The 56,900-nt window shown below is 54.1% G+C and carries 58 protein-coding genes and 1 other RNA gene (2 of these 59 only partly in view); 24 read left to right on the top strand and 35 right to left on the bottom strand.

Translation table 11 applies throughout. From position 1 onward, the window contains the following. The 3 genes in view from CUN67_RS04705 to CUN67_RS04695 are tightly spaced (at most 22 nt apart) and all read right to left on the bottom strand, a layout consistent with a single transcriptional unit that may run on beyond the window. Window positions 1-40, bottom strand: the beginning of a protein-coding gene (locus tag CUN67_RS04705; protein WP_208714214.1) for a metal ABC transporter substrate-binding protein. 839 nt of this gene lie to the left of the window's left edge; the window shows 40 of its 879 coding nt (coding positions 1-40); the start codon lies at window positions 38-40; the stop codon falls past the left edge of the window. A 22-nt stretch (window positions 41-62) separates the two neighbouring features. After that, window positions 63-902 (bottom strand): metal ABC transporter permease, encoded by an 840-nt coding sequence (locus tag CUN67_RS04700; RefSeq protein ID WP_208714213.1) that lies wholly within the window; start codon window positions 900-902, stop codon window positions 63-65. Continuing rightward, a complete protein-coding gene (locus tag CUN67_RS04695; RefSeq protein WP_208714212.1) occupies window positions 899-1,555 on the bottom strand; it encodes a metal ABC transporter ATP-binding protein in 657 nt (218 codons plus the stop codon). Before CUN67_RS04695 ends, CUN67_RS04700 begins: the two co-directional genes overlap by 4 nt. Before the next feature lie 351 nt (window positions 1,556-1,906). Between CUN67_RS04695 and CUN67_RS04690 the strand changes: the two genes are divergently transcribed. The 3 genes from CUN67_RS04690 (at window position 1,907) to CUN67_RS04680 (ending at window position 3,027) form a co-directional block, all read left to right on the top strand. After that, the gene (locus CUN67_RS04690; RefSeq protein ID WP_208714211.1) at window positions 1,907-2,260 is read left to right on the top strand and encodes a hypothetical protein; all 354 of its coding nucleotides are present in this window, start codon (window positions 1,907-1,909) and stop codon (window positions 2,258-2,260) included. A 146-nt stretch (window positions 2,261-2,406) separates the two neighbouring features. Then, a complete protein-coding gene (gene tomB / locus CUN67_RS04685) occupies window positions 2,407-2,784 on the top strand; it encodes an Hha toxicity modulator TomB (RefSeq protein ID WP_021185827.1) in 378 nt (125 codons plus the stop codon). A 24-nt stretch (window positions 2,785-2,808) separates the two neighbouring features. Further along, a complete protein-coding gene (locus CUN67_RS04680; protein ID WP_013508151.1) occupies window positions 2,809-3,027 on the top strand; it encodes an HHA domain-containing protein in 219 nt (72 codons plus the stop codon). A gap of 135 nt (window positions 3,028-3,162) precedes the next feature. On the opposite strand, the gene ffs is transcribed toward CUN67_RS04680, so the two are convergent. After that, an RNA gene (gene ffs, locus CUN67_RS04675) (signal recognition particle sRNA small type) lies at window positions 3,163-3,259 on the bottom strand. 178 nt (window positions 3,260-3,437) lie between these two features. Between ffs and CUN67_RS04670 the strand changes: the two genes are divergently transcribed. Next, entirely contained in the window at window positions 3,438-3,752 is a 315-nt protein-coding gene (locus tag CUN67_RS04670; RefSeq protein ID WP_208714210.1) for an MGMT family protein, read from the top strand. Between the two features lie 59 nt (window positions 3,753-3,811). Here the strand turns inward: CUN67_RS04670 and CUN67_RS04665 are convergent, their stop codons facing one another. After that, window positions 3,812-4,369, bottom strand: coding sequence for a YbaY family lipoprotein (locus CUN67_RS04665; protein ID WP_208714209.1), 558 nt, complete (start codon window positions 4,367-4,369; stop codon window positions 3,812-3,814). A 206-nt stretch (window positions 4,370-4,575) separates the two neighbouring features. Here CUN67_RS04665 and tesB point away from each other — a divergent pair, with 206 nt between their 5' ends. Then, window positions 4,576-5,439 carry an acyl-CoA thioesterase II gene (gene tesB, locus CUN67_RS04660; protein WP_208714208.1) on the top strand — a complete coding sequence of 288 codons (864 nt, stop codon included), beginning with the start codon at window positions 4,576-4,578 and terminating at the stop codon, window positions 5,437-5,439. Between the two features lie 69 nt (window positions 5,440-5,508). On the opposite strand, the gene amtB is transcribed toward tesB, so the two are convergent. The 5 genes from amtB to CUN67_RS04635 form a co-directional block, all read right to left on the bottom strand. Further along, the gene (amtB, locus tag CUN67_RS04655; protein WP_084873183.1) at window positions 5,509-6,798 is read right to left on the bottom strand and encodes an ammonium transporter AmtB; all 1,290 of its coding nucleotides are present in this window, start codon (window positions 6,796-6,798) and stop codon (window positions 5,509-5,511) included. Window positions 6,799-6,829: 31 nt separating this feature from the next. Beyond that, window positions 6,830-7,168: a P-II family nitrogen regulator gene (gene glnK, locus CUN67_RS04650; protein ID WP_007886947.1), complete on the bottom strand. Its 339-nt coding sequence runs from the start codon at window positions 7,166-7,168 to the stop codon at window positions 6,830-6,832. Window positions 7,169-7,426: 258 nt separating this feature from the next. Then, window positions 7,427-9,202, bottom strand: a complete 1,776-nt coding sequence (locus CUN67_RS04645) for a SmdB family multidrug efflux ABC transporter permease/ATP-binding protein (RefSeq protein ID WP_208714207.1) — start codon at window positions 9,200-9,202, stop codon at window positions 7,427-7,429. After that, a complete protein-coding gene (locus CUN67_RS04640; RefSeq protein WP_208714206.1) occupies window positions 9,195-10,964 on the bottom strand; it encodes a SmdA family multidrug ABC transporter permease/ATP-binding protein in 1,770 nt (589 codons plus the stop codon). Before CUN67_RS04640 ends, CUN67_RS04645 begins: the two co-directional genes overlap by 8 nt. Before the next feature lie 16 nt (window positions 10,965-10,980). Continuing rightward, window positions 10,981-11,448: an Lrp/AsnC family transcriptional regulator gene (locus tag CUN67_RS04635; protein ID WP_208714205.1), complete on the bottom strand. Its 468-nt coding sequence runs from the start codon at window positions 11,446-11,448 to the stop codon at window positions 10,981-10,983. Window positions 11,449-11,563: 115 nt separating this feature from the next. On the opposite strand from CUN67_RS04635, the gene CUN67_RS04630 reads away from it, so the two are divergent. After that, window positions 11,564-12,598: a PLP-dependent cysteine synthase family protein gene (locus tag CUN67_RS04630; RefSeq protein WP_208714204.1), complete on the top strand. Its 1,035-nt coding sequence runs from the start codon at window positions 11,564-11,566 to the stop codon at window positions 12,596-12,598. A gap of 34 nt (window positions 12,599-12,632) precedes the next feature. On the opposite strand, the gene cof is transcribed toward CUN67_RS04630, so the two are convergent. Further along, entirely contained in the window at window positions 12,633-13,457 is an 825-nt protein-coding gene (gene cof / locus CUN67_RS04625; protein WP_208714203.1) for an HMP-PP phosphatase, read from the bottom strand. Between the two features lie 93 nt (window positions 13,458-13,550). On the opposite strand from cof, the gene CUN67_RS04620 reads away from it, so the two are divergent. Both CUN67_RS04620 and queC read left to right on the top strand, forming a co-directional pair. Then, entirely contained in the window at window positions 13,551-15,278 is a 1,728-nt protein-coding gene (locus CUN67_RS04620; protein ID WP_208714202.1) for an SgrR family transcriptional regulator, read from the top strand. 26 nt (window positions 15,279-15,304) lie between these two features. Next, complete coding sequence (gene queC, locus CUN67_RS04615) at window positions 15,305-16,000, top strand: 7-cyano-7-deazaguanine synthase QueC (protein WP_208714201.1); 696 nt, start codon at window positions 15,305-15,307, stop codon at window positions 15,998-16,000. A gap of 43 nt (window positions 16,001-16,043) precedes the next feature. On the opposite strand, the gene CUN67_RS04610 is transcribed toward queC, so the two are convergent. From CUN67_RS04610 to bolA, 9 genes are all read right to left on the bottom strand, one after another. After that, complete coding sequence (locus CUN67_RS04610) at window positions 16,044-16,442, bottom strand: acyl-CoA thioesterase (RefSeq protein WP_208714200.1); 399 nt, start codon at window positions 16,440-16,442, stop codon at window positions 16,044-16,046. Between the two features lie 102 nt (window positions 16,443-16,544). After that, window positions 16,545-16,868, bottom strand: coding sequence for a helix-hairpin-helix domain-containing protein (locus CUN67_RS04605; protein WP_208714199.1), 324 nt, complete (start codon window positions 16,866-16,868; stop codon window positions 16,545-16,547). Between the two features lie 139 nt (window positions 16,869-17,007). Beyond that, window positions 17,008-18,876, bottom strand: coding sequence for a peptidylprolyl isomerase (gene ppiD, locus CUN67_RS04600; RefSeq protein ID WP_208714198.1), 1,869 nt, complete (start codon window positions 18,874-18,876; stop codon window positions 17,008-17,010). A gap of 237 nt (window positions 18,877-19,113) precedes the next feature. Continuing rightward, window positions 19,114-19,386, bottom strand: coding sequence for a nucleoid-associated protein HU-beta (gene hupB / locus CUN67_RS04595; protein ID WP_014606441.1), 273 nt, complete (start codon window positions 19,384-19,386; stop codon window positions 19,114-19,116). 213 nt (window positions 19,387-19,599) lie between these two features. Further along, window positions 19,600-21,954: an endopeptidase La gene (gene lon / locus CUN67_RS04590; RefSeq protein ID WP_208714197.1), complete on the bottom strand. Its 2,355-nt coding sequence runs from the start codon at window positions 21,952-21,954 to the stop codon at window positions 19,600-19,602. A 190-nt stretch (window positions 21,955-22,144) separates the two neighbouring features. Beyond that, a complete protein-coding gene (gene clpX / locus CUN67_RS04585; RefSeq protein ID WP_167136586.1) occupies window positions 22,145-23,416 on the bottom strand; it encodes an ATP-dependent protease ATP-binding subunit ClpX in 1,272 nt (423 codons plus the stop codon). Window positions 23,417-23,545: 129 nt separating this feature from the next. Then, window positions 23,546-24,169: an ATP-dependent Clp endopeptidase proteolytic subunit ClpP gene (gene clpP / locus CUN67_RS04580; protein WP_084873160.1), complete on the bottom strand. Its 624-nt coding sequence runs from the start codon at window positions 24,167-24,169 to the stop codon at window positions 23,546-23,548. 337 nt (window positions 24,170-24,506) lie between these two features. Further along, window positions 24,507-25,811 carry a trigger factor gene (gene tig, locus CUN67_RS04575; protein WP_208714196.1) on the bottom strand — a complete coding sequence of 435 codons (1,305 nt, stop codon included), beginning with the start codon at window positions 25,809-25,811 and terminating at the stop codon, window positions 24,507-24,509. A gap of 303 nt (window positions 25,812-26,114) precedes the next feature. Further along, window positions 26,115-26,429, bottom strand: coding sequence for a transcriptional regulator BolA (gene bolA, locus CUN67_RS04570; protein WP_084873155.1), 315 nt, complete (start codon window positions 26,427-26,429; stop codon window positions 26,115-26,117). A gap of 270 nt (window positions 26,430-26,699) precedes the next feature. Here bolA and CUN67_RS04565 point away from each other — a divergent pair, with 270 nt between their 5' ends. The 8 genes from CUN67_RS04565 (at window position 26,700) to CUN67_RS04530 (ending at window position 35,512) form a co-directional block, all read left to right on the top strand. Further along, window positions 26,700-27,278: a lipoprotein gene (locus CUN67_RS04565; protein ID WP_208714195.1), complete on the top strand. Its 579-nt coding sequence runs from the start codon at window positions 26,700-26,702 to the stop codon at window positions 27,276-27,278. A 53-nt stretch (window positions 27,279-27,331) separates the two neighbouring features. Then, a complete protein-coding gene (ampG, locus tag CUN67_RS04560) occupies window positions 27,332-28,825 on the top strand; it encodes a muropeptide MFS transporter AmpG (protein WP_208714194.1) in 1,494 nt (497 codons plus the stop codon). 436 nt (window positions 28,826-29,261) lie between these two features. Beyond that, a complete protein-coding gene (gene cyoA / locus CUN67_RS04555; RefSeq protein ID WP_208714193.1) occupies window positions 29,262-30,182 on the top strand; it encodes a cytochrome o ubiquinol oxidase subunit II in 921 nt (306 codons plus the stop codon). A 4-nt stretch (window positions 30,183-30,186) separates the two neighbouring features. Next, window positions 30,187-32,169, top strand: a complete 1,983-nt coding sequence (gene cyoB / locus CUN67_RS04550) for a cytochrome o ubiquinol oxidase subunit I (protein ID WP_208714192.1) — start codon at window positions 30,187-30,189, stop codon at window positions 32,167-32,169. After that, window positions 32,169-32,786 (top strand): cytochrome o ubiquinol oxidase subunit III, encoded by a 618-nt coding sequence (locus CUN67_RS04545; RefSeq protein ID WP_208714191.1) that lies wholly within the window; start codon window positions 32,169-32,171, stop codon window positions 32,784-32,786. Before cyoB ends, CUN67_RS04545 begins: the two co-directional genes overlap by 1 nt. After that, window positions 32,786-33,115, top strand: a complete 330-nt coding sequence (locus CUN67_RS04540) for a cytochrome o ubiquinol oxidase subunit IV (protein WP_084873144.1) — start codon at window positions 32,786-32,788, stop codon at window positions 33,113-33,115. The genes CUN67_RS04545 and CUN67_RS04540 overlap by 1 nt, the downstream gene beginning before the upstream one ends. 12 nt (window positions 33,116-33,127) lie before the next feature. Next, window positions 33,128-34,015, top strand: a complete 888-nt coding sequence (gene cyoE / locus CUN67_RS04535; RefSeq protein ID WP_208717064.1) for a heme o synthase — start codon at window positions 33,128-33,130, stop codon at window positions 34,013-34,015. A 132-nt stretch (window positions 34,016-34,147) separates the two neighbouring features. Then, complete coding sequence (locus CUN67_RS04530) at window positions 34,148-35,512, top strand: MFS transporter (protein WP_208714190.1); 1,365 nt, start codon at window positions 34,148-34,150, stop codon at window positions 35,510-35,512. Window positions 35,513-35,545: 33 nt separating this feature from the next. On the opposite strand, the gene adhP is transcribed toward CUN67_RS04530, so the two are convergent. Further along, complete coding sequence (gene adhP / locus CUN67_RS04525) at window positions 35,546-36,586, bottom strand: alcohol dehydrogenase AdhP (protein WP_254711376.1); 1,041 nt, start codon at window positions 36,584-36,586, stop codon at window positions 35,546-35,548. Window positions 36,587-36,618: 32 nt separating this feature from the next. Next, a complete protein-coding gene (gene exaC / locus CUN67_RS04520) occupies window positions 36,619-38,139 on the bottom strand; it encodes an acetaldehyde dehydrogenase ExaC (RefSeq protein ID WP_208714189.1) in 1,521 nt (506 codons plus the stop codon). Window positions 38,140-38,429: 290 nt separating this feature from the next. Between exaC and CUN67_RS04515 the strand changes: the two genes are divergently transcribed. Further along, window positions 38,430-40,208, top strand: coding sequence for a sigma-54-dependent Fis family transcriptional regulator (locus tag CUN67_RS04515; RefSeq protein ID WP_208714188.1), 1,779 nt, complete (start codon window positions 38,430-38,432; stop codon window positions 40,206-40,208). Here the strand turns inward: CUN67_RS04515 and CUN67_RS04510 are convergent. Continuing rightward, window positions 40,205-40,696, bottom strand: coding sequence for a YajQ family cyclic di-GMP-binding protein (locus CUN67_RS04510; RefSeq protein WP_021185853.1), 492 nt, complete (start codon window positions 40,694-40,696; stop codon window positions 40,205-40,207). The genes CUN67_RS04515 and CUN67_RS04510 overlap by 4 nt on opposite strands. Before the next feature lie 126 nt (window positions 40,697-40,822). Between CUN67_RS04510 and panE the strand changes: the two genes are divergently transcribed. Together panE and yajL are read left to right on the top strand one after the other, a co-directional pair. Beyond that, window positions 40,823-41,743: a 2-dehydropantoate 2-reductase gene (panE, locus tag CUN67_RS04505; RefSeq protein WP_208714187.1), complete on the top strand. Its 921-nt coding sequence runs from the start codon at window positions 40,823-40,825 to the stop codon at window positions 41,741-41,743. Next, a complete protein-coding gene (yajL, locus tag CUN67_RS04500; RefSeq protein WP_208714186.1) occupies window positions 41,697-42,299 on the top strand; it encodes a protein deglycase YajL in 603 nt (200 codons plus the stop codon). Before panE ends, yajL begins: the two co-directional genes overlap by 47 nt. A gap of 93 nt (window positions 42,300-42,392) precedes the next feature. Here the strand turns inward: yajL and thiI are convergent, their stop codons facing one another. Further along, window positions 42,393-43,841, bottom strand: coding sequence for a tRNA uracil 4-sulfurtransferase ThiI (gene thiI / locus CUN67_RS04495; protein WP_208714185.1), 1,449 nt, complete (start codon window positions 43,839-43,841; stop codon window positions 42,393-42,395). 235 nt (window positions 43,842-44,076) lie between these two features. Between thiI and xseB the strand changes: the two genes are divergently transcribed. The 4 genes from xseB (at window position 44,077) to CUN67_RS04475 (ending at window position 48,164) form a co-directional block, all read left to right on the top strand. Then, window positions 44,077-44,319, top strand: coding sequence for an exodeoxyribonuclease VII small subunit (gene xseB / locus CUN67_RS04490; protein ID WP_084873123.1), 243 nt, complete (start codon window positions 44,077-44,079; stop codon window positions 44,317-44,319). Continuing rightward, window positions 44,319-45,218 (top strand): (2E,6E)-farnesyl diphosphate synthase, encoded by a 900-nt coding sequence (gene ispA / locus CUN67_RS04485; protein WP_208714184.1) that lies wholly within the window; start codon window positions 44,319-44,321, stop codon window positions 45,216-45,218. The genes xseB and ispA overlap by 1 nt, the downstream gene beginning before the upstream one ends. Window positions 45,219-45,237: 19 nt before the next feature. After that, window positions 45,238-47,103, top strand: a complete 1,866-nt coding sequence (dxs, locus tag CUN67_RS04480; protein ID WP_208714183.1) for a 1-deoxy-D-xylulose-5-phosphate synthase — start codon at window positions 45,238-45,240, stop codon at window positions 47,101-47,103. 86 nt (window positions 47,104-47,189) lie between these two features. Continuing rightward, entirely contained in the window at window positions 47,190-48,164 is a 975-nt protein-coding gene (locus CUN67_RS04475) for an aldo/keto reductase (protein ID WP_208714182.1), read from the top strand. Window position 48,165: 1 nt separating this feature from the next. Here the strand turns inward: CUN67_RS04475 and pgpA are convergent, their stop codons facing one another. The 6 genes from pgpA to nrdR form a co-directional block, all read right to left on the bottom strand. Then, window positions 48,166-48,660, bottom strand: a complete 495-nt coding sequence (gene pgpA / locus CUN67_RS04470) for a phosphatidylglycerophosphatase A (RefSeq protein ID WP_084873115.1) — start codon at window positions 48,658-48,660, stop codon at window positions 48,166-48,168. After that, on the bottom strand, window positions 48,647-49,624 hold the full coding sequence (gene thiL, locus CUN67_RS04465; protein ID WP_208714181.1) for a thiamine-phosphate kinase: 978 nt from the start codon (window positions 49,622-49,624) through the stop codon (window positions 48,647-48,649). The genes pgpA and thiL overlap by 14 nt, the downstream gene beginning before the upstream one ends. Before the next feature lie 44 nt (window positions 49,625-49,668). Beyond that, window positions 49,669-50,088 carry a transcription antitermination factor NusB gene (gene nusB / locus CUN67_RS04460; RefSeq protein WP_208714180.1) on the bottom strand — a complete coding sequence of 140 codons (420 nt, stop codon included), beginning with the start codon at window positions 50,086-50,088 and terminating at the stop codon, window positions 49,669-49,671. Window positions 50,089-50,107: 19 nt separating this feature from the next. Continuing rightward, the gene (gene ribH / locus CUN67_RS04455; RefSeq protein WP_208714179.1) at window positions 50,108-50,578 is read right to left on the bottom strand and encodes a 6,7-dimethyl-8-ribityllumazine synthase; all 471 of its coding nucleotides are present in this window, start codon (window positions 50,576-50,578) and stop codon (window positions 50,108-50,110) included. Window positions 50,579-50,652: 74 nt separating this feature from the next. Further along, the gene (ribD, locus tag CUN67_RS04450) at window positions 50,653-51,756 is read right to left on the bottom strand and encodes a bifunctional diaminohydroxyphosphoribosylaminopyrimidine deaminase/5-amino-6-(5-phosphoribosylamino)uracil reductase RibD (protein ID WP_208714178.1); all 1,104 of its coding nucleotides are present in this window, start codon (window positions 51,754-51,756) and stop codon (window positions 50,653-50,655) included. Window positions 51,757-51,759: 3 nt separating this feature from the next. After that, window positions 51,760-52,209, bottom strand: coding sequence for a transcriptional regulator NrdR (gene nrdR, locus CUN67_RS04445; RefSeq protein ID WP_021185864.1), 450 nt, complete (start codon window positions 52,207-52,209; stop codon window positions 51,760-51,762). A 195-nt stretch (window positions 52,210-52,404) separates the two neighbouring features. Between nrdR and CUN67_RS04440 the strand changes: the two genes are divergently transcribed. Further along, on the top strand, window positions 52,405-52,956 hold the full coding sequence (locus tag CUN67_RS04440; RefSeq protein ID WP_208714177.1) for a DUF3251 domain-containing protein: 552 nt from the start codon (window positions 52,405-52,407) through the stop codon (window positions 52,954-52,956). A 216-nt stretch (window positions 52,957-53,172) separates the two neighbouring features. Here the strand turns inward: CUN67_RS04440 and CUN67_RS04435 are convergent, their stop codons facing one another. The 5 genes from CUN67_RS04435 to tgt form a co-directional block, all read right to left on the bottom strand. After that, window positions 53,173-53,439: a hypothetical protein gene (locus tag CUN67_RS04435; protein WP_208714176.1), complete on the bottom strand. Its 267-nt coding sequence runs from the start codon at window positions 53,437-53,439 to the stop codon at window positions 53,173-53,175. A 108-nt stretch (window positions 53,440-53,547) separates the two neighbouring features. Beyond that, the gene (secF, locus tag CUN67_RS04430; RefSeq protein ID WP_208714175.1) at window positions 53,548-54,516 is read right to left on the bottom strand and encodes a protein translocase subunit SecF; all 969 of its coding nucleotides are present in this window, start codon (window positions 54,514-54,516) and stop codon (window positions 53,548-53,550) included. 10 nt (window positions 54,517-54,526) lie between these two features. Further along, window positions 54,527-56,374, bottom strand: a complete 1,848-nt coding sequence (gene secD / locus CUN67_RS04425; RefSeq protein WP_208714174.1) for a protein translocase subunit SecD — start codon at window positions 56,372-56,374, stop codon at window positions 54,527-54,529. Window positions 56,375-56,399: 25 nt separating this feature from the next. Beyond that, window positions 56,400-56,732 (bottom strand): preprotein translocase subunit YajC, encoded by a 333-nt coding sequence (yajC, locus tag CUN67_RS04420; RefSeq protein WP_084873094.1) that lies wholly within the window; start codon window positions 56,730-56,732, stop codon window positions 56,400-56,402. Between the two features lie 24 nt (window positions 56,733-56,756). Further along, window positions 56,757-56,900 carry the end of a tRNA guanosine(34) transglycosylase Tgt gene (tgt, locus tag CUN67_RS04415; RefSeq protein WP_084873092.1) on the bottom strand. It continues 981 nt past the right edge of the window, so only the last 144 of its 1,125 coding nucleotides appear in the window; its start codon lies off the right edge, out of view; the stop codon is at window positions 56,757-56,759.

Genomic DNA, 56,900 nt, shown 5'->3' with positions numbered 1-56,900 from the left:
ACATGGCACCCAACGCCAGGCTAATCGGTAACTTCTTCATACATATCCCCTTATTGGTTTCGTTATCGGCGGCGCAGTAAACCGCCACATGGTCCTGTCAAAATTGAAAGTAAAAAGAGTCCAGCGGCACTCAGCACCACTGCCGGTCCGGCAGGCAGCGAGTAATGCCACGACAAAATCAGGCCGATTAGCGCGGCAACCACCGCCAGCAACATAGCGACTGCCAGCATGCAGGCGAGATGACGGCTCCAGAAACGGGCGCTGGCGGCAGGCAGCATCATTAATCCCACGGACATCAGCGTGCCCAGCACCTGAAATCCCGCCACCAGGTTGAGTACCACCAGGGTAAGAAAAATGCCGTGTACCAGCGGCGCACTCCATTTGCCCTGCGCACGCAGGAAATCGGGATCAAAGGCATCAATCACCAGCGGACGATAGATAATGGCCAGCATCAGCAAGGTAAATGCGGCAATGCCTCCCACCAGCATGATGGCGGCGTTATCCACCGCCAGCAGCGATCCAAACAGCACGTGAAGCAGATCGACACTGGAACCCCGCAGGGAAACCAGGGTGACGCCCAGTGCCAGAGAGCCGAGATAGAACCCGGCAAAGCTGGCATCTTCTTTCAGCGGGGTGTAGCGACTGACGGCACCGGAAAGTAATGCCACCGCCAGACCGGCGATCAAACCGCCGATCCCCATCGCCACCAGCGATAGACCGGAAATGAGGTAACCGATAGCGGCCCCCGGCAGCACCGCATGAGAAAGCGCATCACCGATCAGGCTCATACGACGCAGTGAGAGGAAAACCCCCAGCGGTGTGGCGCTCAGTGCCAGCGCAACGCAGGCCACCAGCGCACGGCGCATAAAGCCGAACTCAATAAAAGGTTGCAGTAACGTCACGATGCCACCCTCCGCAACAGCGGCGCATGGGCAGATTCGGGTTCATCCAGAGACAACACATCCTGAAAATAACGCGCCACCAGCGGGCGATCGTGTAATACCACCAGCAGGGTGGTGCCTGCTTGCTGCTGCTGTTCGAGGATCGACATCAGTAACGTAACCGTCTGGCTGTCGATACCATTAAAGGGTTCATCCAACAGCCACAGCTTGCTGCGTTGCAGCATCAGGCGTGCAAACAGCACCCGCTGCAACTGGCCACCCGATAACGTGGCAGGCTGGGCATCAGCAAAATCACGCATCTGTACCGCATCCAGCGCCGCATCAATTTCTTTGCGTAAGGCGCGGTTAATGGCACCGAACCAACCACAGCGCGGCCAGCATCCCATCGCCACCAGTTCATAAGCCGTGATCGGAAAACGCGTCTCCAGTTCGGTACGTTGCGGCAACCAGCCAAGTTCTTTACGCGAAACCGCAAGATCACAGCGGCCTGCAATCGGGGTCAGTAAACCGGCGATAGTCTTCAGCAATGTGGATTTGCCGCTGCCATTAGCGCCAATCAGCGCCGTCATACTGCCCGCGGGCAACTCGCCGTTAATGGTCGGCGTTACCGTTTGTCCCTGATAACCGGCCTGCAGATGGTGAAACCGCATCATTTCTGCATACCCCAGACAATAGCCAGCCCCAGCAGGGCTACCAGTAGCAGGGCCACCAGCAGGCGTCCCGCCAGTGACAGAAGTAATCCACTGTGATTCATACGACACAACCAAAATGTTATAACATAACAAATACACTATCAGATTATGCCGGGTGCTGCCGCGCAGGAAAGTGTTTCAAAAGTTAACCAGCACCACCGATCGAAGTGGTCGCTGCGCGGCTGTCATCCTTTTCTTCCTCAACAGGTGCTGGAATCCATCACAACAATAGCTATTTCTGCTTAAGCCGTGCTTGCAATATCCGCATGAAACCCCAATGATATAAACATCATCTTTTTTACCGGATTAACGATGCAGGCCATTATTCATTGTGATATTGCTGAAGGTGAGGATGACTGCACTAAGTTGCAGGCAATAATTCAGGGGAATATTCTCAAAATAGCGGAAGCGCTTGCAGGTGATTTGCAGTGGTATTCACAAAATGCGCGATTAGTTCCCGAGAGTTTTCGCATTATATCCATTAGTCCTGGTCCTAATAATCGATTTAAAATGCTTTACGATTTCATGTGGAATTTATTTAGTCCCTGTCAGGATTTAAATGAAACCTTTACACGCCAGGAAGATGTTCTGTTTCATATCGCCCCCGGTGCTCTGGTGTTTGAAGTGATCGACAATACTCGCCCTTCTCCTGCCGATGAATTGTAATATTTGGTAATGGAGGTGAGCAAAACTAATGATTGTGGATTATATTTAAGGAGTCGCTGAATTCATTTTATTCGTGATCGCTTCCAGGTAGCTTTTCCTAATCTCGCCGCGCTGCGGTAACTGTGCTAGCTATGGAGGGGAAAAAGATGGACGAATACTCACCGAAACGGCATGATATTGCCCAGCTTAAATTCCTGTGTGAGAACCTGTTTGACGAAAGTATGGCAACATTAACTGACAGTCATCATGGCTGGGTTAATGATCCAACTTCGGAAAGCAATTTACAGCTCAACGATTTGATTGAGCATATCGCGTCTTTCACGATGAATTACAAAATTAAGCATGTTGAAGATGAAGCACTGATAACGCAAATCGATGAATATCTTGACGATACCTTTATGTTGTTTAGCAGCTACGGAATCAATACTCAGGATCTTCAACGTTGGCAACGTTCAGCCCGACGCCTATTTAACCTGTTTGCCGAAGAGTGCGCTTTTCTACAGCAACCCAGCCATTCCTTTTAGCATCAGAGTGAGAACGACTTATTTATGAGCAACCAAGCCTTAACCAAAACCGATTATTTGATGCGACTGCGCCGCTGTCGCTCAATCGACACCCTTGAGCGGGTGATTGAAAAGAACAAGTATGAATTGTCCGATGACGAGTTAGCGGTATTTTACTCTGCTGCCGATCACCGCCTTGCAGAGCTGACGATGAATAAGCTCTACGATAAAGTGCCCGGTTCTGTCTGGAAGTTTGTCCGCTAAGTTTTCCCCCTTCTCTTTGACGGCCTGCCTAAGCAACCGAATTTCAGGGATCGACCTTCTCACTGGCAAGGGAGTGCCAGCAATGGCTATGGGTTGAATTACGGGGATTTTTTGGCGAGGCAGAAATGGTGGAGGCCCTGCCAGCTACATCCCGGCACACGCGTCGCCTGCTGCGGCTGCTTCCTTCCGGACCTGACCGAGTTCACAAGTTAGCATTGCGGGAGAACCAACAGGGCCCCCATTGACTAGCCCTCATTTCGAGAGCGCTGGCATTATCAGGTAAGCCCCCGGCAATTGCAAGTAAACCCCGGATGACCGTTGGTTTCTTGAACAACGATGCCATCTGATGCTGCTTCATTCACCACGCGCATGCTAAAGTCAGCCCTTTGCAGTGACTCAGGATTGCCTCAATGAGCGAGCACGATAGCTTTCCCCAGCGTGTATGGCAGATTGTCGCCGCTATCCCGCCGGGTAAAGTGATGACTTATGGCGATGTCGCCCGCTTAGCCGGTTCGCCGCGTGCGGCACGTCAGGTGGGCGGCGTGTTAAAACGTCTGCCACCTGGCAGCCAGCTTCCCTGGCATCGCGTCCTCAATCGTCATGGTCGTATTTCGCTCCAGGGCGACGATTTGTTTCGCCAGCGTGATGCGCTGGAAGCGGAAGGTATTGAAGTCAATGACGCCGGGGAAATCGAACTGGCGCGTTATCGCTGGGATCAGGATTGAGTTTGCGGCTTTATAGCGCGGCAGCATCCTGCTGCCAGCCCTTAAAGCCGCTTTAGATTTTACATACTGGTCGGCGCAGGTACCGAAGATGACGGCGTTATCTGCGTCGGTGAGGTCGAAGGTACTGTGGTCGCCGCACCCGGCTGCGTCGGCATCGCCATATTGGTGGTCGGCACCAGCAGCAGTTCCGCCTTCGTGCCACCCTGATTAATCACAGGCTTCACGGTATCGGTGATAAACGCCAGTCTGCCGTCAATGGCAATCGCCGCGCTTAACAGAATGCGCGCGTTCGGTTGGATGTCCGCCGGATTAAACGGCAGCACAAACTGGAACGGTGCCTGTTTGCCCTCGGTACGTACCACATGCTGTGCCAGTACTCTGGACGGCGCATCGGAGATGGAAGCATCCGACAGCGTTACCGTCAGGACTGCATCGGGTGGCAGTGCAATGCGCTGGCGAATATAAATGGACCCACTCACATTCGGCTGCGCAATGGCCGCCTGCTGCCCTGCTACGCTTGCACCTAAGGTCGGTGTTGCTACCGGCTTGCTGTGGTCTGCGCACCCTGCAACCGCCACGGCCAGCGTCATACCACTCATGATTTGCCAGAGTTTCATCGATGTCGTCTCCTTATGAACACTATGATTGTCGGCGGTGAAAATAATGTGCAGCTTTTCAACCGTCGATTGCCCTTAATTCTGGCACAAAAATCCACTTTACGCCTGAGATGGGTCTCAGATAGCTGAAATCACGGCAAAAAGATTGACGGCAACTGGTCGGATCTTTCACACTTGCCCCGACCGGTATCACTGAGGAATCCGTTATGAGCCAGGCCCTGCACAACCTGCTTAATTTGTTAAATCTGGAAAAACTGGAAGAGGGATTATTTCGCGGCCAGAGCGAAGACCTCGGCCTGCGACAGGTGTTTGGTGGCCAGGTGGTTGGCCAGGCCCTGTATGCGGCGAAACAGACAGTGCCGGAAGCACGTATCATCCATTCATTTCACAGCTACTTCCTGCGCCCGGGTGATAGCCAGAAAGCCATCATCTATGATGTCGAAACCCTGCGTGATGGTAAAAGTTTCAGCGCGCGCCGCGTCAGTGCAGTGCAAAACGGCCAGCCGATCTTCTACATGACGGCCTCATTCCAGGCCCCGGAAAGCGGCTTTGAGCATCAGAACGTTATGCCGCAAGTCCCCCCCCCGGATAACCTGCCGTCGGAGCAGGATCTGGCACATAAGCTGGCGGCACATCTGCCCGGCAAGCTGCGGGAAAAATTCCTCGCGGAACGGCCGCTGGATATCCGCCCGGTCCAAATCCACAATCCGCTAAAAGGACGCGTCGATGAACCGGTGCGCCAGGTATGGGTTCGTGCCAATGGACAGCTGCCGCAGGACCGGCGGATTCATCAATACCTGCTCGGCTATGCATCGGACCTCAATTTCCTGCCCGTTGCGCTGCAACCGCACGGTAAAGGTTTTCTCGAAGCAGATATGCAGGTAGCGACTATCGACCATTCGATGTGGTTCCACCGCCCGTTCGATCTGTCGGAATGGCTGCTGTATAGCGTTGTCAGCACCTCGGCATCAGGGGCGCGTGGTTTTGTTCGCGGTGAATTCTTTACGCAGGATGGCACGCTTGTCGCAACCACGGTGCAGGAAGGGGTAATGCGCCAGCGCGACGCATAAAAAAGGGGCGATTTCTCGCCCCTTCTGCTTTTTATTGTTTTAGCGCACTGCTCTTCTTCAGCCTGGCTCTTACTGGTTGTAAGCGTTTTCGCCGTGGCTGTTAACATCCAGACCTTCACGTTCCTGATCTTCCGGAACACGCAGGCCAACAATCATATCGGCCAGTTTGAAGCCAATGAAGGCCACCACACCGGACCAGACGATGGTCACACCGACGCTGAACAGCTGAATCCAAACCTGATGGCCCATAGTCACGCCTTCGGCATAACCCACACCACCCAGTGAAGAGGAAGCGAACACACCGGTCAGGATACAACCGACGATGCCACACACGCCGTGCACACCGAACACATCACACGGGTCATCAACACGCAGCCATTTCTTCAGGGTGGTCACACCCCACAGGCCAGCCAGACCGCCCACCAGACCGATAATCAGCGCACCGCCGACACCGACATAACCACACGCCGGGGTGATAGCAACCAGACCGGCGATGAAGCCAGAAGACGCACCCAGCAGAGAAGGCTTACCACGCAGCGCCCACTCACCGAAGGTCCATGACAGTACCGCACCCGCAGTCGCAATCACGGTGTTCAGGAATGCCAGTGCAGCGATTTCGTTCGCAGCAGAAGCAGAACCGGCGTTGAAACCGAACCAGCCCACATACAGGATCGCAGTACCAGTGAAGACCATCGGCAGGTTGTGCGGTTTGAATGCTTCTTTACCGAAGCCAGCACGTTTGCCCACCAGGTAAGCACCGACCAGACCAGCCACCGCGGCGTTGATATGCACCACAGTACCGCCTGCGAAGTCCAGCGCGCCATCGGTCGCCAGCAAGCCGCCAGCCCAGACCATGTGCGCAATCGGCAGATAAGCCAGAGTCAGCCACACGGCAACGAAAATCAGCACCGCAGAGAAACGAATACGCTCAGCGATAGAGCCGACAATCAGGCCCACGGTGATACAGGCAAAGGAAGCCTGGAACGCAACGTGGATGTACTGATAGAAAGTGCCCATCAGCGCTTTCAGCTCGATGTTTTTCAGCATCGCCCACTGGAAGCTACCGAAGAAGGCGTTACCTTCGCTGAAGGCCAGTGAGTAACCGTAAATCATCCACAACACGCAGACCAGGGAGAAGGTTACCGCTACCTGAGTCAGCATTGACAACACGTTTTTACCGCGAATCAAACCGCCGTAAAACAGGGCAATACCTGGAATTGACATGAACAGCACCAGCGCGGTGCAGATCATCATAAACGCGTTATCGGCTTTATCCGCAACGGCAGGAGCTGCCGCCATGGCCAGAGACGGTAACAGCGCCAGGCTGGTCAGGCCCAACTTCGTCATCATTTTATTCATTTCTTTCCATCCCATCACAATCAAGGCCCAGTTACAGTGCTGCTTCGTCGGTCTCGCCAGTACGAATACGGATAACGCGCTGCAGTTCCGCGACGAAAATTTTACCGTCGCCAATTTTGCCGGTATAAGCGGCTTTACTGATGACATCGACCACTTCATCCAGCTGATCATCAGCAATGGCGATATCAATTTTTACTTTTGGCAGGAAGTTCACGCTGTACTCGGCACCGCGATAAAGCTCTGCGTGACCTTTCTGGCGACCGAAACCCTTCACTTCGGTAACTGTCAGTCCCTGAATGCCAATAGAGGATAAGGCTTCACGCACGTCCTCCAGCTTAAATGGTTTGATTACCACGGTAACCAGCTTCATACGATCCCCTCCAGGTATTTAATGAGTAAGTCTTACCGGACACGCAGGGATATAAGCAAAGGGTGTGCCACAAATAAAAAAACCGCAGAGTCAGCGGATTAGCCGCGTGGCAGCACGCTTCGTTCTGTGATGAGCAACACAAATGCAACAAGGAAAGGAAGAAAGGAGTGGAATATTTGCACTTCTTTGGTGCGGACAGCCTCAAAGAAGTGCATTTGTACAGAATAATCCGATAATGGCGCTCAAAAAAGGTGCAAGTTACCCTTCAACGGGTAAGGGAATGCCCGCCGCGAGTTCATCACCCGCTTGTTGCAACTGGTACATTTGCCAGTAACGGCCCTGCTGCGCCAGCAATTCGCTGTGCGTTCCCCGCTCGGCAACCTGACCACGGTGCAACACCAGGATCTGATCCGCTTCGGTAATAGTGGAAAGGCGATGCGCAATCACCACCAGCGTGCTGTGCTGGCGCAACGCGCGCAGCGCATGCTGGATAGCCTGTTCAGTACCGGAATCGATATTGGCGGTGGCTTCATCAAGAATCAGAATCTGCGGCAGCGACACCAGCACCCGGGCCAGCGCCAGCAGTTGTTTCTGCCCGACTGACAAATTATTGCCCTGCTCGCCCAGCCGCGTATGGATCCCCTCCGGCATCGTTCGCACCAGCGGCGCAAGTTGCACCGTTTCCAGTGCCTGCCATACCGCCTCTTCCGGGATATCGCGCCCCAACCGGACATTGGCAAGCAGGGTATCGGCCAGCACCACCGGGTCCTGCTGCACCATTGCCACGCTTTGGCGCAACGCCTGATGCGTCAGTTGTGGCAACGGCCGACCATCCAACTCGATACTGCCGCGCGTGACCGGATAATAGCCCATCAGCAGATTCGCCAGCGTGCTCTTGCCACTGCCGGTGTGGCCCACCAGCGCGACAAACCCGCGCGCAGGCACCTCAAGATTGATCTGGCTCAGTACATCACGATCGGCACGATAGGCAAAACACACATCGCGCAGCACAATACGCCCGGAGGCCAGCGGGCGATTGTCCGCGCCGTAATCCTGCTGGACTGCATCCATCAGCTCAAAAATACGCTCGCCGGATACCACCGCCTGTTGCAGCATGGATTGTTGCGTGGTGAGTTCGATCAACGGCTCATTCAGACGCCCCAGGTAGGTAATAAAGGCGTACAGCACACCAACTTCAAACACGCCGGGAGTGGCATAGCTGAACAGCATCAGCAGCCCGCACAAAATCAGTGCAGAAAACAAACTCAGCAATGGACGCAGCAGAAAACCATCCAGTCGCAGCGTCTCCATGCGTGCCAGATAGTGGAAGCGGCTGGCCTCCCCCATGCGTTCACCAAAACGCGCCTGCTGACGAAACTGCTGAATCACGCTCATGCCGTTAATCACTTCATTGAAGCCATTATTGATATCAGCCAGATAACTGCGCACCCGGCGGGCAATAGGTGTGCTGTAACGCTGGTAAATCAGCATCACCACCAGAACCAACGGGAAAATGGTCATCGCCACCAGCGCCATACGCCAGTCGAGGGCAAACATCGCCACCAGCATGGCACCAATCAGCGCGGCACTGCGCAACACCGTTGCCACTACCGTGACATAAAGATCGCGGATGACCTCGGTATCGTTGGTGACACGCGAGATAATCTGCCCCACCGGCTGGGTATCAAAGGCGCTGAGCGGCTGACGCAACGCAGCATTCATCACATCAGAACGTAATTGTTGCACCACACCAATCGCGGCGCGGTTAAACAGCAATGCCTGAAAATAATGCAGGCCCGCCGCCAGCAGTTGCAGCAGAATAAACCCCACCACCAGCCCGGCGACAATGCCCCACGGCATCTGATGTTTCGCCACCAGATGATCGATAAAATAACTGACCAGCACCGGCCCGGTGACTTCCGCTGCCGCTGCCAGCCACAGCATCCCTACGGCCAGCCATAACGATTTGCGCCAGGGTTTACCGTAGGAAAGTAAACGTTTCAGCGTGGGCCACAGGCGTACAGATTTAGCCACGACTCGCTCCTTCGGTGATCTCATCCTCGTCCAGCGCCGCTTCCAGCTGCTGGTAACGGTACATATCGCGATACCAGCCGTTTTGTGCCACCAGGTCATCGTGATCGCCACGCTGCGCCACGACGCCCTGTTGCAACACCAGAATTTCGCTGGCTTCAGTCAGTGCCGACAAACGATGGGCGCTGATAATCAGGGTACGTCCCTGACCCCACTGTCGCAGGTTGTGCAGAATATCGTGCTCGGTACGCCCGTCCACGGCGGACAGCGCATCATCCAGAATCAAAATCTCGGCATTCAGCAACAGCGCACGCGCAATGGCGATCCTCTGCTTCTGCCCCCCCGACAGCATCACGCCACGTTCACCCACTTCGGTCTCATAACCCTGCGGCAAACGCAGGATATCTTCGTGAACACAGGCCATTTTCGCCACGCGTTCAATCTCCTGCTGGCTGGCATTGGGCCGCCCCAGCGCGAGGTTATTGGCGACGGTATCGGAAAACAGGAAAGGCGTCTGGCTGACCACGGCCAGACGGCTGCGCCAGCTATCGATGCGCAGCTGCGGCAACGGCGTGTTGTGATAGCGAATGTCACCCTGCTCAAGGTCAAAGTGGCGCTGAATCAGGCTCAGTAGCGTGCTTTTACCACAGCCGGTTGGCCCGCATAATCCCAGCATCTGACCGGGTTTGAGCTGAAAATTGACATGACTGAGCGCCACACCGGCAGTGGCCGGATAACGGAATTCGCGAATCGCCACCTGCAAAGTTCCCGCTTCCGGCGGCAGGACCGTCTTGCCATCTTCAACCGCCGGCGCTTCCGCCAGCAGAGCGCCAATGCGACTCCAGGCAGCGCTGCCACGTTCGACAATATTGAACATCCATGCCAGTGCCAGCATCGGCCAAATCATCAGGCCAAGATACATGACAAAACTGGTCAGCTGCCCCAGAGTCAGGCTGCCGTGCCAGACCATCCAGCTACCGCCGCCAATTGCCAGCAGGTTTGAGAAACCAATGGCGATATAAATAGTGGGATCAAAACGCGCATCCACCCGCGCCACGCGCAGGTTTTTCTCTCCGGTATCGCGCGCAATAGAAGCAAACTGCTGCGACTGATGATCTTCCAGACCAAAAGCTTTGATCATGCGAATGCTGGTCAGGCTTTCCTGGGTTTGATCGTTCAGACTGGAGAACGCCGCCTGGGCCAGCTTGAAGCGATCATGCAGTTGGTTACCGTAACGATGGATAATCAGCGCCATAATCGGCATCGGTACCAGCGCCAGTAAGGTCAGCTGCCAGCTGATTTGCACGCTCATCACCACCAGCACCATGCAGCCCATTACCAGTGAATCCACCAGCGTCAGCACCCCTTCCCCGGCGGCGAACACCACACGATCAACATCATTGGTCGCGCGGGCAATCAGGTCACCGGTGCGATGGCGCAGATAAAATGCCGGGTGCTGGCGGCTCAGCTGACGATAAAAATCTTCACGCAGTTTCACCGCCAATTGGTATGAGGCACCAAACAGCAACACGCGCCAGACATAACGCAGCAAATAGACGATAACCGCGGTGATCAGCATCACGCCGATCCACATCATCAGCCGCCCGGTGCTTAAGGTATGTTGGGTGACGCCATCAACAATCACGCCCACCAGATGCGGCGGAAGTAATTGCAGAAGCGCAATAATGATGAGTAAGGTGACTGCGCCCAGATATCGCCGCCACTCACGCAGAAAATACCAACTTAACTGGCTGAATAATCGCACAAGACTGTCTCTTTCTTTACCCGTTCGGGGCCACCGGCAATGCGGTTGTGTATTTAATCTCTTCCATGGCGAAGCTGGATGTCACATCAATCAGGCCCGGTACGCCATTCACCAGACGCTTATAAAAACCATCATAACTTTTCATATCCGCCACCTGAATACGCAGCAAATAGTCGTATTCCCCGGCCATACGGTAAAATGCCATCACTTCTGGCATCTGCTGGACGACGCTGACGAACTGCTGATACCAGTCACTGCTGTGTTGCTGCGTTTTGACAAACATAAACGCCGTCAACGCCAGGCCAATTTTTTCCCCGTCCAGCAACGCCACGCGCGCACGAATAATGCCATCATCTTCCAGCTTTTTCAGGCGTTTCCAGCACGGCGTAGTGGTGAGATTGACCGCATCCGCCAGCGCCTGTAGCGACAGAGTGCAATCCTGCTGCAATAATGCCAGCAGTTTACGGTCAGTTTTATCTAGCATTTGCCTCTCCGGGAGAAAATTTTTCTCTCATCGAGCCATTATACCCGGATTAAAGCAACCTCTTTTTCCTGCCAGTGCCTTAAACTGTGGCCATTCAATTTTGTGGAAACACAGCATGCAAACGCCCTGGATTCGTCACGCTATTAATGAAATTAACGCTGATTTTCAGCGTTCTGCCGATACCCACCTGATTCGCTTTACGCTGGATGATTTCCCCGGCATTCGTTTCTATCTGAAAGATGAAAGCACGCATCCCAGCGGCAGCCTGAAGCACCGTCTGGCACGGTCGTTATTTCTGTATGGTCTGGCAAATGGCTGGATCCGCCAGGGGACGCCAATCATTGAAGCATCTTCCGGCAGTACGGCGGTGTCAGAAGCCTACTTTGCCCGTCTGCTGGGACTGCCGTTTATCGCAGTAATGCCCGCCAGCACCGCCAAACGTAAAATTGAGCAGATCCGCTTTTATGGTGGCGAATGTCACTTCGTCAGCGATCCCTGCCAGCTTTACAGCGAATCAGAACGTCTGGCGCGTGAACTGAACGGTCATTTTATGGATCAGTTCACCTATGCCGAACGCGCCACGGACTGGCGTGGCAATAACAATATCGCCGAAAGCATTTTCCGCCAGATGGCGCATGAACCTTTCCCGGTGCCGCATACTTTGATCATGAGCGCTGGCACCGGCGGAACTTCCGCCACCCTGGGGCGCTATATTCGCTATCAGGGTTTTGACACCCGTCTGCTGGTGGTCGATCCACAGCATTCCGTATTTTTTGATTACTGGCATAGCCGTGATCACCAGCTGCGCAGCGATCGCGGCAGCAGGGTTGAAGGCATTGGCCGCCCACGCGTTGAGCCTTCGTTCATGCCTGATGTCATTGATGAAATGATAAAGGTGCCGGATGCGGCAACCATTGCAGCGATGCTGAAACTGGAGCAGATTTTGGGTCGGCGTCCCGGAGCCTCCACCGGCACTAACTTCTGGGGCATGATGCAGGTGGCAAAACGTATGCGCGAACAGGGTGAGCAGGGATCGCTGGTGACAATTTTATGCGACAGTGGTGAGCGTTATCCGGATACCTATTACGATGCGCAATGGGTGGCTGAGCACATTGGTGACATCACGCCGTGGCAGCGTGAACTGCAATAAAAAACCGGACATCCTGTCCGGTTCACTGCAATCCTCAGCATTCGGGGGAATAATCGAGGTGTGGTGTGGTCATCCAGTGATTTAAATAGTGAGACACCGCCTGTGTCTCGCAATGGCCAATAACCGGCAAATGGGGCAACACCGCTTTCAATTGATGCATGGCGTTGCCCATAATGAAGCCGTTACCTACCTGCTCCAGCATTTCGCGATCGTTCATGGCATCACCAAACGCCATACAATCCGCTAACGAAAGTGAAAGGTGCTGACACAGCCACGCCAGTGCGGCTCCCTTGTGACAAGCCAGCGGTAGCACTTCCAGACAATCCCAGGCAGAAAAACAAATGTTTGCACGTTCTCCCAGCGCTTCTCGCAGTTCGATTTCCAGCGAACGCAGCGTTTCATGGGGGGCAATAAAGCAAATCTTGGTGACTTCATGTGCCGACATGCGCTTCAGGTCACGCAGCTGATACTGGAAACCGCTCATCACATGCGCTTCACGCACAAAGGGCAGCGGTTTGTCGGTAAACCAGCCTTCATCATTAAATACATGGACAGACGCGGGGGTTTGCCAGTGACGATGAAGCACCTCTTCGGCGATAGATGGCGGCAAATCGCAGCCAAATAACAGGTTGCCATCCAGATCGTGAACACGCGTGCCATTCCCGGTAATCAGCCATGCAGGCAGCGTAATCAGCTCCTTCACGACCGGTTGCATATCCAGCAAATGACGTCCGGTGGCAAAGGTTAGCGTGACGTCACGATGGTGTAAGGCGTGCAGACTGGCGAGCGTTTCTTTGCCTAAACGATGCGTTGGCAGCAACAGCGTGCCATCCATATCAAATGCCGCGAGGCGGACCATGCGAATTCTCCTGTCGGTTTGAGGTCTTTACTATCGCCTGGTAATTACGGAACTAATAGTGAATACTTTTATAAAACTGTTCCGGGTTTAGAGATGCGCCAGCTTAATCGGGTCAATCAATTTCAGCGACTCTGGCAACTTAGCCAGGGTGAAACGCAACATCTGAGTGTCGCGACGATGGCGCAGCACTGTTTTTGCAGTGAACGCCACATCCGCACCCTGTTAGGGCAATGGCAGCAGGCCGGTTGGCTGAGCTGGCAGGGAACAGCAGGACGCGGTAAACAGGGAACGCTGGCCTTTCTCACCACGCCGGATCAGCTGCGTCAGCAACTGTTGCAGCAGCAGCTCGCAGCAGGCGAAGCCGCGCAGGCATTGCAGGTGCTGGATGTGCAACCGGACCATTTGCTGAATATGCTGCGTCCATTAATGGGAGGGCAGTGGCTGAATCAGGCACCCGTGCTACGTATTCCTTACTATCGCTCCCTCGAAGCCTTGCTTCCGCTGCATCTGACTGGCCGTGCCGAGCAACACCTCGCCCGTCAGATCTTTTCCGGGCTGACGCGCTTCAGGGACAATGATGTTGAGGGCGACTTAGCCCATCACTGGCAACATGATGAAAGCGGCTGCGACTGGTTTTTCTGGCTAAGACCGCAGCTCAGCTGGCATAACGATGAACCGCTGTATGCCACGCAATTGGTCACGCAGCTCCACAAGATTCTGCGAAGCGCACCAGGATTACGGCTGCTGGCTTCGGTTGAAAGCATCACCGCTCCCCACCCGCTGGCACTGCGCATCCGCCTGCGCCACAGTGACTACTGGCTACCGCAACGCCTGGCTCACCAGTTTTGCCTGTTGCCACACCCGGAACTGGAGGACATCGGCAGCGGTGCCTGGAAGCTGGCGCATTTCACCGACGAACTGGTGCGACTGGAAAGCCACGCGCGCTGGCATCTGCAACGGCCGTTGATCCAGGCCGTTGAATACTGGATCACCCCGCAATTGTTTGATCGTACTCTTGGCACCAGCTGTCGCCATCCGGTGCAAATCGCCATTGGCGATCCTGACGAGCTGGATGCTCTGCGTCCGGTCGATCGCAGCATCAGCCTGGGATTCTGCTACCTGGCACCACGCATCTCGTCCCGGCTCAGCTCTGCACAAGCCAAAACGCTGATTTCCCTGATTCAGCGTAGCGGCATGATCCAGCAGCTGCCGCTGGATGAGGGGCTCATCACGCCAAGCCAGGAGCTGCTGCCCGGTTGGCCTGTTCCCCCACCCGCCGAAGAAAGTGTGACGCTGCCTGCCACACTGACTTTGCATTATCACCTGCCGGTTGAACTTCATGTGATGGCTGAGGCGCTAAAACCCTTGCTGGCAAGATATGGCTGCCAGCTGACCTGCATTTTCCATGATGTGAAAAGCTGGCGCGATGAACGCGAGCTGGCCGGGGCAGACGTGGTCATGGGGGATCGTCTGATTGGCGATGCGCCGCTGTTTACCCTTATCAGCTGGCTGGAGAACGACCCGCTATGGCAACCGCTCAGGGGAGCGCAAAGTGAGATCGATTTACGTCAACATTTGCGCGAGATCGCACAACAACAGAATCCACAACAGCGTGCTATTCTTAGCCACCAGCTGTTTGAGCAACTGATGCGCGCCGGTTATCTGCTGCCGTTATTTAATTATCGCTACCAGATTTCTGCCCCACCCGGCGTGGAAGGCATTCAACTTAACAGCCTGGGCTGGTTCGACTTCACACGCGCCTGGATACCACCGCCAGCCGCAGTCGATACTGTTCATCACACACCTGAGCCATTACCATAGCGGCTCGGTTTTATACGGAAGAAAAGATGAAAAGAGCCGTTGTAGTTTTCAGTGGCGGACAAGACTCCACCACCTGCCTGATTCAGGCGTTGCAACAATATGATGAAGTGCATTGCGTCACCTTTGATTATGGTCAGCGCCATCGCGAAGAAATTGAGGTGGCATCCGAACTGGCGCAAAAGCTCGGTGCACGGGCGCACAAAGTGCTGGATGTGACGTTGCTGAACGAATTAGCCGTCAGCAGCCTGACGCGCGATAACATCCCGGTCCCGGCTTATGATCCTGAAGCCAGTGGTTTACCAAGCACCTTTGTTCCAGGCCGTAACATCCTGTTTTTAACGCTGGCCTCAATTTATGCCTATCAGGTTGAAGCCGAAGCGGTGATCACCGGCGTGTGCGAAACTGACTTCTCCGGCTATCCTGACTGCCGTGATGAGTTTGTTAAGGCCCTGAATAATGCCGTCAGCCTGGGAATGGCGCGCAATATTCGTTTCGAAACGCCGCTGATGTGGCTGAACAAAGCCGAAACCTGGGCGCTGGCCGACTACTGGCAGCAACTGCCGCTGGTACGTGCCGAAACGCTAACCTGCTATAACGGCGTAAAAGGCGATGGGTGTGGCGAATGTGCCGCCTGCCATTTACGTGCGCGTGGTCTGGCGGATTACCAGGCGAATGCGGCGGCGATTATGGCGCAGATGAAACAGAAAAGTGCTCTGGCCTGATCCCTCCAAAATAGGCTGGCGTCGCTGACGCCAGCTCTGTCAGTTAAACCATCAGTGCTGCCAGACGTTCGCGAAGTTCCCCTTCCAGCGGCACGGCTTTTTGCGTGCGCAAATCAATGCACACAAAAGTTAATGCCGCATCAGCCACCGGCGTACCATCACTGGCGAGCAACACGCGTTGCGAAATGACGCCACTCTTGCCATTCAATTGAGCAATTTCACTCTCAATGGTGAGTACGTCGCCCAGCACCGCCGGGCGGCGATAATTAATGTTGATATTTACCACCACAAAGGCGAGTTTCTGCTGTACCAGCCAGTTGAACGCATCAACATCTTCCAGCCACTGCCAGCGCGCTTCCTCCAGAAATTCCAGGTAACGCGCGTTGTTAACATGCTGATAGACATCAAGATGGTAGCCGCGCACTTTGATTGTGGTCTGCATTGTTGCTCCTGATTAGGCTGAGAATGCCAACTGGTTGGACCTGTTGAGCATAGCACAGCGTAGATGCAGGTCTGCTTCATCCTTCATGAGTCGCGAGCTTTCTCACAATTTCAGCCGGGCGCTATTACGTTCAACCAACGCACTGCCAATGCCTGGCACCTCCTTTAATTGATCAATCGTGGTAAACGGGCCGTACTGCTCCCGATAGCTGACGATGGACTGGGCTTTCTTCAGACCGATGCCATTCATGGCGGCGGCGAGTTCCTCAGCCGTTGCTTCATTGATGCTGATCTGCCCTTCTGCCGGTGACGAAACCTGTGTGGCCTGAGTTTCACTGGGGCTTTCCGCCGCAGCCAGGCTGGAGGTAGCGACCGTGCCGGCCAGGGCCAGCGAGAAGAATAAAACCTGAAAAGTGTGTTTGACCATGCTGTGTCTCTCCTTGTGTTTAACAGCAGATGCAGAGTGTCACAGCGTGGATAAAGGCTCAAAAGCGGAAAATCAGAAATGGAAAAGGCCGCATAAGCGGCCTTTGGTTGTTTCAGCGGTTCTGATTTTTTTGCGAGGCTTACTGCATTTGTGCGGCTGCGCCGTACTTGATTTTGGCGTCTTTACGCAGGTTTTCCAGCAGGGCTTCGAAGGCAATCTGCGCGTTATTCTGCGTCACACCTTTCACCATCTGGTCAATCTGCGGCTGCGGCATGCTACCCGCGCTGACTTTGTCCAGCGCCACCAGTACCACGTTGCCTTGCATATCTTCGCTCACACCCCAGGACGGTTTGTTATCCGCTGGCTGTGGCAGATTAAACGCTGACTGCGCGACCGGATCCTGCGCATTGCGATCAACCGATTTGCTGGCGCTGAGCGTCAGGCCTGCGGCTTGCAACACATCCTGCTTACCGGCGTTGAGATCGGCCAACAGTTTGTTCGCCTGCTCTTTCGCCTGCTGCGTGGCCTTATCATGCTTCAGCGTATCGGCAATTTGCGCTTTCACCTGATCCAGCGGCTTCACTGCTTCAGGTTTATGTTCGCTGATACGCAATACAAACGCGCGATCGCCATCTACAGAGATGATGTCCGAGTTATTGCCCGGCGCACCGTTCTGGCCCACGAGACCACCGTTGAAAATCGCCTGTTTAACCGCGTCGAAATCCAGATCCTGCGGCAAGCTGTCCTGGCTGAACCAGTCAGTTTCCACCACTTTCAGACCTGAAGCCTCAGCAGCACCTGCCAGGGATTCGTTATCATTGCTGGCTGCTTCGCTGACTTTCTGCTGCATTTTATAGAAAGCATCCACCGCTTTTTCCTGCTTCACTTTGTCAGCAACGGCAGCATGCACTTCTGCCAGCGGTTTCACCTGCTCCGGCTGGATATCATCCAGGCGCGCAACCAGGAAGCCCACGGATGACTTGATCACGCCAGAGAGCTGACCTTTCTCCGTCAGGTTGGCGTTTTTCAGTTCATCCGGAGTGGTGTTCGGTTCCAGCCAGCCCATGTCACCGCCTTTGCGTGCGGAGATCGGGTCGATGGATTTACTCTTCGCCAGCGTCGCAAAATCTTCGCCTTTTTTCAGCGCATCCAGCACGGCATTCGCATCGGCTTCCGTTTTGGTCTGAATCACGCTGTAACGGTTACGCTGCGGCTGAGAATAATCGGCTTTATGCTGATCGAACCAGCTCTGGATATCTGCTTCGCTGGCCGTTTCCTGCAGGCTGGCAGCATCCATTTTGATGTAACTCACGCGGAACTGCTCAGGCGCCATAAAGCTGCTCTGATGCTGCTGATAATACTGGCTGATTTCATCGTCCGTGACGGTTTGTTTTGCCGCCAGCGCATTGACATCAATCGTCGCCTGACGAATTTCACGCTGCTGTGCCACCAAATCAACCAGTTTGCTGGTTTCGCCTTTCAGCATGAAATCGGTGTTAGCCACCGCGTTGATCAGCTGCTGTGTCGCCAGCTGCTTACGCAACGCTTCGGCGTATTGGTCAGCGGTGAACCCCATGCTGGTGATCAGACCGTTATATTTGACGTTGTCGAACTTACCATTGGTCTGGAAAGCCTGCTGGCTGAAAATCGCCTGCTTGACCTGGTCATCGCTGATACCAATGTGTAAATCTTTGATGTACTGATCCAGCAGAGCCTGATCGATCAACTGAGAAAGCGCCTGCTGACGCATCTGCTGCATATAGCCTTCGTTGCTGGCCAGCTGCGAGAATTGATCACCCAGCATCTGTTGCTGGCGATTACGCTCATTGTTATAAGCCTGCTCCAGCTCTGCCCGGCTGATTTCGTGGCCGTTCACTTTGGCAGCATAATCACTGTTACCACCAATCAGGTAGTTGCCCACCCCGGTCAGTACAAAGGACAGGATAATCAATCCCAGAATGATTTTGAGCACGACGTGATTTCCCGCCGCACGTAAATTGTCCATCATGGTATGACAACACTCCGCTGTAGTGTGAATGTAAAGCTCTGACACGATGTCATCATCGTGCAGCTGCAGTTCAGGCTGGCAGCTGGCAACCCTGCGGAGACAAGAGCCAAAGGCTTTTTGCTGCGCATCAGAATAAAAAAGGCACATCAAAAATGATGTGCCCGTATGTTACATGAGAACGGCTTTTGCGTCCTCAATCCATCGAAGAAAATGCTTCAACGGATGTGACAACAGTCATTAATTGACGGCGTCTTTCAGTGCCTTACCAGCACGGAAGCCCGGCACTTTACCAGCCGGAATGGTGATTTCTTTACCGGTTTGCGGGTTACGGCCGGTGCGAGCAGCGCGCTCACGAACAGAGAAAGTACCGAAACCAACCAGTGCCACTTCATCACCGCCTTTCAGCGCATCAGAAACGGAGCCCATGAATGCATCTAATACACGTCCCGCTGCCGCTTTAGAAATATCCGCATCCGCAGCAATTTTGTCGATCAACTGTGACTTATTCACTCTATTCATCCCCTCTTTTATTATTCACATCGTATCCGAGCTTCCCGCCGGGTACGAACGCGCAGCCAGTTATATCAAGCCTGACGAGCCGAAACAACGGTATTCATCTTAATCGTTGATCCAGCAGCCCCCTAACTTAGCGGCACAAAAAAAGGCTGGCAAGCACCATTTGGCCTGCCAGCCTCGCTTTTTAGCGGTTTTTGCCGCTAATCACTATTTTGCTGTCGCAACCAGCATCCCGTAAGGCGCATTTTCCAGTGCCAGATTCAGCACCTCTTCAATGCGTTTCACCGGATGAATGGTCAGATCGGCAATCACGTTCTGTGGAATTTCTTCCAGATCGCGTTTGTTTTCATCCGGGATCAGCACCGTTTTGATGCCGCCACGGTGTGCTGCCAGCAGTTTTTCTTTCAAACCACCGATTGGCAGTACCTGACCACGCAGCGTGATTTCACCGGTCATCGCCACATCAGAACGTACCGGGTTACCGGTCAGACAGGACACCAGCGCAGTACACATCGCGATACCTGCGCTCGGACCATCTTTCGGCGTCGCACCTTCTGGCACGTGAACGTGGATATCGCGTTTCTCATAGAAATCGCCATTGATACCCAGTTTTTCAGCGCGTGCACGGACCACGGTCAACGCGGCCTGGATGGACTCCTGCATCACTTCACCCAGTGAACCGGTATAGGTCAGTTTACCTTTACCCGGTACACAAGCGGTTTCAATGGTCAGCAGATCGCCACCCACTTCTGTCCACGCCAACCCGGTCACCTGGCCCACACGGTTTTCGCTATCGGCACGACCATAGTCAAAGCGTTGTACCCCAAGGAAATCTTTGAGGTTGTCACCATTGATGCTGATGTGCTTTTTCTCTTTGTCCATCAGCAACGCTTTCACCGCTTTACGGCACAGCTTGGAGAGTTCACGCTCAAGGCTACGCACGCCCGCTTCACGGGTATAGTAACGGATGATGCCCATAATCGCGCTGTCGTCGACGCTGATTTCTTTCTCTTTCAGCGCATTACGCTCAATCTGTTTCGGCAGCAGATGCTGTTTCGCGATGTTCAGTTTTTCATCTTCGGTGTAACCGGAAAGACGAATAACTTCCATACGGTCAAGCAACGGTGCCGGGATGTTCATCGAGTTTGAGGTCGCCACGAACATCACGTCTGACAGATCGTAATCCACTTCCAGATAGTGATCGTTAAAGGCGATGTTCTGTTCCGGATCCAGCACCTCAAGCAGTGCTGAAGCAGGATCGCCACGCATGTCCGAAGACATTTTGTCGATCTCATCCAGCAGGAACAGCGGGTTTTTCACCCCGACTTTCGCCATTTTCTGGATCAGTTTACCCGGCATAGAACCGATGTAAGTACGACGATGACCGCGGATTTCCGCCTCATCACGCACCCCACCCAGCGCCATACGGACATACTTACGGCCTGTCGCTTTGGCGATAGACTGGCCCAGCGAGGTTTTACCTACCCCCGGCGGTCCGACCAGACACAGGATCGGGCCTTTGATTTTGCTGACGCGACTTTGCACCGCAAGATACTCAAGAATGCGATCTTTCACGCGTTCCAGACCGTAGTGATCGGTATCCAGCGTTTCCTGGGCTTTGCGCAGGTCTTTCTTCACTTTGCTGCGCGCATTCCACGGTACCTGCACCATCCAGTCGATGTAGCCACGTACCACGGTCGCTTCAGCTGACATCGGTGACATCATTTTCAGCTTCTGCAGTTCAGCTTCGGCTTTTTCGCGCGCTTCGTCCGGCATTTTTGCCGCGTCAATTTTGCGTTTCAGCGCTTCATATTCATCAGGCGCATCATCCATCTCGCCCAACTCTTTCTGAATCGCCTTCATCTGTTCATTCAGGTAATACTCGCGCTGGCTTTTCTCCATCTGCTTTTTCACGCGGTTGCGAATACGCTTCTCAACCTGCAGCAGATCGATTTCAGACTCCATCATCGCCATCAGATATTCCAGACGTTCGTTAACGTCGGACATCTCCAGCACCGATTGTTTGTCTGCCAGTTTCAACGGCATATGCGCCGCAACGGTGTCAGCCAGACGGGCTGCATCGTCAATACTATTCAGTGAGGTCAGGACCTCTGGAGGAATTTTTTTGTTGAGCTTGATGTAGCCTTCAAATTGATTGATGGCGGTACGGACCAGCACTTCCTGCTCGCGCTCTTCAATTTCTGGCGAGATCAGATATTCAGCCTGGGCTACAAAGTGGTCGCCGTTGTCTGCCAGCGTGGTGATGTGAGCACGCTGTAAGCCTTCAACCAGCACTTTGACCGTGCCGTCCGGCAGCTTCAGCATCTGCAATACCGAAGCGACGGTCCCTACAGAGAAGAGATCGTTAATACCAGGTTCATCCGTTGAAGCCTCTTTCTGTGCAACCAGCATGATTTTTTTATCATGATCCATCGCGGCTTCGAGGCACCGAATCGATTTTTCCCGACCAACAAACAACGGAATTACCATGTGCGGATAAACCACCACGTCGCGCAACGGCAACACGGGGATTTCAATGCGTTCAGAACGCTCAGGATTCATAGAGCTCTCTCTTAGTTTAATGTCCGCCAGGTGATGGGAACCGCCTGAACACAGTCAATATGCAGTTAAACCCACAGGATATTGAGTATATGGGGATGCTTATCCGACATTCAATGTCACAGGCGTGAGAAAAACAAAAGGGGAAAGATTTTCCCCTTTTTTAAGATAACAACGTGGTTTAATTGTTTATTTATTCGCCAGAAGCCTGCGCTTCGTGCTTACCATAAATCAACATCGGCTCTGATTGACCATCAATAACCGACTCATCAATCACGACTTTCTCCACGTCTTCCATTGAAGGCAGGTCGTACATGGTTTCAAGTAACGCACCTTCCACGATTGAACGCAGACCACGCGCACCGGTTTTACGTGACATCGCTTTCTTAGCAATCGCCGTCAGCGCTTCATCACGGAACTCCAGCTCCACACCTTCCAGGTTAAACAACGCCTGGTACTGTTTGGTCAGGGCGTTTTTCGGTTCACGCAGGATCTGAATCAGTGCTTCTTCACTCAGCTCATTCAGCGTGGCCACCACGGGCAGACGACCAATAAACTCAGGAATCAGACCGAACTTGATCAGATCCTCTGGTTCCACCTGTGACAGCAGTTCACCTTCGCTCGCTTTCTGCGATTTGCCTTTCACCGTCGCACCAAAACCAATACCTGAACCGGTTTCTACGCGCTGGGAAATCACTTTATCGAGACCGGCGAATGCACCACCACAGATGAACAGGATCTTCGAGGTATCAACCTGCAAAAACTCCTGCTGCGGATGCTTACGACCACCCTGCGGCGGTACGGCAGCCACGGTGCCTTCGATCAGTTTCAGCAACGCCTGCTGCACGCCTTCGCCCGATACGTCACGGGTGATTGACGGGTTGTCAGACTTGCGTGAAATCTTGTCGATTTCATCGATGTAGACAATGCCACGCTGGGCTTTCTGCACATCGTAATCACATTTCTGCAGCAGTTTCTGGATGATGTTTTCCACATCTTCGCCCACATAACCCGCTTCAGTCAGCGTGGTCGCATCGGCCATGGTAAACGGCACATCCAGCAAACGTGCCAGCGTTTCCGCTAACAGGGTTTTCCCACTACCGGTTGGACCGATCAACAGAATGTTACTTTTGCCCAGTTCGATACCATTGCTGGTGTCGCCATTGCGCAAACGCTTGTAGTGGTTGTACACCGCCACAGCCAGCACCTTTTTCGCCTTTTCCTGACCGATGACATAATCATCGAGATGATGGCGGATTTCATGCGGCGTCGGCAGTGCACTACGCTCGCGATGCGGGGCAACCTCTTTAATCTCTTCGCGAATGATGTCGTTACACAAATCGACACATTCGTCGCAGATATACACTGACGGCCCGGCAATCAGCTTACGCACTTCATGCTGGCTTTTGCCGCAAAAAGAGCAGTACAGCAACTTACCTGAACCGTCTTTGCGCTTATCTGTCATCAGCTAACCTCTTTTCGTTCTCAGGCCATACAGGCGTACGGCACTGGCCGTGCATTTACGGCCGATATTCATTCAACCCACCTGCCCTTCGTCCTGTTAACTATAGCGCAGGAGCCGGGCAGATGTGTCTTATTGGCGATGCGTCAAAATGGAGTCGACAAGGCCATACTCTACCGCTTCACTGGCAGAGAGGAAACGATCGCGCTCAGTGTCGCGTTCGATCTGCTCCAGCGATTTGCCGGTATGCTCAGCCATCAGCTCATTCATACGCTGCTTAACTTTCAGAATCTCACGCGCATGGATTTCAATATCCGTGGCCTGCCCCTGATAGCCACCCAGCGGCTGGTGAATCATGACGCGCGAGTTAGGCAGGCAGAAGCGTTTGCCTTTCGTGCCTGCGGTCAGCAGGAACGCACCCATAGAACAAGCCTGGCCCATACAAATGGTGCTCACATCCGGCTTGATGAATTTCATTGTGTCATAAATTGACATACCGGCGGTAATCACACCACCCGGTGAGTTAATGTAGAGGTAGATGTCCTTCTCAGGATTCTCCGCTTCCAGAAACAGCATCTGCGCCACGATCAGGTTAGCCATATGATCTTCAACCTGGCCGGTCAGGAAGATCACGCGCTCTTTGAGCAGGCGGGAATAGATGTCGTAAGAACGCTCGCCGCGCGAGGTTTGCTCGACCACCATTGGCACCAGCGCCATCTGCGGTGCAGTAAATTCACGATCGCCACTGTATGACATTACCGTCTCCTGGATAAATTTCGTTGGCAACATTCTGTACCGATTTTACGTGAGGCGTGCGATGAAAACCATGCGCTGCCTCCTCACTCCGACACCAACAGGACGGTTAATCAGTCAGTTTCACTGTCTTCATGCATTCTCCCTGTATCTGGGGATGCTGCCCAGTTATTTCAAGCATAACAACCTTTTCCCCAATCGCTAACACGGAAAAAGAGCTTAGCGAATAATTTGCCGATTAATTAATCAAATAGAAGACAAATCCAGGGTCTTTGGCAAAAAAAATAAAAAGCCCGCGACTTTTTGGTCGCGGGCTTCGCACTTCGTGTTAACTAACGAATCAGGCTGAAGCAGTCTGGTTCATCAGTTCCTGGAAGTTAGTGGCTTTGTCGGTAACTTTCGCTTTTTCCAGTACCGCTTCAACCGCTTGCTCTTCCAGAGCAACGTTGCGCATGTTGTTCATCAGCTCGTTGTTCTTGCTGTAGAACTCGATCACTTCCTGCGGATCTTCGTAAGCAGAAGCCATCTCTTCGATCAGCGCTTTAACGCGAGTTTCATCCGCCTGCAGCTCATTGGTACGAATCACTTCGCCCAGCAGCAGACCAACAACAACGCGGCGTTTCGCCTGCTCTTCGAACAGCTCGCGCGGCAATTCCAGCGCTTGCTTCTCGTTGCCACCGAAACGCTGAGCCGCCTGGCGACGCAGAACATCGATTTCGCTGTCGATCAGGGCAGCCGGCACGTCGATAGCGTTGGCGTTAACCAGGCCATCAATCGCCTGAGACTTCAGACGGTTACGGATTGCGCCTTTCAGCTCGCGTTCCATGTTCTTACGAACTTCAGTACGCAGACCCGCTACTGAACCATCTTCCACGCCAAAACGCTGGATGAATTCTTCGGTCAGTTCCGGCAGTTCACGTACTTCAACTTTTTTCAGTACGATTTCGAACTTCGCGTCTTTACCTTTCAGGTTTTCCGCGTGGTAATCTTCCGGGAATTTCACGTCGATGGTGAAGGTTTCACCGGCTTTGTGACCCACAACGCCTTCTTCGAAGCCCGGGATCATGCGGCCCTGGCCCATAGCCAGAACGAAGTCAGAAGCTTTACCACCTTCAAACTCTTCGCCGTCAACAGAACCGGTGAAGTCGATGGTAGCGCGATCTTCAGCGCCAGCGGCTGCATCGCTGTCTTTCCAGGTTGCCTGCTGCTTGCGCAGGGTTTCCAGCATGGTATCGACGTCAGCGTCGGTCACTTCAACAACCGGCTTCTCAACTTCGATAGCGTCGAGACCTTTCAGCTCAACTTCCGGATAGACTTCGAATTCAACCGTAAAGGTGAAGTCTTCACCCTGCTTGTACTCACCTGGAACGTAGTTCGGTGCGCCAGCCGGATTAATTTTTTCTTTAATGATGGCGTCAACAAAGTTGCGCTGCATCAGATCGCCCAGCACGTCCTGGCGAACAGATGCACCGTAGCGCTGGGCTACGATATGCATCGGCACTTTGCCTTTACGGAAACCATCGATACGGACTTTCTTCGCCACATCCACCAGTTCTTTCTTCACTGCGCTTTCGATGCTGTCAGCTGCAACAGTAATCGTAATGCGACGGCCCAGACCCTGAGTGGTTTCTACTGAAACTGTCATCTTGCTACCTCAAAAAATCACGTGCTCGGTCAACTTCAGACACCACACATATGAAATGCGCCGTATCCAACTAGCGGGAGGGCATCTGCTGACAGAACCTGTTCCCTGTTGTCAGAAGCTCCCGAAGACATTCCGGAAAAATAGACGCCGCATTATAGCGGCATCACCGGGGCGAGTCGAGGCTGCAAAGTCACCACTTTTAAACGGTTTTGCTGCTTTTTTGCGCCGCAGATCGCGTTTAGGCGTAAATAAGGAAGAGAAAACGGCCCGCAGGCCGTTTGTATATAGATAAAGTAAGAAAAATCAGGCGAGCGTTCCAGCACCACGACAATTAGGGGAAGCCAGCACGGTATCCTGTAAGCCATCCCACTCTTTTTGTGTGTAGGTATGCAGAGCCAGCGCATGCACGCCCCCGGCAAACTCTGCGGTCAGCTCGCTATAAATGGAGCGATGGCGGGCTAAAAAACGCTGACCGGTAAAGCAGTCGCTGACGATCACCACTTTAAAGTGACTTTCAGAACCAGCAGGCACGTTATGACGGTAGCTTTCATCGTGCACTTCGAGGTGTGCAGGGTCGAATGCCTTACGCAGCTTTTCTTCTATTTCTTCGCGGATCATTGTTAACACTCCTCTACGGCGAGCGCTGTGCCTCATCTGTTTAAATATTAGTAGGTTTTTAACCATTTCCGCAGGGAAGCTGGAAAAAATAATGTGCGCTGCGCATCTTAACCTGCCTGCCACACAGGTCAACGGGGGTTTATCTCAGTCAATCTGAAAAAAGCCTTTACAATCAATTTCCACTGACCGAGGGCTTTTTTCGCTGCCATGCAATGCTATGATGGCCGCAGTTTTGCAAACCAACCTATATACCCGCTAACGAGAATGAGTATGTTGAAAAAACTGTTATTCCCTCTGCTGGCTGCATTTATTTTGGCCGGCTGCGCCAGCAATAATACGACGCTGAATATCGAACCCAAAATTCAGCTGCCACAGCAGGATCCGAGCCTGATGGGCGTGACCGTCAGCATCAATGGTGCCGACCAGCGTAGCGATCAGGCACTGGCAAAAGTGAACCGCGATGGCCAGCTGATCACCCTTACACCGTCCCGTGACCTGCGTTTCCTGTTGCAGGAAGTGCTGGAGAAACAGATGACCGCGCGTGGCTATATGGTTGGCCCGAATGGCGCGGTTGATCTGCAAATCGTAGTCAATGGTTTGTATGCCGATGTGACCCAGGGCAACGTGCGCTACAGCATCACCACTAAAGCGGACATTTCTATTATTGCCACCGCGAAAAATGGTAACAAACAGGTTAAAAACTACCGCCAGACCTACAGCGTAGAAGGCGCATTCACTGCGACCAACGACAAGATCACCAACGCGGTTAACTCCACGCTGAGCGACGTCATCGCTGATATGGCGCAGGACACCAGCGTAAATAACTTCATTAAACAGAACGCCCGCTAATTTCGCCGTTCTTCGCCCGGCCTCCTCTGGCCGGGCTTCACTTCAGGTTGGCTATGACTTCTCACTATCTGCGCATTTTTACCCAACGTAACGCCGCAGTATTGTTGCTGCTTGGCTTCGCTTCCGGACTGCCACTGGCGTTAACCGCAGGGACATTGCAGGCATGGATGACAGTTGAGAATGTTGACCTGAAGACGATTGGTTTTTTCTCCCTTGTCGGCCAGGCCTATGTGTTCAAGTTCCTGTGGTCACCGATGATGGATCGTTACACCCCGCCTTTTCTTGGCCGTCGGCGTGGCTGGTTGCTGGTGACACAACTGGCGCTCATCGGTGGCATCATCGCGATGGGTTATATGCAGCCCTCGCGCGATTTAACCCTGCTGGCGGCCCTTGCGGTGCTGGTCGCCTTCTGTTCCGCCTCACAGGATATTGTGTTTGATGCGTGGAAAACCGACATATTGCCCCCCGAAGAGCGTGGCAGCGGCGCGGCGATCACCGTATTAGGCTATCGCCTGGCGATGCTGATTTCTGGCGGCCTCGCGCTGTGGCTGGCCGATCGCTATCTGGGCTGGCAAGCCACTTACTGGTTGATGGCAGGACTGATGGTGCCCGGCCTGATCGCCACATTGCTGGCAAAAGAGCCAGCGGCCCCTGTCAACGAACCGCACAGCCTGCGCCAGGCGGTTTCACTGCCGCTGAAAGACTTCTTCCTGCGTAACAATGCCTGGTTACTCATCACGCTGATCATCCTTTATAAGCTGGGTGATGCGTTCGCCGCATCGCTCACCACTACGTTCCTGATCCGTGGCGTGGGTTTTAATGCGGGTGATGTCGGCCTGGTCAATAAAACGCTTGGCCTGCTGGCTACCATTGTGGGCGCACTGTATGGCGGCGTGTTGATGCAACGCCTGAGCCTGTTCCGCGCGCTGATGATCTTTGGCGTATTGCAGGCGGTATCCAACTTTGCTTACTGGTTGCTGGCTGTCACTCCACCACATCTGTGGAGCATGGCCAGCGCCGTATTTATCGAGAATCTCTGCGGTGGGATGGGCACAGCGGCCTTTGTCGCGCTGCTGATGACGCTCTGCAATAAATCCTTTTCCGCCACCCAGTTCGCCCTGCTGTCCGCACTTTCCGCCGTTGGCCGGGTTTATGTGGGTCCCGCCGCAGGCTGGCTGGTTGAACTCTGGGGCTGGTCGACGTTTTATGCCTTTACGGTTTTCGCCGGTGTGCCAGGCCTCTTACTGCTCTGGGTATGCCGCAACACACTGCAGGCCATTCAGGAAAGTGGCGAATTTATCACCCGCAGCGCCTGGCCACAGGGATATCGCTGGACGGTACGCCTGTTCGGCTTCGGATGTGCCCTGCTGGCTCTCTGGTTGCTGGCGCTGGCACTCAGCGCCGCAGGAATCTGGCAAACCGGGGATTTGGTCACGCATCTGTTCGAGGCAGGGATGGCGCTGGCCTTAATTGCCGTCGCATGCGGAGTGACACTTGATTGCCTGGCGCTGCGAAAACACCCACGGATAAAACAGCCTCAGCCTTAATCACTATATTGTCGTTGACGAAATAATTGACGAAAAAATATCTGCGACTAATTTTAGTAGATAGCATTTTTTTACAACGACAAAAAGAAACATTAAATTAACAATCGCAGAAAATATTAAAAACCGGTGAGCAATTATTTTGTAGCTTTCTTATCGCATAAATGATGCAAAATTGTTAAATAAATGGGCATTAAAAGTACGGTTTATGCTTTCCCTGTTTTTACTGCGGTTACTATCATTTGTTTTTGTTATATTAACGCCAACTACTTGTCTCTTTTAATAATTTGTCACCCTACGCAACATCTGTGACACCCTTAGCAAAAGGTGTCAACAGGCTCCTGACACATCCTTAAGCTGGTTTACACTGTATAAACCTTCCCGTAAAATGCGCGCACACTTAAACGACAATAGAGCCCTTTGTCATTGAGGTCGTTAAATGAGACTCAGGAAATACAATAAAAGTTTGGGGATTTTGTCATTAATTGCAGGCGCTGTATTACTCAGTGGCTGCGATAGTGCGTTGTTAAATCCCAAAGGACAGATTGCACTGGAGCAACGTTCGTTGATTCTGACAGCTTTTGGCTTGATGTTGATCGTCGTAATCCCCGCAGTCTTTATGGCGGTATTTTTTGCCTGGAAATATCGGGCAACCAATACCAATGCGAAGTATAGCCCCAACTGGTCACACTCTAACAAAGTGGAAGCCGTGGTCTGGACCATTCCAATCCTGATCATTCTCTTCCTCGGCGTTCTGACCTGGAAATCAACCCACGCGCTGGAGCCAAGCAAACCGCTGGCCTCTGACGTGAAACCGGTTGAGATCGATGTCGTGGCGCTGGACTGGAAATGGCTGTTTATCTACCCGGAACAGGGTATTGCAACCGTTAACCAGATTGCCTTCCCGGCAAATACTCCGGTCAGCTTCAAAATTACTTCCAACTCCGTCATGAACTCCTTCTTTATTCCTACGCTGGGTAGCCAGATCTACGCGATGGCGGGCATGCAGACCAAACTGCACCTGATCGCCAACGAGCCGGGAATTTTCGACGGTATCTCTGCTAACTTCAGTGGTCGCGGTTTCTCTGGCATGAAGTTCAAAGCCATTGCCACCAAAGACGACGCGGAATTCCAGCAGTGGGTCGCCAAAGTTAAAGCGGCACCTGACACGCTGACCACCATGGATGATTTCGAGAAACTGGCTGCGCCAAGCGAAAATCACCCGGTGGAATATTTCTCAACAGCCAATCCGGAACTGTTCAAGCAAGTTATTGATAAGTTCAAGATGAGCCACGGGAAGATGGACATGCCTGCAGGCATGGACATGAGTCACGCCGCTTCCGCGGGAGCCGAGGAATAATACGATGTTCGGAAAATTAACACTGGATGCAGTGCCGTACCATGAGCCGATTATCATGGTCACGGTTGCCGGTATCATCATAGGTGGTCTGGCTGTCATTGCGGCCATCACCTACTTTGGTAAATGGCAATATCTTTGGTCTGAATGGCTGACGTCAATCGACCATAAAAAACTGGGTATCATGTACATCATCATGGCGTTCGTCATGCTGCTGCGTGGCTTCGCCGATGCGGTGATGATGCGTACCCAACAGGTTATGGCTTCCGCCGGGGAAGCGGGCATACTACCACCACACCACTACGACCAGATCTTCACCGCTCACGGCGTGATTATGATCTTCTTCGTGGCGATGCCTTTCGTGGTCGGTCTGATGAACATCGCGGTACCGCTGCAAATTGGTGCTCGTGACGTTGCCTTCCCGTTCCTGAACAACCTGAGCTTCTGGTTCACGGCGATCGGTGTGATCCTGGTTAACCTGTCGCTGGGTGTGGGCGAGTTCGCGCAGACTGGCTGGCTGGCCTATCCGCCGCTTTCGGGTGCGGAGTACAGTCCTGGCGTCGGGGTCGATTACTGGATCTGGAGTCTCCAGCTATCCGGTATCGGGACCACGCTGACCGGTATCAACTTCTTCGTGACCATTCTGAAGATGCGTGCACCGGGCATGGACCTGTTCAAAATGCCGGTGTTCACCTGGGCTTCTCTGTGTACTAACGTCCTGATCATCGCTGCGTTCCCGGTTCTGACCGTCACGCTGGCACTGTTGACCCTTGACCGTTACCTCGGCTTCCATTTCTTCACCAATGAAATGGGCGGTAACATGATGATGTACGTCAACCTGATTTGGGTCTGGGGTCACCCGGAAGTTTACATCCTCGTTCTGCCGGTGTTTGGTGTCTTCGCTGAAGTCACTGCGACCTTCTCGAAAAAGCGTCTGTTTGGTTACACCTCTCTGGTGTGGGCAACCATCGCCATTACCGTTCTGTCGTTCATCGTTTGGCTGCACCACTTCTTCACCATGGGTGCGGGTGCGAACGTTAACGCCTTCTTCGGTATCATGACGATGATCATCGCGATTCCGACCGGCGTGAAAATCTTTAACTGGCTGTTCACCATGTATCAGGGTCGTGTCGAGTTCCACTCAGCAATGCTGTGGACCATCGGCTTCCTGGTCACCTTCTCTATCGGTGGTATGACGGGTGTTCTGCTGGCGGTACCGGGTGCGGACTTCGTCCTGCATAACAGCCTGTTCCTGATTGCGCACTTCCATAACGTTATCATCGGTGGTGTGGTGTTCGGTTGTATGGCTGGCGTGACCTACTGGTTCCCGAAAGCCTTCGGCTTCACCCTGAACGAGACCTGGGGCAAACGTGCCTTCTGGTTCTGGATCATCGGCTTCTTCGTTGCGTTTATGCCGCTGTATGCGCTGGGCTTCATGGGTATGACCCGTCGTATCAGCCAGGACATCGATCCGCAGTTCCACTCACTGCTGGTGGTTGCCGCTTGCGGTGCTGCGCTGATTGCCTGTGGCATCCTGTGCCAGCTGATCATGTTCTACGTTTCTGTGCGTGACCGCGACCAGAACCGTGACCTGACCGGTGACCCGTGGGGTGGTCGTACGCTGGAGTGGGCAACCTCTTCACCGCCGCCGTTCTACAACTTTGCTGTAATCCCGCACGTTCACGAGCGCGATGCTTTCTGGGAAATGAAAGAGAAAGGCGAAGCGTATCTGCAGCCGGCTAAATATGAAGAAATTCATATGCCGAAAAACAGTGGTGCTGCCATTGTTATCGCTGCCTTCGGTACGATTTTCGGTTTCGCGGCTATCTGGCACATCTGGTGGCTGGTGGTTGTTGCCTTCCTGGGCATGATCATCACCTGGATTGTGAAGAGTTTCGATGAAGACGTGGATTACTACGTACCGGTTGCGGAAATCGAGCAGATCGAGAAGAAGCACTTTGACGAAATCAGCAAAGCAGGTCTGAAATAATGTCAACTCAAACTGTGACGACACACCACCACGACGCCCATGCGGAGCATGGGCATCACGATGCAGGAGCCAATAAAGTCTTTGGTTTCTGGATCTACCTGATGAGTGACTGCATCATCTTCGCAACCCTGTTTGCGACCTATGCAGTTATGGTCAACAACACTGCCGGTGGCCCGGCAGGTAAAGATATCTTCGAACTGCCGTTTGTACTGGTCGAAACCGCGCTGCTGCTGCTTAGCTCCATTACCTACGGTATGGCAGTTATCGCGATGAACAACCAGAACAAGGGCGCGGTCATCAGCTGGCTGGCGTTGACCTTCCTGTTCGGTGCCGGATTTATCGGGATGGAAATCTATGAATTCCATCACCTGATTATGGAAGGCTTCGGTCCAGACCGTAGCGGCTTCCTGTCCGGATTCTTTACCCTGGTTGGTACGCACGGTCTGCACGTCACCTCTGGCCTGATCTGGATGGCAGTTCTGATGTTCCAGATCTCCAAACGTGGCCTGTCGGCGACTAACCGCACTCGTATCATGTGTCTGAGCCTGTTCTGGCACTTCCTCGATGTGGTGTGGATCTGCGTATTCACCATTGTTTATCTGATGGGGGCCATGTAATGAGTCATTCTGTAACTGACCATGGTGCATCTCACGGTAGCGTGAAGTCCTACATGATTGGCTTCATCCTGTCGATCATCCTGACGGCAATCCCGTTCTGGATGGTGATGGATGGCAGCGCTTCTCACGGCACCATTCTGGGTGTGGTTCTGGTGTGTGCGGTCGTTCAGGTGCTGGTGCATCTGGTGTACTTCCTGCATCTGGACAGCAAATCTGAGGGTGGCTGGAACATGGTGGCCATTGTCTTTGCGGCAGTTATTATCCTGATTGTCGTCGTAGGCTCACTGTGGATTATGTGGAACCTCAACTACAACATGATGGTCCACTAAGAGTCGCTCATGATGATTAAGCAATACCTGCAAGTAACAAAACCAGGAATTATTTTCGGCAATTTAATTTCTGTGATCGGTGGATTCCTGCTGGCCTCTAAAGGCAGCATTGATTACACCCTGTTCTTCATCTCACTGGTTGGTGTATCGCTGGTCGTTGCATCGGGTTGTGTTTTCAACAACGTGATTGACCGTGATATCGATATCAAGATGGAGAGAACGCGGAATCGAGTGCTGGTGAAAGGCCTGATCTCGGCGAAAGTGAGCCTGGTTTATGCAACCGCATTAGGTATTGCTGGCTTTGCGTTGCTTTATTTCGGAGCTAACCCGCTGGCCATGTGGCTGGCGGTGCTGGGCTTCGTGGTATACGTCGGCATTTACAGCCTCTACATGAAGCGTAATTCAGTCTACGGTACGCTGATTGGTAGCCTTTCTGGTGCAATGCCGCCGGTGATTGGCTACTGCGCGGTGACCAACGAGTTTGATGCTGGCGCGCTGATTTTGCTGGCTATCTTTAGCCTGTGGCAGATGCCGCATTCCTATGCGATTGCCATCTTCCGCTTTAAAGATTACCAGGCAGCAAATATCCCGGTTCTGCCGGTCGTGAAAGGCATTTCAGTGGCGAAGAATCATATTACGCTGTATATCCTGGCGTTTATGATTGCCACTCTGATGCTTTCACTGGGCGGTTACGCTGGCTACAAATATCTGGTGGTTGCTGCGGCAGTGAGTGTCTGGTGGCTCGGGATGGCGCTTTCAGGTTATAAAACCTCAAACGACAAAGTTTGGGCACGTAAACTGTTTGTGTTCTCGATTGTTGCTGTCACTGCATTGAGCGTGATGATGTCGGTAGACTTTATGACCCCGGCGTCTAAAGACCTGCTGACTTACGTCTGGTAATTCAGCTCCGCAAGACCATGAAAGGGCGCGAATTTCGCGCCCTTTCTTTTTGTTACCATCGCTTAAAAACTATTGTTTTACCCGCCCTACCCTGCTCCCTAGAATAAGTGCAGCAAACTTATAGAGGTTGGAATGAACGACAACAAAATGACCCCAACAGAGCGGCGCGCGACATGGGGCTTAGGTACGGTTTTTTCCCTGCGTATGCTGGGAATGTTTATGGTGCTGCCGGTACTCACCACTTATGGCATGGCGTTACAGGGTGCCAGTGAAACCCTGATTGGTCTGGCAATTGGTATTTATGGCCTGGCCCAGGCGATTTTTCAGATCCCCTTTGGCTTACTCTCCGACCGCATCGGGCGCAAACCGCTGATTGTCGGCGGCCTGCTGCTGTTTGTGCTGGGTAGCGTAATAGCCGCCACCACCTCCTCCATCTGGGGGGTTATTCTGGGCCGTGCCTTGCAGGGTTCCGGCGCGATTGCCGCTGCGGTGATGGCGCTGCTGTCTGACCTCACCCGCGAACAGAACCGCACCAAAGCGATGGCGTTTATCGGCATCAGCTTTGGCATCACCTTTGCCATCGCCATGGTAATTGGCCCGATTGTTACGCATGCACTGGGGCTGCACGCGCTGTTCTGGATGATTGCCATTCTTGCCAGCCTTGGCATTGTCATTACTTTGCTGGTGGTACCCAATGCGCCGCATCATGTGTTGAACCGTGAATCCGGGATGGTGAAAGGCAGCATTCGTGCGGTATTGACCAACACCAGATTGGTAAAACTCAACATCGGCATTCTGTGTCTGCATATTCTGCTGATGTCGAGCTTTGTCGCCCTGCCGGGTCAGTTTGAGCAGGCTGGCCTGCCGGCATCCGAGCACTGGAAGGTTTATCTGGTGACCATGCTGATCTCCTTCGTCAGCGTGATCCCCTTCATCATTTATGCCGAAGCGAAACGCCGCATGAAGCGCGTCTTCGTCAGTTGCGTCGCCTTAATTGTCATCGCTGAAATCGTGCTTTGGGGGGCTGGCAATCACTTCTGGACGCTGGTGATTGGCGTGCAGCTGTTCTTCCTCGCCTTTAACCTGATGGAAGCGATTCTGCCGTCATTGATCAGCAAAGAATCCCCGCCGGGTTACAAAGGCACCGCGATGGGTATCTACTCCACCAGCCAGTTCCTTGGGGTGGCAATTGGCGGCAGCATGGGCGGTTGGGTATTCGGTCATTTTGACGCGCAAACGGTGTTTCTGGTCGGCGCAGTGGTGGCAGCCATCTGGTTGTTCATCAGCATGTCAATGCAGGAACCCCCTTACGTCAGCAGCCTGCGTCTGGTACTGAGTGATGCGGTGCTGGCAGTGCCAAATCTGGAAAAACGCCTGAAAGCACAACCGGGCGTCGCCTCGGTGTTTATCGTGCCGGAAGAGAGAAGTGCTTATATCAAGATAGACAGCAAGGTGACGAGCCGCGTCGAACTGGAAGCGCTGCTCGCCAGCAGTTAAAACCAAGCCCGACCTTTGCGTCGGGCTGGTTGTTTACAGCGACATATCCACTACGATACGACCTTCGATTTTACCCGCATGCATACGCGCAAAGATGTCGTTGATGTTGACCAGCGGCTCCACGGCGACATTGGCTTTCACCTTGTGGCGACCAGCAAAATCAAGCGCTTCCTGCAAATCTTTACGGGTACCCACGATCGAACCGCGCACCGTAATACCGTCCAGCACCATATCAAAGATCGACAGATCAAACTTGCCCGGTGGCAGACCGTTCAGCACCATGGTGCCACCACGACGCATGGTTCCCAGCGCCTGTTCAAAGGCTTTGGGCGACACCGCCGTCACCAGTACACCATGCGCACCGCCAAAGCTTTCATGGAACACTTTGGCCGGATCGACGTTTTTCGCATTGGCGACCACACTGGCACCGAGGCGTTTAGCAAACGCCAGCTTCTCGTCGTCAATATCGACCGCAGCAACGTTCAGCCCCATAGCCACCGCGTACTGCACCGCCATATGTCCCAGGCCACCGATACCGGAAATCACCACCCAGTCACCTGGCTTGGTGTCGGTCATCTTCAGACCTTTGTACACCGTCACACCGGCACATAAGATTGGCGCAATTTCGTTGAACTCGATGTTATCAGGCAGGATACCGACGTAGTTTGCATCCGCGAGACAATACTCAGCAAAGCTGCCATTAACCGAGTAGCCGGCATTTTGCTGCGACAGGCACAGGGTTTCCCAGCTATCAAGGCAGTATTCGCAATGGCCACAAGCCGAGTAGAGCCAGGGCACACCGACGCGATCACCCATTTTCAGATGTTTCACGCCCTCACCTAACGCCACGATTTGACCAACACCTTCATGGCCAGGAATAAACGGCGGATTCGGTTTGACAGGCCAGTCACCTTCGGCAGCGTGCAGGTCAGTATGGCAAACCCCGGTGGCGGCAATTTTAACCAGCACCTGGCCCGGCCCAACGGCAGGTACCGGGACGTCTTCAATCACCAATGGCTCACCGAATGATTTCACAACTGCCGCTTTCATTGTGCTTTTGATCTTCATAGTCATCAATTCACTCTCCAAAAGGGTCTGATGTGGGCTTAAAAGAGGCCCAGTGGTGCGATGTCATAGCTAACAAGCAGGTTTTTGGTTTGTTGATAGGCGTTGAGCGCCATCTTATGGGTTTCGCGTCCCACCCCGGATTGCTTGTAACCGCCGAAAGCAGCATGCGCCGGGTAGATGTGGTAACAGTTGGTCCAGACACGCCCCGCTTTGATACTACGCCCCATGCGATAGGCCAGATTAGTGTTTCGTGTCCAGACGCCCGCACCGAGGCCAAACTGCGTCTGGTTAGCAATATCCAGCGCTTCAGCTTCGTCTTTAAAGGTGGTGACGCCGATCACCGGCCCGAAGATCTCCTCCTGGAAGCAACGCATCTGATTGTCACCTTTGATCAACGTCGGCTGGATGTAGAAGCCGTTATCAAACGCAGGCGCAATGCTGGCACGTTCACCTCCGGTCAGGATTTGTCCGCCTTCCTGACGCGCAATATCAATATAGGAGAGAATTTTATCGAACTGCTGACGGGAAGCCTGTGCACCGATCATAGTTTCGGTATCGAGCGGATCGCCGCGGCGAATCGTGGCAATCTTCGCCATCACGCGTTCCATAAAGGGAGCGTAGATCGACTCATGGATCAGCGCGCGTGACGGGCAGGTACAGACTTCGCCCTGGTTGAAGAAACCCAGCACCAGCCCTTCCACCGCTTTCTCAATAAACTCCGGTTCACCGTCCATCACATCGGCAAAATAGATGTTGGGTGACTTACCGCCCAGCTCCACGGTGCAGGGAATAATGTTCTCCGCCGCACAGGCCATGATATGACGTCCTACCGGGGTCGAGCCGGTAAAGGCGATTTTGGCGATGCGTTTACTGGTCGCCAGTGCTTCGCCAGCTTCACGCCCAAAGCCCTGTACCACGTTAAGCACGCCCGCCGGGAACAGATCGCCAACCAACTCCAGCAGCAAGGTAATCCCCAGCGGGGTCTGCTCGGCGGGTTTCAACACCACGCAGTTGCCCGCCGCCAGCGCCGGAGCCAGTTTCCACGCCGCCATCAGCAGTGGGAAGTTCCACGGGATAATTTGCCCCACCACGCCCAATGGCTCGTGGAAATGATAGGCAACGGTATGTTCATCAATCTCTGCGGTACTGCCTTCCTGCGCCCGCAGGCAGCCAGCGAAGTAACGGAAATGGTCAGCTGCCAGCGGCAGATCCGCATTCAGGGTTTCACGGATGGGCTTGCCGTTGTCCCAACTCTCGGCAACGGCCAGCATTTCCAGATTGGCTTCAATCCGGTCGGCCACCTGCAACAGCAGGTTGGCACGGTGCTGAGCACTGGTTTTTCCCCAGGCGTCGGCGGCCTGATGAGCAGCATCCAGTGCTAAGTCGATATCGCGCGCGTCCGAACGAGGGAACTGCGCAATGTCGCTGCCATCAACTGGCGAGGTGTTGGTGAAGTACTGGCCGCTGAGCGGCTCTGTGAATTTGCCCGCAATATAGTTGCCGTAAGTCGCTTTAAAAGAGACTAAAGCGCCTGGCGTGCCGGGATGTGCATAACGCATCGCAAACTCCTTAATGTAGGGTCAGATGTTCTGGAGCTGGCAGCGGCAACCTGAGGGTCACAGGTTGAACAGCCCGCTGCCGGAGAGGTTATTGCAGCAGGCGTGCCAGTTTTTTTTAGTTTGCGATAATCTAAAAAATGATAATGTTAATCAGTCGGTTATAAACGGATTACCCCTGACGAGCGCAGGGGATAGTGCGGTAAAAATCGCCATCTGTGTTGCATATCGCAACACCACAAAAACCAAATAGCTACAATGTCGCAACACTTTGCTAAGGCATGAGGTTACCAATGCAGGGAAATTCATCCGCCGCGATTGCACCAGCCGCAGACTCCACTCCGCTTCTGAGCGATTCCTGGTTTCGCAGCCAGCTTTACGGTCTTGATCGCACCGCTGATGATTTTCCCCGTGTACGCCAGGGCGAACTGGCGGACCTGCTGGCGAGTAATCTTGGGTTACAGCAGTTTGCCCAGCCGGTGATCAAACAGCTGGCGCAGAAGATGGCAGAAATGCAATCGGTGGTGATTCTCTCTGATGCCAGCGGCATGGTGCTGCATACCTTTGGCGATATGCAATCGATGGAAAAAGCGCAACGTTATGCGCTGGCTCCCGGCAATTTATGGAGCGAATGCGGACGCGGCACCAATGCCATCGGCACCGCGCTGGCGATTGACGACGGCTGCGAAATCGATGGTCATCAGCACTTCCTGACGCGCAATCAGGGGCTGTATTGCGCCGCCATGCCGCTGCAGATGCCCAATGGTCAGATTGCGGGCGTGCTGGATATCTCCGGCCCGGCCCACTTCCCTCACCCGCAAACCTTCGGTTGGGTAAAAGCTGCCGCGAAACAAATCGAGTATCTGTGGGTAAAGCAGAGCCTGCACCCGCAGCAGTGGCTGATGAGTCTGCATCGGCAACCGCAGGGCATTGATACCAGCGACGAACTGCTGCTGGTGTTTTCCGACAACGTCCTGATGGCCGCCAATCGCCTGGCCATGCGTGAACTGACACTCAGTGCGGAGCAGCTCGGCTCTCTGACTTTCCAGCAGCTGTTCCCGCAGCAGGAGCAGGCTGCCAACATCATTCCGCTAGCGCTGAATTATGGCGCGCAGAGCTGGTACTTCCGCCTGCGCGCGCCACACCGCACCCATTTTGCCACGCCGGCTGATCCACAGAGTGACCTGCCCTTCTCGCTGCGTCGCGACGGCGAAAAAATGGTGCGCCTGCTGAATGCCGGGGTTTCATTGTGTATTCACGGTGAAACCGGCAGCGGCAAGGAGTATGTCAGCCGGGCGTTACATCAGCAGAGTCGCTGGCGTGAGGGCAAATTTGTTGCCATCAACTGTGCCGCCATCCCGGAGTCGCTGATTGAGTCCGAATTATTTGGCTATCAGCCTGGCGCGTTTACCGGGGCGGGTAAAAATGGCTATATCGGTAAAATCCGTGAAGCCGATGGCGGCGTGCTGTTCCTCGACGAAATTGGCGATATGCCGCTGGCACTGCAAACCCGTCTGCTGCGGGTGTTGCAGGAAAAAGAAGTCGCGCCGCTGGGTTCCAGCCGCAGCTGGCCAGTAAACTTTGCGGTGATTTGCGCCACCCATCGTGATTTGGCGCAACGCGTTGCTGAAGGTGAGTTCCGGGAAGATTTACTGTATCGCCTGCAGGAATTCTCCATGACCATCCCACCATTACGTGAATGGCCGGATTTATCGGGGTTCATTCACCGCCTGTGGCTTGAACTGGGAGGCGGAGAACGCGACATTCAGCTGGCACCCGCGCTGCTGGCGTCACTGGCACAGCTACCCTGGCCGGGCAATGTTCGTCAGCTACGCAGCCTGCTGCGCGTGTTACTGGCGCTGGCGGATGAAGGGGAGGAAGTCAGTGAAGTGCATTTGCCCGCCGAATACCGCCGGACAGCTCCGGTAGCTGAGGACAGGCAAAGTCATGATGAGCGGTTGATCGCCGCTACGCTGCAACGCTTTAACGGCAATATCAGCAAAACCGCCGAGGCGTTAGGTATCGCGCGCAGCACGCTGTATCGTCGTGCTGCACGCGACAAACGCGATTAATCGCGGAAGTTTTTGAACTGGAAAGGCTGGCCGAGGTTGCCACCGCGCACCAGTGCCATCGCGCCTTGCAGATCGTCACGCGACTTACCGGTCACGCGCAGTTCATCACCCTGAATCTGGGTCTGCACTTTGAGTTTGCTGTCTTTAATCAGCTTAACCAGCTTCTTCGCTACGTCGCTTTCGATGCCTTTTTTCAGTTTGGCTTCGACGCTCCAGCTTTTGCCGCTGTGCTCGATCTCTTCCGGGACTTCAATCGCCGCCCCTTCAATCCCGCGCTTCAGCAGTTTTTCTCTTAAAATATCCACCAGCTGTTTGACCTGAAAATCAGACTCCGTGGTGATTTTGATGGTCTCATTCTTTTCGTTCAGCTCAATGCTGGCGCTGACGTTACGGAAATCAAAACGGGTAGACAGTTCACGGCTGGCATTTTCCACCGCATTACGGACTTCCTGCAGTTCGACTTCGGAAACGATATCGAAAGATGGCATCTTGTCTTCTCCTGACGCTAAAGTGACATGCATAATACGCGTCTTGTCACGCGAATAAAACACGCTACACCGAAAGCTATAATTGATGGTGAGTGTAAAAACAATAACCCGCCAGCGGGAGGCAATATGAAAATTACCGTGTTGGGTTGCGGCGCCCTGGGTCAGATTTGGCTCGCCGCTCTCGCACGCCAGGGACATGATGTTCAGGGCTGGTTGCGGGTACCGCAACCTTATTGTTCGGTCAATGTTGTCGATCCAGAAGGACAGGTCAGCAACCACACGTTTATCGCCAATGACCCACTGTTTCTGGCGGAGAGCCAGTTATTGCTGGTGACGTTGAAAGCACCACAGGTTTCACCGGCAGTGAAGAATCTGCAAAGCGTGCTGCCTGCCCATGCACCGGTTCTGCTGCTGCACAATGGCATGGGCACCCTGGATGAGCTGAAAGATCTCCAGCAACCGCTGCTGCGCGGCATTACCACCCATGCCGCGATGCGCGATGGTACGGTGATCAAACATGTGGCGCAGGGCATAACCCACATCGGCCCTGCCAGCCGTGAGAGTGAGGCTCTAAGCGATATCGCCGATATCCTCCATCAGGCCCTGCCTGATGTCGCCTGGCATAACAACATTGCCGCCGCCTGCTGGCGCAAGCTGGCGGTGAACTGCGTGATCAATCCGATGACGGTGGAACACGATTGCCAGAATGGCGCGCTGCGCGCTTATCCTGAGCAGATCGCCGGGTTGTGTGAAGAAATCGCCTGGGTGATGGAGCGTGAAGGCCATCATATTGCGGTCGATAATCTACGCGACATTATCTATGACGTGATCGACACCACCGCCGCCAACGTCTCATCGATGTTGCAGGATGTACGCGCACAACGTCAGACCGAAATTGATTACATCACCGGCTACCTGCTGCGCCGCGCGCGGGCGCAGGGCATCGCAGTGCCGGAGAACACCCGTTTGTACGATCTGATTAAACGCAAGGAGTCCCAATATGAGCACGAACGCATCGGTTCTGGTTTGCCTGGCACATGGCAGTGAAGAGACCGAAGCGGTCACCACTATCGATTTGTTGGTGCGTGGCGGTTTGCAGGTCACCACCGCCAGTGTCGAAAGCGATGGCAGCCGGGAAATCGTCTGCTCGCGTGGCGTACGCCTGCTGGCCGACGCGCCGTTAGTGGAAGTGGCGGATAATGATTTTGCCGCCATCGTCCTGCCGGGCGGTTTAAAAGGGGCAGAAACCTTTCGCGACAGTCCGTTGCTGGTGGAAACCGTGCGCCAGTTTCACCTCTCTGGCCGGATTGTCGCCGCGATTTGCGCCGCACCTGGCACGGTGCTGGTGCCACATGATCTGTTTCCGGTGGGGAATATGACCGGCTTTCCCGGTCTGAAAGAGACCATCCCGGAAGGGAAATGGATGGAGCGTCGGGTAGTGTGGGACCCGCGCGTCAATCTGCTGACCAGCCAGGGGCCGGGTACATCGATTGATTTTGCGCTGAAGCTGATTGATTTGCTGGTCGATAAGGACAAGGCGCGCGAAGTGGCGTCACAGCTGGTGCTGGCGGCCGGGATTTATAATTATCAGGAATTTGAATAACCAACCCCGTAGCGGCGCAATTTATTGCGCGGTTTTATTGAATGCGCTAAAAACCGCGCGATAAATCGCGCCGCTACAGAAGGTATATCGACCTTATGGGCGATAAACCTTCACATTTTTAAAGCCCTGCTCATGCAGATACAGCGCCTGCAAACGGCTCATTACGCCGCGATCGCAATACAACAACCAGGTTTTGCTCTGGTCAAGATCGCCAAACTGGGTGCTGAGCTTGTAGAACGGCAGTGATTTCACCTCCACCCCTTCCAGCGCCAGTGGGGTGTCATCCTGTTCATCAATCGAGCGAATATCCAGCACCACGTCATTGGCGGTAAATGACACCACCGTCTCCACTTCCACCACTTCTTCATCCGTCTGTTCGGCGATGTCGCGGATATCAACGTTGCTCGCTTCCTGCACCACACGATCGAGAATGGCAAAATCGAAATGCTGTTCTTCCGCTTCGATCTTCGCCTTCACCGCTTTTACCGTCGGGCTTTTCGAAATCACGCCACAATATTCCGGCATGGTGCGGGCAAAATCTTCGGTGCCAATTTCACGCGCCAGTTTGATGATGTGCTCTTTGTCGTGGGAAATCAGCGGACGCAGAATCAGCGTATCAGAGGCGTTGTCGATCAAACGCAGGTTGGTCAGCGTCTGGCTCGATACCTGGCCCAGCGCTTCGCCGGTGACCAGCGCCTGTACGCCGTAACGTTCAGCCACCATCGACGCGGCACGCACCATCATGCGTTTCAGCACCACACCCATCTGGCCGTCATCCACCTTCTCCAGAATTTCGCCTACCACCGGTTCAAAATTGATGGCGACAAAACGCACGCGATGCGAACGACCAAAGCGCTGCCACAGATAATGTGCCACCTGGCGCACGCCAATTTCATGCGCCGCACCGCCGAGATTGAAGAAGCAATAATGCACGCGGCAGCCACGACGCATCAGCATGTAGCTGGAGACGCCGGAGTCAAAGCCACCGGAAATCAGCGACAGCACATCTTCCTGGGTACCAATCGGGAAACCGCCCAGCCCTTCATAACGGCCGGTGATCAGCAACAGACGATCGTTATCAATTTCCAGGTTGACCGTTTCATCCGGGTGATTCAGCTGCACGCGCGCGGTTTCGATATGCTGGTTAAGACCGCCGCCAACATAACGCTCCACGTCCTGTGAGCTAAAATCGTGTTTGCCACGACGCTTCACACGCACACAAAAGCTTTTACCTTCGAGACGGTCACGATACAGCGCCAGCGTCTGTTCGAAAATGTTATGCATGTCGGTGTATTCATGATCTTCCACCGCCAGCACATGATGAATGCCGGGAATGCGCGTCAGCTCGGCAACCACCGTTTCGCGCAGCGACTCATTCTTCGCCCGTACCACGATATGGTCCCAGTGGCGTACAACGGCGATGTCATCATCCAGAGTACGAAGAATGTTACGAATGTTCCCGGTCAGAATCTTGATAAAGCGCAGTCGCACCGACTGACTCTTGATGGTGATTTCGGGGAAGAGCTTGATGATAAACTTCATGGCGACACAGGTTCGTTTGGGCAAATAAGTGCTAAAACCATCGGCACTTAGCTGTTAAAATCATGTAATTGCGGGTTGAGCAGGAGCGCCCGCATCCGAGGCGCGAGAGTATATCACCTTTGTCAGGTGACTGCTTCTGCAACCGCAGTCACATTCATTATTTTGCTAATTAATCCTCGTCGGCTACCATGACCGACTGCAAGATGATGTCCCAACCTGTGAGTCGACACTGATTATGCCGAAAAAAGCCGAAGCGCCCGCCAGTTTTGAAAGCGCAATACAGCAGCTGGAACAGATCGTCAGCCGCCTGGAGAGTGGTGAGCTGCCGCTGGAAGAGGCGCTGAAAGAATTTGAACGCGGCGTTCAACTGGCACGTAGTGGTCAGCAAACTCTGCAACAGGCAGAGCAGCGCGTGCAGATTTTGCTCAGCGATGATAAAGACGCTGCGCTTGCCCCTTTTACCCCGGAAGATAACTGATGGATTTTCCTGAACTGCTGAGCGCCTATCACGAACGCGTGAACCTTGCGCTGACGCGCCTGTTAGATCCACTTCCTTTTCAGAGTTCTCCTCTGGTGAATGCCATGCAATATGGGGCACTATTAGGCGGTAAGCGTCTGCGCCCTTTTCTGGTTTATGCCACCGGTGAGATGCTCAAGGCCGATCCGGCCAGTCTGGATGCGCCCGCTGCGGCGGTTGAATGTATCCATGCTTACTCTTTAATTCATGACGATCTGCCTGCGATGGATGACGATGCATTGCGCCGCGGGCAGCCAACCTGCCATATTAAATATGGTGAAGACACGGCGATTCTCGCTGGTGATGCCCTGCAAACCCTGGCGTTTTCAATTCTGGCTGACCAGCCAATGCCTGGCGTCAGTGCAGAAGCCCGTATTAGCATGATCTCGGAGCTGGCGCAGGCCAGTGGTGCAGCGGGGATGTGCGGTGGACAGGCGTTGGATCTTGCCGCTGAAGGCAAAAACATTGACCTGGCGAAACTGGAGCAGATCCACCGCCATAAAACCGGCGCACTGATTCGCGCCGCAGTCCGCCTTGGCGCACTGACGGCAGGTGAACAAGGCCGCGCTGCCCTGCCAGTGCTGGACGTGTATGCTAATGCTGTCGGGCTGGCGTTTCAGGTCCAGGATGACATTCTGGATGTAGTGGGCGATACCGCCGTTCTGGGGAAAACCCAGGGTGCCGACGAGGCACTGGGCAAGAGCACCTATCCGGCGCTGATGGGGCTGGATAATGCCCGTCAAAAAGCCTGGGACCTCTATCAGGAGGCGCTGGGCGCGCTGGATATTCTGGCCGCGCAATCTTTCAACACCACAGCATTACAAGCGCTGGCTAGCTTCATAATTGAACGCGATAAATAACTTTCATAATGAGTCTCTGATGAGTTTTGATATTGCAAAATACCCGACACTGGCGCTGGCAGGCACGGTACAGGAATTACGTTTACTGCCAAAAGAGAAGCTTCCGGCTTTGTGTGACGAGCTGCGTCAGTATCTGCTGGACAGCGTCAGCCGCTCCAGTGGTCACTTCGCTTCGGGTCTGGGCGTCGTCGAGCTAACAGTGGCGCTGCATTATGTTTATAACACCCCGTTTGACCATCTGGTGTGGGACGTCGGCCATCAGGCTTACCCACATAAAATTCTGACCGGACGCCGCGATCGCATCGGCACCATCCGGCAGAAAAATGGTCTGCATCCCTTTCCGTGGCGCGGAGAAAGTGAATACGACGTACTGAGCGTCGGTCACTCCTCCACCTCCATCAGCGCTGCCCTCGGTATGGCCGCCGCTGCCGAGCGTGAAGGCAAAGGCCGCCGCACTGCGGCGATCATTGGCGATGGTGCGATCACCGCGGGCATGGCGTTTGAAGCCATGAACCACGCCGGCGACATCAAGCCGGATATGCTGGTGATCCTCAACGACAACGAGATGTCGATCTCCGAGAACGTGGGGGCGCTGAACAACCGTCTGGCGCAGATTCTGTCCGGTAAAACCTATTCCCGCCTGCGCGAAGGCGGCAAACGGGTGCTGGACAACCTGCCGCCGATCAAAGAACTGGTCAAACGGACCGAAGAACATCTGAAAGGCATGGTGGTACCGGGTACGCTGTTTGAAGAACTCGGTTTTAACTACATCGGCCCGGTAGACGGTCACGATGTGCTGGCGCTGGTCAGTACGCTGAAGAATATGCGCGACCTGAAAGGCCCGCAGTTCCTGCACATCATGACGAAAAAAGGCAAAGGCTACGCCCCGGCGGAAGAAGATCCGATCACCTGGCACGCAGTCCCCAAATTTGATCCCGCCAGCGGTTCACTGCCGAAAAGCGCCGGTGGTTTGCCGAGCTACTCCAAAGTGTTTGGCAGCTGGCTGTGTGAGATGGCGGCGGATGACGCCCGTTTGATGGCGATCACCCCGGCGATGCGTGAAGGCTCCGGCATGGTCGGTTTTTCCCGTGACTACCCGCAGCAATACTTCGACGTGGCGATTGCGGAACAGCACGCGGTAACCTTCGCTGCCGGGATGGCCATCGGCGGCTACAAACCGATTGTGGCGATTTACTCCACCTTCCTGCAACGTGCCTATGATCAGGTGATCCACGATGTGGCGATCCAGAAGCTGCCGGTGCTGTTTGCCATCGATCGTGGTGGAATCGTGGGCGCGGATGGACAAACCCACCAGGGTGCGTTTGATCTGGCGTATCTGCGTTGCATTCCTGGGATGGTGATCATGACACCAAGCGACGAGAACGAATGTCGCCTGATGCTGTACACCGGTTACCATTATCAGGATGGCCCGAGCGCGGTGCGTTATCCGCGCGGTACCGGCACCGGAGCAACGCTGGACCCGCTGGCGAGCCTGCCGCTGGGTAAAGGCGTGGTGAAACGCCAGGGCGAAAAACTGGCTATTCTCAACTTCGGCACACTGTTGCCGGAAGCGGCGGCGGCGGCAGAAGCGCTGAATGCCACGCTGGTGGATATGCGTTTTGTTAAACCGCTCGATGAAGCGCTGATCACCGAGCTGGCAGGCAGCCACGACGCACTGATCACCCTTGAAGAAGGGGCGATCATGGGCGGCGCGGGCAGCGGCGTGAACGAGTTTGTGATGGCGAAACGCCTGGGTATCCCGGTGCTGAACCTCGGCCTGCCCGATGAGTTCATCCCGCAGGGTACCCAGGAAGAAGTCCGTCATGATTATCAGCTGGATGCCGCCGGTATCCAGCAGCAAATCGCCGCCTGGCTGGCACAATAGTCCCCTCCCCGCTCATCGACTGATGAGCGGACCTGCTGCTATGCTTTAGGGATCGCTTTTCCTTAAGCATCGCAGCAGGAGCCTTCATGAAAACCATCCCCTTAGGTAACACCGACTTACAGGTTTCGCGCCTGTGTTTAGGCTGCATGACCTTTGGCGATCCAATGCGTGGTAATCACGCCTGGACGCTGCCGGAGGAAAGTAGCCGCCCCCTGATAAAACAAGCGCTGGACGCCGGAATTAATTTTTTCGATACCGCCAATTCCTATTCTGATGGCAGCAGTGAAGAGATTGCCGGACGGGCGCTGAAAGATTTTGCCCGCCGCGCAGATATTGTTGTCGCCACTAAGGTTTACTTTCCACTGAGTAATCTGTCGCAGGGGTTATCACGCAAAAATATTCTGCAATCGATTGATGACAGCCTGACACGCCTCGGCATGGAGTATGTCGACCTGCTGCAGATTCACCGCTGGGATTACGACACGCCGATTGAAGAGACGCTGGAGGCGTTGCACGACGTGGTTAAGGCAGGTAAGGCGCGTTATATCGGTGCGTCATCGATGCATGCGGCGCAATTTGAGCAGGCGCTCCAGTTGCAGGCGCGGGAAGGCTGGGCGCGTTTTGTCAGCATGCAGGATCAATACAATCTGATTCAGCGCGAGGAAGAGAACGAAATGCATCCACTTTGCCTGCGTGAGGGTATTGCGGTACTCCCCTGGAGCCCACTGGCGCGGGGCAAACTGACACGCCCGTGGGGCGAAACCACCGCACGTTCCGTTTCGGATAATGTGATGGCAAAACTCTACAGCAGCACCGAAGAGAATGATGCCGCCATCGCCGAGCGTCTTGCCACCATCGCCGCCGATAAAGGCGTGACGCGTGCTCAGGTCGCGCTGGCGTGGCTGTTACATAAACCGGCAGTGACTGCGCCGATTATCGGTGCGTCACGCGCCGAGCAGTTCGATGAACTGGTGAAAGCGGTGGATGTGGAACTGAGTTCAACCGATGTGGCCGAACTGGAGACCGTGTATCAACCGCATCCGGTGGTGGGGTTCGAATAGCTTAAGCCATCGCATGCCCTAACCCGTACAAAATCGCCGCGGAAATGACCCCGGCGATAATGTCGTCGACCATAATCCCCATGCCGCCATGCACATTCTGATCGAACCAGCGGATCGGCCAGGGCTTCCACATATCCAGAATGCGGAAAATGACAAAGCCCGCCAGCACCCACTGCCAGCTCATCATCGGTATCGCCATCAGGGTGATCCACATGCCGATAAACTCGTCCCAGACGATGCTGCCGTGGTCATGAACCCCCATATCTTTGGCGGTACGATGACACAAATACACGCCCACGCTGATGCCGATCAGCACCACCAGGGAGTAGATTTGCAGCGGCAAAAAAGTCATCAGCCACCAGAAAGGGATCGCCGCCAGCGATCCCATGGTGCCAGGCACCACCGGACTGAGGCCACTGCCAAATCCGGTCGCCAGCAGATGCCACGGATTGGACATACGCAGGCGGCCTTTCGCCACATCTTTATTTAACGTCAAAGTGATCAAATCCTTTGTGATTGAAGCTCACCGGTTTGCCATTTTCCAGCAACGTGAGCCCATCCGCTTCCGGCGCTATCTGCCCAATGCAGGTATAGGGGACACCGAGATGGCCCAGTGCCACATCCAGCGCACCACGATTCACTTCCGGCACGGTAAAGCACAGTTCGTAGTCTTCACCGCCAGTGAGCGCCCAGCGCTGCACCTGCGGCAGTTCAAAATGGTCACGTAGCGCCGCCGAGAGCGGCAATGCATCCAGATTGAGCCGTGCACCCACGCGGCTGGCTTGCAGGATATGGCCGAGATCGGCGAGCAAGCCGTCCGACACATCAATGGCCGAGGTGGCCAGATTGCGTAGCGCCTGCCCCTGCAACACGCGCGGCATCGGGCGCAGATGGCGTTTAATCAGGGCTTCATGCACCGCCGGATCAGACAGACGATGGCGATGCTGCAACAGCGCCAGCCCTGCTGCACTATCGCCCAGCGTTCCGGTGACAAAAATCCAGTCACCAGGCTTCGCACCGGAGCGTTTCAGCGCGCGGCCCACCGGTACCAGACCGTGAATACCCAGCGTCATACTTAACGGGCCACGGGTGGTATCACCGCCAATCAGCTGCATATCGTAGTAATCAAGCAGTTCGAACAGGCTATCGCTGAACGCCGCCAGCCAGCTTTCGTTGACTTCCGGCAGCGTCAGCGCCAGCGTCAACCATGCCGGATCGGCCCCCATCGCCGCCAGATCGCTCAGGTTTACCGCAACGGCTTTGTAGCCCAAATCGGCTGGATGGATATCACGCAGGAAATGCACGCCCGCCACCAGCGTGTCGGTGCTGATAGCCAACGTTTGTTTTTCTGGCACGTTAAGTAACGCGCAGTCATCACCAATCCCCTTCTCCACATCGCGGCGGGAGCTGGTGACGCGGTTAAAATAACGTGCGATCAGTTCGAATTCACCACAGGACATAGTCAGGTCTCAATGAAAAAAGGCCGGGGAACCGGCCTCTTGCACTATTTTCTGTTAGGTCTGATTTGCGGAGCGGCTTTATCCAGCACACCGTTGACAAATTTATGGCTGTCTTCTGCGCCGAATACTTTCGCCAGCTCGATACCCTCGTTGATGGCCACTTTGTACGGCACATCAGCACGCTTGCTCAGCTCATACAGCGAAATACGCAGGATGGCTTTCTCGACCTGGCCCAGCTCTTCCAGCTGACGCGACAGGTAAGGTTTCATCAAACCATCCAGGTACGCGCTGTTGGTCGCCACACCGGACAGCAGTTCGCGGAAGTAGCTAATATCGACGTCTTTGACGTCTTGTTCCGCCAGAAACTGGTATTCCACATCGGCAATGTCGTTGTTGGACAACTGCCAGGAGTAAAGCGCCTGAACAGCGCACTCACGGGCGCGACGACGAGCAGCAGGTTTCACAAAATTCCCCTTACAAAAATCAGGCGTTGATGGCTTTCAATACGTTAATCATTTCGAGTGCAGTCAGGGCCGCTTCGGCACCTTTGTTACCCGCTTTCGTGCCGGCGCGTTCAATCGCCTGCTCGATGTTTTCCGTGGTCAGCACGCCAAAGGTCACCGGGATATCGCTGGTCATTGCCACGTTGGCAATACCTGAGCTGGCTTCACCGGCCACATATTCAAAGTGTGCAGTACCACCACGGATCACGGTACCCAGCGCCACGATGGCGTCATGTTTACCGGTTTTAGCCAGCGCACGCGCAGCCAGTGGCAGTTCATAAGCACCTGGTACCCAGACAATGGTGATGTTTTCGTCTTTCACCTGGCCGATACGTTTCAGCGCATCAACCGCGCCGTCCAGCAGGCTGTCATTGATGAAGTTGTTAAAACGCGCAATTACGATGGCGATGCTAGCATCAGGCGTGGCAACAGGAGCTTCGATAACTTTCATACATATCCTTCGGAGTTAAGCCCCGCAGAAGGGGGCGGATTCTATCATACTCTTTGGCGACGCGCTCAGGCTTTTCAGCGCGGGGTCAGGGTCAGACGCAGGTCTTCGCCTACCAGGCGCACATCGCTAAAATTCAGGGCTGGAACATCGGTAAGACGCTCCAGGCCCGGCAGTTCACACAGGCCACGCGCGGCGTTACCCAGCAGCTTCGGTGCCAGATAAATAATCAGCTCGTCCACCAATCCGGCCTGTAACAGCGCACCGGCAAGTGACGCACCGGCTTCAACCCAGACGTTGTTAATCTGGCGCTGGCCGAGCAGCATCATCATGGCGACCAAATCCAGCTGGTTTTCACGCTGAGGCACGACAATCTGACTGACGCTCTCCGGCCAGGCCTGTTGATCCGCCTGGCTACGCATCAGCCAGGTTTCGCCAGGCTGGTCAATCAGTTTATGGTGCGGCGTCACACGCTGCTGGCCGTCGATCACCACCCGCACCGGCTGACGCAGCTGATTTTCATCGAGTTGCTGGCGTACTTCGTCATTCAGTTCGCCCCAGCGCACCGTGAGCGACGGGTTATCCGCCAGCACCGTGCTGCTGGTGCTAAGGATAGCCGAACTCTGGGCACGAAAACGTTGCACATCGCGCCTTGCCGCCGCAGAAGTGATCCACTGGCTTTCGCCACTCGCCATCGCGGTGCGGCCATCCAGTGAGGAACCCAGCTTGAGCTGGATCCACGGAAATCCGGTACGCATGCGTTTCAGGAAGCCACGATTGAGCGCTTCAGCCTCATTCATCATCAAACCGTGGCTCACCTCAATGCCTGCCTGTTGCAAACGGTAAAGGCCACGACCCGCCACCTGCGGATTAGGATCCTGCATCGCTGCCACCACGCGGCTGACACCGGCGGCTATCAATGCATCACAACAAGGCGGCGTGCGGCCATGATGGCTACAGGGTTCGAGAGTGACGTAGGCGATAGCGCCCCGGGCTTTGTCACCGGCCATCCGCAGCGCATGAACTTCCGCATGGGGTTCTCCGGCACGCTGATGCCAGCCTTCACCGACAATCTCGCCATCTCGCACAATCACACAGCCGACATTAGGGTTCGGCGTGGTAGTAAAACGGCCGCGACGCGCCAGTTCCAGCGCGCGCGCCATATAGCGTTCGTCGGTCATGGATTAATCCTGTAAGCGGGCGATCTCTTCGCCAAAATCACGAATATCTTCAAAACTGCGGTAAACAGACGCGAAACGGATGTAAGCCACTTTATCGAGCTTCTTCAGTTCATCCATCACCAGATTGCCAATCAGTTTACTGGGAATTTCTCGCTCGCCGGTGGCGCGCAGCTGCGTTTTAATATGATTAACCGCGCTCTCCACGGCATCAGCGCTGACAGGACGCTTCTCCAGCGCCTTCATCATGCCGCTGCTGAGCTTATCTTCGTTAAAGGGTTCACGCACATCGTTGCTTTTTACCACGCGCGGCATCACCAGCTCAGCCACTTCAAAGGTGGTAAAACGCTCATGACACACCAGACACTGGCGGCGGCGACGTACTGAGGAGCCTTCACTGACCAGACGCGAATCGATCACTTTGGTGTCCACAGCGGAGCAGAATGGGCAATGCATGACGTTTCCTGTCGCGAGAATTTGGGCCATCTAGTGTAGCGCCGATCTCGATTTCAACAAAATGCGTTGACATGAAAAGGACGGTAATGGTTAAAACAGCGTGATAAATCACGCTGCTACGCTACCGTGCACGGGTTGTCGCGGCGCGATTTATCGCGCAACATGAGGTTTTCCCAACAATGGAAAGGACATTGCATGACGATCAGGATGTTATGGGCGCCGGCAGCGCTTTCTTTGCTGGTTTTGAGTGGTTGCAGTTCAACCCCGGCTTCACCGCAGGTCAAACAACTGCATCGGGAAGTCAGCCAGCTGAATCAGCAAATGCGTCAGTTGACGAATCAGGCCAGCACGCTGGAAATTCAGGGTCAGTTGAATAGCCAATCCAGCCAGGGTGCATGGTTGCTGCCTCAGGCCAACACGCCGGTGGAGCTGCAAACCCAACTGGGCAAATTACGCCTGTCGCTGACGCGCGTGGTCGCGGAAGCTGGCGGCAGCCACACCACGCTGAATATCCGCTCAACGGACGGCAAACCGGTTCCGGCGCTCAATGCCATTGTGGTCTGGGGTGAGCTTGATCCCGCCACTGGCAAACCGCTTAATGCCGAAAGCCTCAACCAGAACGTCAGCGTCCCTGCCAGCCTGACACCACAAAATTCAGTGACCATACCGCTGAGCTTAAGTGGCCTGACACCCGAACAACTCGGCTATGTCCGTGTTCATGATGTGACCAGCGCGACGCAACCCTGAACACCTGTGAATTTGCAGTGATGCGTAGCTACCGTTTTGAGCGTTAATCCCTGGTGCGAATAAATTCGCACCCTACGCCAGTAGGGGCGCCATTCATGCCGACCAGGCCAATAACCGCACGTTTTCGTAGCGGCGCGATTTATCGCGCTGTTTTTCTGTGCCGCGTTTAAAAGAGCGCGATAAATCGCGCCGCTACTAAGAGACAGAACATCTTTCTCATTCTTTATTTCTGTTAAGCCTGCGTTCAATAAGTCTGATAGTAATGGGATATCCAACTATCGTCGTTAATGTGCAAATGATTAACAGAGCAATACCGACAAATCCCTCGACATCATTTTCACCAAACAGATTTGCTACCTCATTCCAGAAAGCATATTCACTTGCAGTAGCGGGAGATGAAGGACGTAGCAGCAAAAACGAAATAATGAATAGCGTTACGCCAATCGCTATCTTAAACCCCATCGGGACACGTCGGGCTGCCATGCAAAATCACCTCATTAAGTTAATGATCAAAATGGCATATGGATTTGATAAAAAAAACCGCATCCTGATTCAGAATGCGGTTTACTTTTAAACGTTTACTGACACAAATTAAGGCATGATCGAAGGCTGATCAGCGCCCTCTTTCTCTACTTTCTGCACCAGCATATGTTCACGCTTCATGCCCAGTTTCAGCGCCAGCGCTGAAGAGACATAGATTGATGAGACGGTACCAATGGTCACACCAATCAGCATGGTCAGCGAGAAGCCTTTCAGCAGCGGGCCACCGAAGATGAACAGAATCAGGATCATCGCCAGCGTGGTCAGCGAGGTGATCAGGGTACGGCTCAGCGTCTGAGTCAGCGACACGTTGGTGATGTCGTAAGAAGAACCGCGACGAATTTTGCGGAAGTTCTCACGAATACGGTCGGAAACCACGATTTTATCGTTGAGCGAGTAACCAATCACCGACATCAGTGACGCGACGATAGTCAGGTCGATCTCGATGTGCACCAGCGACAAAATGCCGCAGGTGATGATCACGTCGTGCGCCAGCGCCAGCACGGTGCCCAGTGCCAGACGCCACTCAAAGCGGAAACCGATATAGATCAGAATCGCAATCAGTGCCGACAGCAGTGCCATCGCCCCGGCCTGCGCCAGATCGCTGCCCACACTCGGGCCGACGAACTCGATACGCTTCACGGTGGCATTCTGCTGTGCGGTTTCGTTAATCACCGTCACCACTTTGTTACCCAGTTCCTGGCCCATCTGACCCTGAACCGGCGCCATGCGCACCATCACGTCACGGCTGCTGCCAAAGTTCTGTACCAGTGGTTCCTGGAAGCCTGCTTTCACCAGCGCAACGCGCAGGGTATCCAGCTCGGCTGGTTTTTCCAGGTTGATCTCAATCACCGTCCCGCCGGTAAAGTCGAGGCCCCAGTTGAAGCCTCGCACGCTGACGATGGCGATAGACGCCAGAATCAGCAAACCAGAGATGATGAAAGCCAGCGTATCCCAGCGCATAAAGTCAACGACCTTACGCCCATGGTTCAGCTGTTCAATACTGTATTCCTGTGCCACAACGCACTCCTTAGATAGACAGCTTGTTGATGCGTTTGCCGCCGTACACCAGGTTAACGATGGCACGGGTGCCGACGATAGCGGTAAACATGGAGGTCGCGATACCGATAGCAGTAGTGATCGCAAAACCTTTGATTGAACCGGTACCGACCGCATAAAGAATGATGACTTTAATCAGCGTCGTCACATTCGCATCGACGATACTGGAGAAGGCACCTTTGTACCCCTCATGAATCGCCTGCTGTACGGAACGCCCGTTACGCAACTCTTCTTTAATACGTTCGTTAATCAGTACGTTCGCATCCACCGCTACCGCCAGCGTCAGCACGATACCAGCAATACCCGGCATGGTGAGCGTGGCCCCCGGCAGCAGTGACATGATGCCGACAATCAGCACCAGGTTACACAGCAGAGCACTGGTGGCGATCAGACCGAATTTCTTATAGAACACCACCATAAAGATGATGGACGCGATCAGACCCCACAGGCAGGCTTCGAGACCTTGTGTGATGTTCTGCTGACCCATAGTTGGGCCGATAGTTCGCTCTTCCACAATCTGAATCGGCGCAATCAGCGCACCGGCACGCAGCAGCAGCGACAGCTGACGTGCTTCGTTCGGGTTGCTGATCCCCGTGATACGGAAACTGTTACCGAGGCGCGACTGGATGTTCGCCACGTTAATCACTTCTTCCTGTTTCACCAGAATCGCACGACCGTTGGCGTCTTTCTTGCCACTGTCCTTGTACTCCACAAACAGGGTCGCCATCGGTTTACCGATGTTGTCCTTGGTGAAGTTAGACATGATGTTACCGCCCGCGCCATCCAGTGAAATATTCACCTGCGGCTGGTTGTACTCATCCATGCTGGACGTGGAATCCGTGATGTGGTCACCGGTCAGAATCACGCGTTTGTACAGCACAACAGGCTGACCATCACGCGTCATTTTTACTTCTGAGTCACCCGGAATACGACCACTGGCCGCAGCGCTCGGGTCAACGGTGGTGTTAACCAGACGGAATTCGAGGGTTGCAGTTGCACCCAGAATCTCTTTCGCACGTGCGGTGTCCTGTATACCCGGTAACTCAACCACGATGCGGTCAGAACCCTGACGCTGCACCAGCGGTTCGGCGACGCCGAGTTGGTTAACACGGTTACGCAGGATATTGATGTTCTGCTGAACAGCATATTCACGCGCTTCGCTCAGGCGAGCATCGGTCATCACCGCACGCAGGGTATCGCTACCCTGGCTTGAGATCACCAGATCACGGTGACGCGACGACAGATAGCTGATGGCCGCATCGCGGCTGGTGCCGTCACGGAAACGAATTTCCACGCCATAGTTAGCGATTTTATTCACGTTAACGTAAGGGATGCCTTTATCACGCAGGTCACTGCGCAGGCCGTCGGCGTTCTGCTCCTGCAGTTTGCCCAGTGCGGTATCCATATCCACTTCCATCAGGAAGTGTACGCCGCCGCGCAGATCAAGACCGAGTTTCATCGGTTCTGCGGACAGCATGCTCAGCCAGCGCGGAGTCGCCGGGGCCAGGTTGAGCGCAACAACGTAGTTCTCGCCAAGCACATTGGTAATCGCTTCACGGGCGCGCAGCTGCACATCCGTATTAGCAAAGCGCGCAAGAATCGCGCCATTTTCCAGAACGAGGGATTTGCTCTGAATATTATCTTTTTGTAATGCAGTCTGGATCTGATCCAACGTTTGCTCACTGGCGGCGCTACCGCGCGCACCAGTGATTTGAACGGCCGGATCCTCACCATAAAGGTTGGGAAGCGCATAGAGCAGGCCGACGAGAATGACGACGACCAGCATGATGTACTTCCACAAAGGATAACGGTTTAACACGGCAGTTTCCTTCGGGAAGAAAAAATTACAGCGCCTTCATGGTGCCTTTCGGCAGAACGGCAGCCACGAAATCACGTTTAATCACTACTTCAGTGGTGTCGTTCAGGGCGATAGAGATGTAGCCAGTTTCTGCCACTTTGGTCACGCGACCCACTAAACCACCGCTGGTCAGCACTTCATCCCCTTTGGAGATGGAATCCATCAATTTCTTGTGATCTTTAGAACGCTTCTGCTGCGGACGCAGAATCATGAAGTAAAAGATCAGACCAAAGACCACCAGCATGATCACCAGAGAATAAGGACTTCCCTGAGACGGTGCGCCTGCTGCAGCCACAGCGTCAGAAATGAAAAAGCTCATTAAATTTCCCTCATTGATGAATTATCAGACGTTTAACGGTGGAACCGCTTTGCCCGTCCGTTGATAGAACTCGCTAACAAAGTGCTCTAATTTACCCTCTTCGATAGCCTTGCGTAAACCCGCCATCAGACGCTGGTAATAGCGCAGATTGTGGATGGTGTTCAGACG

It is taken from the genome of Pantoea cypripedii (genome assembly GCF_011395035.1).
GTDB lineage: Bacteria > Pseudomonadota > Gammaproteobacteria > Enterobacterales > Enterobacteriaceae > Pantoea > Pantoea cypripedii_A.
Note: the sequence above shows the minus strand (reverse complement) of the source record. Positions and strands in the feature narration are given on the sequence as shown.

Excerpts from the sequence above, each read along its gene's own strand:
- CUN67_RS04695 (WP_208714212.1), bottom strand. The coding sequence starts at position 1,555 with ATGATGCGGTTTCACCATCTGCAGGCCGGTTATCAGGGACAAACGGTA.
- CUN67_RS04690 (WP_208714211.1), top strand. The coding sequence starts at position 1,907 with ATGCAGGCCATTATTCATTGTGATATTGCTGAAGGTGAGGATGACTGC.
- tomB (WP_021185827.1), top strand. The coding sequence starts at position 2,407 with ATGGACGAATACTCACCGAAACGGCATGATATTGCCCAGCTTAAATTC.
- CUN67_RS04680 (WP_013508151.1), top strand. The coding sequence starts at position 2,809 with ATGAGCAACCAAGCCTTAACCAAAACCGATTATTTGATGCGACTGCGC.
- CUN67_RS04670 (WP_208714210.1), top strand. The coding sequence starts at position 3,438 with ATGAGCGAGCACGATAGCTTTCCCCAGCGTGTATGGCAGATTGTCGCC.
- CUN67_RS04665 (WP_208714209.1), bottom strand. The coding sequence starts at position 4,369 with ATGAAACTCTGGCAAATCATGAGTGGTATGACGCTGGCCGTGGCGGTT.
- tesB (WP_208714208.1), top strand. The coding sequence starts at position 4,576 with ATGAGCCAGGCCCTGCACAACCTGCTTAATTTGTTAAATCTGGAAAAA.
- amtB (WP_084873183.1), bottom strand. The coding sequence starts at position 6,798 with ATGAATAAAATGATGACGAAGTTGGGCCTGACCAGCCTGGCGCTGTTA.
- glnK (WP_007886947.1), bottom strand. The coding sequence starts at position 7,168 with ATGAAGCTGGTTACCGTGGTAATCAAACCATTTAAGCTGGAGGACGTG.
- CUN67_RS04635 (WP_208714205.1), bottom strand. The coding sequence starts at position 11,448 with ATGCTAGATAAAACTGACCGTAAACTGCTGGCATTATTGCAGCAGGAT.
- CUN67_RS04630 (WP_208714204.1), top strand. The coding sequence starts at position 11,564 with ATGCAAACGCCCTGGATTCGTCACGCTATTAATGAAATTAACGCTGAT.
- cof (WP_208714203.1), bottom strand. The coding sequence starts at position 13,457 with ATGGTCCGCCTCGCGGCATTTGATATGGATGGCACGCTGTTGCTGCCA.
- CUN67_RS04620 (WP_208714202.1), top strand. The coding sequence starts at position 13,551 with ATGCGCCAGCTTAATCGGGTCAATCAATTTCAGCGACTCTGGCAACTT.
- queC (WP_208714201.1), top strand. The coding sequence starts at position 15,305 with ATGAAAAGAGCCGTTGTAGTTTTCAGTGGCGGACAAGACTCCACCACC.
- CUN67_RS04610 (WP_208714200.1), bottom strand. The coding sequence starts at position 16,442 with ATGCAGACCACAATCAAAGTGCGCGGCTACCATCTTGATGTCTATCAG.
- CUN67_RS04605 (WP_208714199.1), bottom strand. The coding sequence starts at position 16,868 with ATGGTCAAACACACTTTTCAGGTTTTATTCTTCTCGCTGGCCCTGGCC.
- ppiD (WP_208714198.1), bottom strand. The coding sequence starts at position 18,876 with ATGATGGACAATTTACGTGCGGCGGGAAATCACGTCGTGCTCAAAATC.
- lon (WP_208714197.1), bottom strand. The coding sequence starts at position 21,954 with ATGAATCCTGAGCGTTCTGAACGCATTGAAATCCCCGTGTTGCCGTTG.
- clpX (WP_167136586.1), bottom strand. The coding sequence starts at position 23,416 with ATGACAGATAAGCGCAAAGACGGTTCAGGTAAGTTGCTGTACTGCTCT.
- clpP (WP_084873160.1), bottom strand. The coding sequence starts at position 24,169 with ATGTCATACAGTGGCGATCGTGAATTTACTGCACCGCAGATGGCGCTG.
- tig (WP_208714196.1), bottom strand. The coding sequence starts at position 25,811 with ATGACAGTTTCAGTAGAAACCACTCAGGGTCTGGGCCGTCGCATTACG.
- bolA (WP_084873155.1), bottom strand. The coding sequence starts at position 26,429 with ATGATCCGCGAAGAAATAGAAGAAAAGCTGCGTAAGGCATTCGACCCT.
- CUN67_RS04565 (WP_208714195.1), top strand. The coding sequence starts at position 26,700 with ATGTTGAAAAAACTGTTATTCCCTCTGCTGGCTGCATTTATTTTGGCC.
- ampG (WP_208714194.1), top strand. The coding sequence starts at position 27,332 with ATGACTTCTCACTATCTGCGCATTTTTACCCAACGTAACGCCGCAGTA.
- cyoA (WP_208714193.1), top strand. The coding sequence starts at position 29,262 with ATGAGACTCAGGAAATACAATAAAAGTTTGGGGATTTTGTCATTAATT.
- cyoB (WP_208714192.1), top strand. The coding sequence starts at position 30,187 with ATGTTCGGAAAATTAACACTGGATGCAGTGCCGTACCATGAGCCGATT.
- CUN67_RS04545 (WP_208714191.1), top strand. The coding sequence starts at position 32,169 with ATGTCAACTCAAACTGTGACGACACACCACCACGACGCCCATGCGGAG.
- CUN67_RS04540 (WP_084873144.1), top strand. The coding sequence starts at position 32,786 with ATGAGTCATTCTGTAACTGACCATGGTGCATCTCACGGTAGCGTGAAG.
- cyoE (WP_208717064.1), top strand. The coding sequence starts at position 33,128 with ATGATTAAGCAATACCTGCAAGTAACAAAACCAGGAATTATTTTCGGC.
- CUN67_RS04530 (WP_208714190.1), top strand. The coding sequence starts at position 34,148 with ATGAACGACAACAAAATGACCCCAACAGAGCGGCGCGCGACATGGGGC.
- adhP (WP_254711376.1), bottom strand. The coding sequence starts at position 36,586 with ATGACTATGAAGATCAAAAGCACAATGAAAGCGGCAGTTGTGAAATCA.
- exaC (WP_208714189.1), bottom strand. The coding sequence starts at position 38,139 with ATGCGTTATGCACATCCCGGCACGCCAGGCGCTTTAGTCTCTTTTAAA.
- CUN67_RS04515 (WP_208714188.1), top strand. The coding sequence starts at position 38,430 with ATGCAGGGAAATTCATCCGCCGCGATTGCACCAGCCGCAGACTCCACT.
- CUN67_RS04510 (WP_021185853.1), bottom strand. The coding sequence starts at position 40,696 with ATGCCATCTTTCGATATCGTTTCCGAAGTCGAACTGCAGGAAGTCCGT.
- panE (WP_208714187.1), top strand. The coding sequence starts at position 40,823 with ATGAAAATTACCGTGTTGGGTTGCGGCGCCCTGGGTCAGATTTGGCTC.
- yajL (WP_208714186.1), top strand. The coding sequence starts at position 41,697 with ATGAGCACGAACGCATCGGTTCTGGTTTGCCTGGCACATGGCAGTGAA.
- thiI (WP_208714185.1), bottom strand. The coding sequence starts at position 43,841 with ATGAAGTTTATCATCAAGCTCTTCCCCGAAATCACCATCAAGAGTCAG.
- xseB (WP_084873123.1), top strand. The coding sequence starts at position 44,077 with ATGCCGAAAAAAGCCGAAGCGCCCGCCAGTTTTGAAAGCGCAATACAG.
- ispA (WP_208714184.1), top strand. The coding sequence starts at position 44,319 with ATGGATTTTCCTGAACTGCTGAGCGCCTATCACGAACGCGTGAACCTT.
- dxs (WP_208714183.1), top strand. The coding sequence starts at position 45,238 with ATGAGTTTTGATATTGCAAAATACCCGACACTGGCGCTGGCAGGCACG.
- CUN67_RS04475 (WP_208714182.1), top strand. The coding sequence starts at position 47,190 with ATGAAAACCATCCCCTTAGGTAACACCGACTTACAGGTTTCGCGCCTG.
- thiL (WP_208714181.1), bottom strand. The coding sequence starts at position 49,624 with ATGTCCTGTGGTGAATTCGAACTGATCGCACGTTATTTTAACCGCGTC.
- ribH (WP_208714179.1), bottom strand. The coding sequence starts at position 50,578 with ATGAAAGTTATCGAAGCTCCTGTTGCCACGCCTGATGCTAGCATCGCC.
- ribD (WP_208714178.1), bottom strand. The coding sequence starts at position 51,756 with ATGACCGACGAACGCTATATGGCGCGCGCGCTGGAACTGGCGCGTCGC.
- nrdR (WP_021185864.1), bottom strand. The coding sequence starts at position 52,209 with ATGCATTGCCCATTCTGCTCCGCTGTGGACACCAAAGTGATCGATTCG.
- CUN67_RS04440 (WP_208714177.1), top strand. The coding sequence starts at position 52,405 with ATGACGATCAGGATGTTATGGGCGCCGGCAGCGCTTTCTTTGCTGGTT.
- CUN67_RS04435 (WP_208714176.1), bottom strand. The coding sequence starts at position 53,439 with ATGGCAGCCCGACGTGTCCCGATGGGGTTTAAGATAGCGATTGGCGTA.
- yajC (WP_084873094.1), bottom strand. The coding sequence starts at position 56,732 with ATGAGCTTTTTCATTTCTGACGCTGTGGCTGCAGCAGGCGCACCGTCT.